Origin of the sequence: Duganella lactea (assembly GCF_009857505.1) — a bacterium.
Classification (GTDB): domain Bacteria; phylum Pseudomonadota; class Gammaproteobacteria; order Burkholderiales; family Burkholderiaceae_D; genus Rugamonas; species Rugamonas lactea.
On the sequence record NZ_WWCP01000002.1, the window covers coordinates 340,949 to 398,619 of the forward strand.

46 protein-coding genes (1 of these 46 cut by a window edge) are annotated in these 57,671 nt (G+C 63.5%); 13 read left to right on the forward strand and 33 right to left on the reverse strand.

The annotated features are described in order from the left end of the window. The first annotated feature begins 20 nt into the window (after positions 1 to 20). Complete coding sequence (locus GTP44_RS04240; protein ID WP_161018452.1) at positions 21 to 866, forward strand: sulfotransferase family protein; 846 nt, start codon at positions 21 to 23, stop codon at positions 864 to 866. Continuing rightward, positions 863 to 6,490 (forward strand): Ig-like domain-containing protein, encoded by a 5,628-nt coding sequence (locus tag GTP44_RS04245; RefSeq protein WP_161018453.1) that lies wholly within the window; start codon positions 863 to 865, stop codon positions 6,488 to 6,490. The genes GTP44_RS04240 and GTP44_RS04245 overlap by 4 nt, the downstream gene beginning before the upstream one ends. A gap of 99 nt (positions 6,491 to 6,589) precedes the next feature. Here the strand turns inward: GTP44_RS04245 and GTP44_RS04250 are convergent, their stop codons facing one another. The 4 genes from GTP44_RS04250 to ppsA all read right to left on the reverse strand — a co-directional run bounded on the left by GTP44_RS04250 (position 6,590) and on the right by ppsA (position 10,959). After that, positions 6,590 to 7,003, reverse strand: coding sequence for a DUF4259 domain-containing protein (locus tag GTP44_RS04250; RefSeq protein WP_161018454.1), 414 nt, complete (start codon positions 7,001 to 7,003; stop codon positions 6,590 to 6,592). A gap of 4 nt (positions 7,004 to 7,007) precedes the next feature. Then, complete coding sequence (locus GTP44_RS04255; RefSeq protein WP_160990229.1) at positions 7,008 to 7,943, reverse strand: SPFH domain-containing protein; 936 nt, start codon at positions 7,941 to 7,943, stop codon at positions 7,008 to 7,010. A 22-nt stretch (positions 7,944 to 7,965) separates the two neighbouring features. Next, positions 7,966 to 8,388, reverse strand: a complete 423-nt coding sequence (locus GTP44_RS04260; protein ID WP_160990368.1) for an NfeD family protein — start codon at positions 8,386 to 8,388, stop codon at positions 7,966 to 7,968. A gap of 141 nt (positions 8,389 to 8,529) precedes the next feature. Next, on the reverse strand, positions 8,530 to 10,959 hold the full coding sequence (gene ppsA, locus GTP44_RS04265) for a phosphoenolpyruvate synthase (protein WP_160990228.1): 2,430 nt from the start codon (positions 10,957 to 10,959) through the stop codon (positions 8,530 to 8,532). 156 nt (positions 10,960 to 11,115) lie between these two features. On the opposite strand from ppsA, the gene ppsR reads away from it, so the two are divergent. Next, positions 11,116 to 11,964, forward strand: a complete 849-nt coding sequence (gene ppsR / locus GTP44_RS04270; RefSeq protein ID WP_160990227.1) for a posphoenolpyruvate synthetase regulatory kinase/phosphorylase PpsR — start codon at positions 11,116 to 11,118, stop codon at positions 11,962 to 11,964. 28 nt (positions 11,965 to 11,992) lie between these two features. On the opposite strand, the gene GTP44_RS04275 is transcribed toward ppsR, so the two are convergent. The 17 genes from GTP44_RS04275 to rpsB form a co-directional block, all read right to left on the reverse strand. Continuing rightward, positions 11,993 to 13,192 (reverse strand): EAL domain-containing response regulator, encoded by a 1,200-nt coding sequence (locus GTP44_RS04275; RefSeq protein WP_161018455.1) that lies wholly within the window; start codon positions 13,190 to 13,192, stop codon positions 11,993 to 11,995. A gap of 21 nt (positions 13,193 to 13,213) precedes the next feature. Then, on the reverse strand, positions 13,214 to 13,999 hold the full coding sequence (locus GTP44_RS04280; protein ID WP_161018456.1) for a TrmH family RNA methyltransferase: 786 nt from the start codon (positions 13,997 to 13,999) through the stop codon (positions 13,214 to 13,216). Then, entirely contained in the window at positions 13,996 to 14,616 is a 621-nt protein-coding gene (gene rnhB / locus GTP44_RS04285; protein ID WP_160990224.1) for a ribonuclease HII, read from the reverse strand. Before rnhB ends, GTP44_RS04280 begins: the two co-directional genes overlap by 4 nt. Before the next feature lie 22 nt (positions 14,617 to 14,638). Then, a complete protein-coding gene (gene lpxB / locus GTP44_RS04290; RefSeq protein WP_161018457.1) occupies positions 14,639 to 15,796 on the reverse strand; it encodes a lipid-A-disaccharide synthase in 1,158 nt (385 codons plus the stop codon). Continuing rightward, entirely contained in the window at positions 15,780 to 16,571 is a 792-nt protein-coding gene (gene lpxA, locus GTP44_RS04295) for an acyl-ACP--UDP-N-acetylglucosamine O-acyltransferase (protein ID WP_160990222.1), read from the reverse strand. The genes lpxB and lpxA overlap by 17 nt, the downstream gene beginning before the upstream one ends. Before the next feature lie 2 nt (positions 16,572 to 16,573). Then, complete coding sequence (gene fabZ, locus GTP44_RS04300) at positions 16,574 to 17,068, reverse strand: 3-hydroxyacyl-ACP dehydratase FabZ (protein WP_161018458.1); 495 nt, start codon at positions 17,066 to 17,068, stop codon at positions 16,574 to 16,576. Between the two features lie 11 nt (positions 17,069 to 17,079). Next, positions 17,080 to 18,129 carry a UDP-3-O-(3-hydroxymyristoyl)glucosamine N-acyltransferase gene (gene lpxD / locus GTP44_RS04305; protein ID WP_161018459.1) on the reverse strand — a complete coding sequence of 350 codons (1,050 nt, stop codon included), beginning with the start codon at positions 18,127 to 18,129 and terminating at the stop codon, positions 17,080 to 17,082. Positions 18,130 to 18,162: 33 nt separating this feature from the next. Continuing rightward, positions 18,163 to 18,666, reverse strand: coding sequence for an OmpH/Skp family outer membrane protein (locus GTP44_RS04310; RefSeq protein ID WP_161018460.1), 504 nt, complete (start codon positions 18,664 to 18,666; stop codon positions 18,163 to 18,165). A 70-nt stretch (positions 18,667 to 18,736) separates the two neighbouring features. Beyond that, a complete protein-coding gene (gene bamA, locus GTP44_RS04315; RefSeq protein WP_161018461.1) occupies positions 18,737 to 21,073 on the reverse strand; it encodes an outer membrane protein assembly factor BamA in 2,337 nt (778 codons plus the stop codon). Between the two features lie 40 nt (positions 21,074 to 21,113). Then, positions 21,114 to 22,469, reverse strand: coding sequence for an RIP metalloprotease RseP (rseP, locus tag GTP44_RS04320; RefSeq protein WP_161018462.1), 1,356 nt, complete (start codon positions 22,467 to 22,469; stop codon positions 21,114 to 21,116). Beyond that, positions 22,466 to 23,659, reverse strand: coding sequence for a 1-deoxy-D-xylulose-5-phosphate reductoisomerase (gene ispC, locus GTP44_RS04325; protein WP_160990216.1), 1,194 nt, complete (start codon positions 23,657 to 23,659; stop codon positions 22,466 to 22,468). Before ispC ends, rseP begins: the two co-directional genes overlap by 4 nt. Positions 23,660 to 23,669: 10 nt before the next feature. Beyond that, positions 23,670 to 24,509, reverse strand: a complete 840-nt coding sequence (locus GTP44_RS04330; RefSeq protein ID WP_161018463.1) for a phosphatidate cytidylyltransferase — start codon at positions 24,507 to 24,509, stop codon at positions 23,670 to 23,672. Beyond that, on the reverse strand, positions 24,509 to 25,261 hold the full coding sequence (uppS, locus tag GTP44_RS04335; RefSeq protein WP_161018464.1) for a polyprenyl diphosphate synthase: 753 nt from the start codon (positions 25,259 to 25,261) through the stop codon (positions 24,509 to 24,511). Before uppS ends, GTP44_RS04330 begins: the two co-directional genes overlap by 1 nt. Positions 25,262 to 25,450: 189 nt before the next feature. Next, complete coding sequence (gene frr, locus GTP44_RS04340) at positions 25,451 to 26,011, reverse strand: ribosome recycling factor (protein WP_160990213.1); 561 nt, start codon at positions 26,009 to 26,011, stop codon at positions 25,451 to 25,453. Between the two features lie 28 nt (positions 26,012 to 26,039). Further along, positions 26,040 to 26,756: a UMP kinase gene (pyrH, locus tag GTP44_RS04345; RefSeq protein ID WP_160990212.1), complete on the reverse strand. Its 717-nt coding sequence runs from the start codon at positions 26,754 to 26,756 to the stop codon at positions 26,040 to 26,042. A gap of 120 nt (positions 26,757 to 26,876) precedes the next feature. Beyond that, complete coding sequence (gene tsf / locus GTP44_RS04350; protein WP_160990211.1) at positions 26,877 to 27,794, reverse strand: translation elongation factor Ts; 918 nt, start codon at positions 27,792 to 27,794, stop codon at positions 26,877 to 26,879. 96 nt (positions 27,795 to 27,890) lie between these two features. Then, a complete protein-coding gene (gene rpsB / locus GTP44_RS04355) occupies positions 27,891 to 28,643 on the reverse strand; it encodes a 30S ribosomal protein S2 (RefSeq protein ID WP_160990210.1) in 753 nt (250 codons plus the stop codon). A 414-nt stretch (positions 28,644 to 29,057) separates the two neighbouring features. On the opposite strand from rpsB, the gene map reads away from it, so the two are divergent. From map to GTP44_RS04390, 7 genes are all read left to right on the forward strand, one after another. Beyond that, positions 29,058 to 29,885: a type I methionyl aminopeptidase gene (map, locus tag GTP44_RS04360; protein WP_160990209.1), complete on the forward strand. Its 828-nt coding sequence runs from the start codon at positions 29,058 to 29,060 to the stop codon at positions 29,883 to 29,885. Between the two features lie 19 nt (positions 29,886 to 29,904). After that, positions 29,905 to 32,472: a [protein-PII] uridylyltransferase gene (locus GTP44_RS04365; protein WP_161018514.1), complete on the forward strand. Its 2,568-nt coding sequence runs from the start codon at positions 29,905 to 29,907 to the stop codon at positions 32,470 to 32,472. Between the two features lie 24 nt (positions 32,473 to 32,496). Beyond that, positions 32,497 to 33,246 (forward strand): pseudouridine synthase, encoded by a 750-nt coding sequence (locus GTP44_RS04370; RefSeq protein WP_202423973.1) that lies wholly within the window; start codon positions 32,497 to 32,499, stop codon positions 33,244 to 33,246. Between the two features lie 206 nt (positions 33,247 to 33,452). Then, positions 33,453 to 34,124, forward strand: coding sequence for a flagellar brake protein (locus GTP44_RS04375; RefSeq protein ID WP_161018465.1), 672 nt, complete (start codon positions 33,453 to 33,455; stop codon positions 34,122 to 34,124). 57 nt (positions 34,125 to 34,181) lie between these two features. After that, a complete protein-coding gene (locus GTP44_RS04380; RefSeq protein WP_161018466.1) occupies positions 34,182 to 37,553 on the forward strand; it encodes a hybrid sensor histidine kinase/response regulator in 3,372 nt (1,123 codons plus the stop codon). Next, a complete protein-coding gene (locus GTP44_RS04385; RefSeq protein ID WP_160990205.1) occupies positions 37,537 to 38,439 on the forward strand; it encodes a response regulator in 903 nt (300 codons plus the stop codon). Before GTP44_RS04380 ends, GTP44_RS04385 begins: the two co-directional genes overlap by 17 nt. A 51-nt stretch (positions 38,440 to 38,490) precedes the next feature. Next, entirely contained in the window at positions 38,491 to 39,762 is a 1,272-nt protein-coding gene (locus GTP44_RS04390) for a DUF445 domain-containing protein (RefSeq protein WP_161018467.1), read from the forward strand. A 42-nt stretch (positions 39,763 to 39,804) separates the two neighbouring features. Here the strand turns inward: GTP44_RS04390 and urtE are convergent, their stop codons facing one another. From urtE to GTP44_RS04420, 6 genes are all read right to left on the reverse strand, one after another. After that, complete coding sequence (urtE, locus tag GTP44_RS04395) at positions 39,805 to 40,503, reverse strand: urea ABC transporter ATP-binding subunit UrtE (RefSeq protein WP_160990203.1); 699 nt, start codon at positions 40,501 to 40,503, stop codon at positions 39,805 to 39,807. A gap of 4 nt (positions 40,504 to 40,507) precedes the next feature. Beyond that, positions 40,508 to 41,302 (reverse strand): urea ABC transporter ATP-binding protein UrtD, encoded by a 795-nt coding sequence (urtD, locus tag GTP44_RS04400; protein WP_160990202.1) that lies wholly within the window; start codon positions 41,300 to 41,302, stop codon positions 40,508 to 40,510. Continuing rightward, positions 41,299 to 42,372, reverse strand: a complete 1,074-nt coding sequence (gene urtC / locus GTP44_RS04405) for an urea ABC transporter permease subunit UrtC (protein ID WP_160990201.1) — start codon at positions 42,370 to 42,372, stop codon at positions 41,299 to 41,301. The genes urtD and urtC overlap by 4 nt, the downstream gene beginning before the upstream one ends. Beyond that, positions 42,369 to 43,949 carry an urea ABC transporter permease subunit UrtB gene (urtB, locus tag GTP44_RS04410; RefSeq protein ID WP_371867142.1) on the reverse strand — a complete coding sequence of 527 codons (1,581 nt, stop codon included), beginning with the start codon at positions 43,947 to 43,949 and terminating at the stop codon, positions 42,369 to 42,371. The genes urtC and urtB overlap by 4 nt, the downstream gene beginning before the upstream one ends. Before the next feature lie 76 nt (positions 43,950 to 44,025). Further along, entirely contained in the window at positions 44,026 to 45,282 is a 1,257-nt protein-coding gene (urtA, locus tag GTP44_RS04415; protein WP_161018469.1) for an urea ABC transporter substrate-binding protein, read from the reverse strand. Between the two features lie 22 nt (positions 45,283 to 45,304). Then, entirely contained in the window at positions 45,305 to 46,417 is a 1,113-nt protein-coding gene (locus tag GTP44_RS04420; RefSeq protein WP_202423974.1) for a porin, read from the reverse strand. A 202-nt stretch (positions 46,418 to 46,619) separates the two neighbouring features. Here GTP44_RS04420 and GTP44_RS04425 point away from each other — a divergent pair, with 202 nt between their 5' ends. The 3 genes from GTP44_RS04425 to GTP44_RS04435 all read left to right on the forward strand — a co-directional run bounded on the left by GTP44_RS04425 (position 46,620) and on the right by GTP44_RS04435 (position 48,501). Beyond that, the gene (locus tag GTP44_RS04425) at positions 46,620 to 46,847 is read left to right on the forward strand and encodes a hypothetical protein (protein ID WP_161018470.1); all 228 of its coding nucleotides are present in this window, start codon (positions 46,620 to 46,622) and stop codon (positions 46,845 to 46,847) included. Positions 46,848 to 46,925: 78 nt separating this feature from the next. Next, positions 46,926 to 47,996 carry a DNA topoisomerase IB gene (locus GTP44_RS04430; RefSeq protein WP_161018471.1) on the forward strand — a complete coding sequence of 357 codons (1,071 nt, stop codon included), beginning with the start codon at positions 46,926 to 46,928 and terminating at the stop codon, positions 47,994 to 47,996. A 70-nt stretch (positions 47,997 to 48,066) separates the two neighbouring features. Continuing rightward, positions 48,067 to 48,501: a hypothetical protein gene (locus GTP44_RS04435; RefSeq protein WP_161018472.1), complete on the forward strand. Its 435-nt coding sequence runs from the start codon at positions 48,067 to 48,069 to the stop codon at positions 48,499 to 48,501. Here GTP44_RS04435 and GTP44_RS04440 read toward each other — a convergent pair. The 6 genes in view from GTP44_RS04440 to smc are tightly spaced (at most 11 nt apart) and all read right to left on the reverse strand, a layout consistent with a single transcriptional unit that may run on beyond the window. Beyond that, positions 48,498 to 49,556, reverse strand: coding sequence for an AI-2E family transporter (locus tag GTP44_RS04440; protein ID WP_161018473.1), 1,059 nt, complete (start codon positions 49,554 to 49,556; stop codon positions 48,498 to 48,500). The two genes, GTP44_RS04435 and GTP44_RS04440, sit on opposite strands and share 4 nt — an antisense overlap. A 3-nt stretch (positions 49,557 to 49,559) precedes the next feature. Beyond that, positions 49,560 to 50,096 (reverse strand): peptide deformylase, encoded by a 537-nt coding sequence (gene def, locus GTP44_RS04445; RefSeq protein ID WP_160990194.1) that lies wholly within the window; start codon positions 50,094 to 50,096, stop codon positions 49,560 to 49,562. Continuing rightward, the gene (gene galU / locus GTP44_RS04450; RefSeq protein ID WP_161018474.1) at positions 50,096 to 50,992 is read right to left on the reverse strand and encodes a UTP--glucose-1-phosphate uridylyltransferase GalU; all 897 of its coding nucleotides are present in this window, start codon (positions 50,990 to 50,992) and stop codon (positions 50,096 to 50,098) included. Before galU ends, def begins: the two co-directional genes overlap by 1 nt. 4 nt (positions 50,993 to 50,996) lie before the next feature. Next, the gene (gene ligA, locus GTP44_RS04455) at positions 50,997 to 53,333 is read right to left on the reverse strand and encodes an NAD-dependent DNA ligase LigA (RefSeq protein WP_161018475.1); all 2,337 of its coding nucleotides are present in this window, start codon (positions 53,331 to 53,333) and stop codon (positions 50,997 to 50,999) included. An 11-nt stretch (positions 53,334 to 53,344) separates the two neighbouring features. Further along, positions 53,345 to 54,535 carry a cell division protein ZipA C-terminal FtsZ-binding domain-containing protein gene (locus GTP44_RS04460; protein WP_161018476.1) on the reverse strand — a complete coding sequence of 397 codons (1,191 nt, stop codon included), beginning with the start codon at positions 54,533 to 54,535 and terminating at the stop codon, positions 53,345 to 53,347. After that, positions 54,532 to 57,671: the 3' portion of a chromosome segregation protein SMC gene (gene smc / locus GTP44_RS04465; RefSeq protein ID WP_161018477.1), read on the reverse strand. The gene runs 388 nt beyond the window's last position; 3,140 of the gene's 3,528 nt are visible here — the last part of the coding sequence; its start codon lies off the right edge, out of view — the gene reads right to left on this strand; its stop codon occupies positions 54,532 to 54,534. Before smc ends, GTP44_RS04460 begins: the two co-directional genes overlap by 4 nt.

Consider the following 57,671-nt stretch of genomic DNA (forward strand, 5'->3'; position numbering starts at 1 on the left):
CTTACTTGCCGGACCTCGCCGTGAGCACACAAAAATTTCACTTTATTTCGGGCCTGCCGCGCTCCGGGTCAACCTTGCTGTCGGCTATCCTGCGGCAAAATCCCCGTTTCCATGCCGGCATGAGCAGCCCCGTCAGCGCCTTGTTCAACGGCGTGCTGGCGCAGGTCAGCGCCGGCAGCGAGTTCGCGTCGATGGTCGACCAGCGCCAGCGGCGCGCGCTGCTGCGCGGCCTGTTCGACGCCTACTACGCGGACCATACCAACGAGGTGATCTTCGATACCAACCGCCACTGGTGCGCCAAGCTACCGGCGCTGCTGGACTTGTTTCCGGACGCGAAAGTGATTGCCTGCGTGCGCAACGTGGCCTGGGTCATGGACAGCATCGAGCGCCTGTACCGCGCCAACCCGTATGAAAATACCCGTCTGTTCGGCGGCAACCCGGCGCGCAGCACCGTGTATTCGCGCCTGGAGGGACTGGCCCAGCACGACAACCTGGTCGGTTTCGCCTGGTCGGCGTTGCGCGAAGCGTATTTTGGCGAACAGGCCGCCTCGCTGCTGCTGATCGACTACGAATTGCTGACACGCGCGCCACGCAAGGTAATCGGACTGGTGTATGAGTTTATTGATGAAACACCGTTCGAGCACGACTTCGACAACGTCGAATACGACGCCGTCGATTTCGATTTGCAACTCGGCACGCCGGGCCTGCACAAGGTACGCCCGACGGTCGAATTCCAGCCCCGGCGCGCGATTATCCCGCCCGACCTGTTTGACAAATACGCACAAATGTCGTTCTGGAACGACGCCAACGGCAGCCGCGCCAACGTCGTCAGCGCCCAGCCGGCCACGAAAGGAACCGCACCATGAAAAATCATCTCGCCGCTCACCTCCATGCCAGCGCTAACGGCGCCGCCGGCGACCACACAGAAACTATCGGCTTCGATGTGTTCGTGCACACGGGCGCGCCGACGGCCGTCGGGCCGGCCGTGCTGCCGCCCGCCCCCGACTTGCAGCACCTCGGCATCGTTGCCGCAGACGCCATTGCGCCGGCGCCCGGCGCGCGCGTCGAAGTGGTGTTTATCGAACAAAACGTGAGCGACCTGGACGGCATGCTCAGGGCCATTGGTGGCGGCCGGGAAGTCCATGTGCTCGACGCGGCGCAGGACGGCCTGCAGCAAATGGCGCAGATACTGGCCGGGCGCAGCGGCATCGATGCAATTCACCTGGTCACGCACGGCGCCGACGCCTCGCTGAGCCTGGGATCGCTGACTTTAAAGGCAGACAACACCGACGCCCACGCTGCCGACCTGCAGACGATCGGGCGCAGCATGAAAGACGGCGGCGACATCATGCTGTACGGCTGCAACGTCGCGGCCGGCGCCGACGGCGCGGCCTGGCTGGACCGGCTGGCGATTGTCACCGGCGCCGATGTCGCCGCGTCGAGCAACCTGACCGGCGGCGCCGAACTGGGCGGCGACTGGACGCTGGAAGTGAACAGCGGAAAAATCGACACGCCATCGCTGGTCACGCCGGACCAGGCCCAGCTGTATCACGCGGTACTGTCGCTCACCAGCACCGTGACGTTTGCAAACGGGGCCAATTTCGTCAACATCGGCGGTGCCACCGCCAACGACGACGTGATCTATAAGGTGCATGCAGATCCCGGCTATCAGTTGAAGATCGATGGCGCCAACTCGGGTGTGGTGAATTATGGCGGTCCGAATATTATTGCCAACTACCAGCAAGGCAGCGAGCACCAGGTCACCATGTCATTCCAGGCCGGCCAGGTGTTTTCCATCGGCTACATCCGCCTGACCAATCTCGGCAATACGATACCCGACCAGGACCTGGTGTTTCGCGGTTATAGCGCAAGCAATCAACTGATCGCCACCAATACCTACACCCTGCCGGCGGACAACAGCGGTGCCGTGTCGCGCACGTTTACGTTCAGCGGCATGACCGACATAGCGACCCTCAAAGTCTCAGCGACCAGCATCGGCAACACGATCCAGGTGCTGCAGATCGACGCCCTTGCACTGTCCAATATCCACATCCTCGCGCCCGACACCACGCCGCCCACGCTGGCCATTACCAGCAGCGCATCAACGCTCAAAATCGGTGAAACCGCGACCATCACGTTTACCTTCAGCGAAGATCCCGGTTCGACGTTCACCTGGAACGGCAGCAGCGGCGACGTGACGGTGACCGGCGGCACGCTGGGCGCCATTTCCGGCAGCGGCCTGACCCGCACCGCCATCTTCACGCCGACCGCCTCGACCAACGGCGGCAGCGCCAGCATCTCGGTGGCCGCCGGCACCTACACTGACGCCGCCGGCAACGGCGGCGGCGCCGGCAGCGCGGTGACCATCAGCTACGACACGCAGGCGCCGGCCGTGTCGGCGCCGGTGCTGGCCAGCGGCAGCGACAGCGGCGTCTCCGGCAGCGACGCCCTCACCAATGTCGTGACGCCGACGCTGACCGGCACCGCCGAAGCCGGCGCCACGGTCAAGCTGTACGACTCCAACGGCACCACGCTGCTGGGAACCACGGTCGCCACCGGCGGCGCCTGGTCGATTACCAGCACCACACTGGGCGCCGGTACGCACACGCTCAAGGCCACCGCGACCGACGCGGCCGGCAACGTCAGCGCACTGTCGTCGGCGCTGGCGGTGACCATCGACACCAGCGCGCCGACAGTGGCCATCACCAGCAACGTCGCCACACTGAAAATCGGCGAAACGGCGACCATCACGTTCACCTTCAGCGAAGACCCTGGCGCCGGCTTTACCTGGAACGGCAGCAGCGGCGCCGTAACGGTGACCGGCGGCACGCTGGGCGCCATTTCCGGCACCGGCCTGACCCGCACCGCGACCTTCACGCCCACCAACGGCGTCGACGCCGGCACGGCCAGCATCTCGGTGGCCGCCGGCGCCTATACCGACAAAGCCGGCAATGCCGGCGGCGCCGGCAGTGCGCTTGCGCTCAGCTATGACACGCTGGCCCCGGCCGCGCCGTCGACACCGGACCTGGCTGCCGCCAGCGACAGCGGCACCTCCAACAGCGACAACATCACCAACATCACCACGCCGACCTTCACCGGCACGGCGACCAGCGGCGCCACGGTAACGCTATACGACACCGACGGCATTACGGTGCTGGGCTCCACCATCGCCAGCGGCGGCGCCTGGAGCATCGTCAGCAGCACGCTCGCGGCCGGCATTCACCAGATCAGCGCCAGCGTCAGCGACGCCGCCGGCAACGTCTCGGTCTCGTCAGCGCTGTCGGTCGACATCGCCACCGCGCCGCCGACGCTGGCCATCACCAGCAGCGCCGCCACGCTGAACAGCGCCCAGACGGCGATCATCACGTTCACCTTCAGCTCCGACCCAGGCGCCAGTTTCACCTGGGACGGCACGGCCGGCGACGTGGTGGTCAGCGGCGGCACGCTGGGCGCCATTTCCGGCAGCGGCCTGACCCGCACAGCCGTATTCACCCCGACGGCCGGCCTCAACAACGGCAGCGCCAGCATCACGGTGACGGCTGGCGCCTACACCGATGCGGTCAACAACAGCGGCGGCGCCGGCACCAGCCCGTCGATCAGCATCGACACGCTGGCACCGAACGCGCCGGCGGCGCCTACGCTGAACAGCGACAGCGGCGCTTCCAGCAGCGACGGCATCACCAACGTCGTCACGCCCGCTTTCAGCGGCACCGCCGAGGCCAACGCAGTGGTCACGCTGTACGACAGCGATGGCACCACCGTGCTGGGCACGACCAGCGCCAACGGTTCCGGCAACTGGAACATCACCAGCGCCGCGCTCGCTGCCGGCGCACACAGCATTACCGTCCGCCAGACCGATGCGGCCGGTAACGTGTCGCCGGCCAGCGCGGCGCAGAACATCACGATTGACCTCACGGCGCCGACCGCGATCGCACTCAGCACCACCACGGCGTCGTCTGGCAGTGCGTTGGCCGGTGCCGCGCTGGCCACGCTGTCGGCCACCGACGCCCAAGCCATCAGCTACAGCCTGGTGACCGGCAGCGCCGGCAACGACGCCTCCAACGCGCTGTTTACAATCGTCGGCAGCACGCTCAAGCCCGTCGCCAACCTGGCGCTGGGCACCTATCAGCTGTATGTCAGCGCCACCGACGCCGCCGGCAACCATGCCGAGCAGGCGTTGACGTTCACCGTCAACAGCGGACCGAGTGTCACTGCCATCGAGCGCGCCGCCGCCGCATCGGCCACGGTGCCGGGCGCCGATAATTCGGTGGTCTACCGCGTCACCTTCAGCGAGCTGGTGACGGGCGTCGACGCCAGCGACTTCAGCGTGCACGGCACGGGCGCCAGCGGCACCGTCGCCAGCGTCGTCGATACCGGCGACGGTATCCATTACCAGGTCACCGTCAGCGGCATCTCCGGCGACGGCACCCTGCGCCTGGACTTGAATGCCTCCGCCACCGGCATCCAGAACGGCGTCAGTAGCGCCATCACCGGCGGCTATACCAGCGGCCAGACCTATACCATCGACCGCACCGCGCCGGCCGCGCCGTCAACGCCGGTGATGACGACGGCCACCGACACCGGCGCCAGCAACGCGGACGGCATCACCAGCAATACCTCGCCCGTGTTTACCGGCACCGGCGAGATCGGCAGCACGGTCACGCTCTACGACGCCAGCAATAGCAATGCCCTGATCGGCAGCGCCACGGTGGACGGCACGGGACATTACAGCATCACGCCGTCGGCGCCATTGACGCCCGGCGCCCATCAGCTTTACGCGCAGGCCAGCGATGCCGCCGCCAATACCTCGACGCATAGCGCCAACCTGGCGGTGGTGATCGACACGGCGGCGCCCACCGCCATCCTGTTGCCGACGTCCACCGTGTACACCAACGCCGGCTTGAATGCCGTGGTCGGCACACTGGGCGCGACCGATGTCGGCGGCAGCGGTGCATTGACCTACCAGCTGGAGGCGGGCGCTGGCGATACCAACAACGGCAACTTCACCATCAGCAACGGTGTGCTGACGCTGAACGACCCCAGCGCGGTCGGCGTGGCCACCGAATCGATCCGTATCAAGGTGACTGACGCCGCCGGCAATGCTTACAGCCAGGTGCTGGCCGTTCAGGTGAGCGCGCCGCCGCCCCCTCCTGACACAAGCACACCGACCGTTGACGGCGTGCCGGTCACCACGGCTCCGGTCACCTTGCCGGGTGGCGGCAGCGGTACCACGGTGACCATTCCGGTTGTGACCGCTGGCCAGGGCACGACGGACGGCGCGACCAACGTGGCGGACATTCCGCTGGTCACTGCCAACAACAGTGCGCTGCTGACCGCACAGGTGCCGGTCGGCGCCGGTCTGTCCGCGACCGGCGGCAGCAGCCAGCCAGCCGGCAATTCCCTGGAGCAACTGATCGCAGCGATCAAGGCGCAGACCACGACGCATGACGCCGCCGACCAGGGCCATTTGACCGGCAACGGCACGCAGTTCCTGGGCCTGTTGCGGGACGACGTGCCGCTACTGGTCAGCACGATCACGCTGAGCAATGTCGATGTGGCGGTCAGCACGCCGCTGACGCTGACGGGCACCTCGGCGGCCAATCAGCACACGGCGCTGGTGATCGATACCAGCGCCCTGCCGGGCAATGCCAACATCGTGCTCAATCACGTGGATTTCGCCGCTGTGGTGGGCGCGGCGACGGTCACCGGCAATACGGCGGGACAGATCATCACCGGCGACAGCGCCAGCCAGCATGTGACAATCTCCGCCGGCACGGCCAGCCAGATCCATGTCGGCGGCGGTAGCGATGTGCTGCAATATGGCATAAACAGTGCGGCGGCCACCCAAGTTGCCGGAGCGCCGCAGGCGGCCCGGCTGTTCAGCGCGCCACTGGTCCCCAACAGCACCACGACGGGTAGCCTGACGGCGGCGACCTCCATCCTGCTCAACGGCGGCAAGGACGCCGACACCGCCAGCTTTGCCAAAGCCCAGTCGGCGTATACCATCGATCAGCGCGATGGCTATGTTCTGCTCACCGACAACAGCGATGCCACCCAGCGTATCACCGTCACCAACGTCGAGCGCCTGCAATTCCAGGATGGCTCGGTGGCGGTGCAAAGCCGCGATGCGCTGACCACGATTGCAGGCTTGTACGCGTCGGTACTGGGACGTCAGGCGGAGATTGCCGGTTTCAATTTCTGGGGAGCCTTCGAGGCCAATGGCATGAGCTTGGGAGCGATCACGGTGGGGATACTCAATTCCAGCGAAGCGATCGCACGCGGATACGGGCTGAACGGCGACGCAACGCATGACATCAACACCCTGTACCAAGCGCTCTTTGGCCGTCAAGGGGAAATTGCCGGAATTGAATTCTGGAAAGATTTGATGACACATGGATACAGCATTGTCGATGTTGCCAACGGTTTCGTCGGCTCAGCGGAAATGGTCGGGCACAAACTGGCGGCGACCGGATGGGATTTGGTATTTTAGACGGATGCGGCCACACAACCGCCACTCTGTGCGGCCATGCGCGGGATTGACGCCGCCAGCGGCGTCACGGCGAAATCGGGGCGTGCTGTGCAGCGCCGATTAAACGCTAACGCGGGCGCGGAGGTCGGCGACGGCGGCTTGCCAGTCGCTGTAGTGCTCGCTTTCTTCCCACAGCTGGCGCAGTTCGCTGTCGGCCGACAGGATGCGGTCGAGGGCGCGGACGGCCTTGTCGGCCAGGTCGGCGCGCGGTTTGGCTTTGGGCTTGCGGGCGGCCACCCATTCGTCGATGGCGGCGCTGTCTTCGGTTGACGGGCCGCCCTTGCCTTGCAGCCGCGCCAGCACTTCGATCGCCACCAGGGCTTCGGCGGCGAACGGCGCTTCCAGTTCGCCGGATGCGTCCAGCACCGTGTTCAGCGTGTCTTCCACCGCGTCCATATTGCTCGTTTCGTGCAGGTCTTCCGCCCAGTCTTGTGCGTAGTCGTTGCCGAACGCGTCTACCGCCCAGGTGCCCATATGCTTACTCCTTGATGATTTTGCTTTGCGTCTTGACCACTTGCATGGCGGTCGCGATCAGGCCGCTCATGTCGCCCAGATTGGCCGGTATGATAATCGAATTGTTGGTCTTGGCCAGCTGGCCGAAGGCGCCAACGTATTGCTCGGCGACCTTCAGGTTCATGGCCTCGTCGCCGCCCGGTTCGCGCAGCGCGGCGCCGACCTGGCGCAAGGCAGACGCATTCGCTTCCGCCAGCGCGACAATCGCTGCCGCCTGACCTTGCGCGCGGTTGATCGCGGCCTGCTTGTCGCCCTCCGAACGCGCAATCTGCGCTTCACGCTCGCCGCTGGCGATGTTGATCTGTTCCTGCTTGCGGCCCTCCGAGGCGGCGATCAGCGCGCGCTTCTCACGCTCAGCGGTGATCTGCGCCTGCATCGCGTGCAGGATTTCCTTCGGCGGCGTCAAATCCTTGATTTCGTAGCGCAGCACTTTCACGCCCCAGTTGGCGGCCGATTCATCGATCGCATTGACGATGGCGGTGTTGATGTGCTCACGCTCTTCAAACGTCTTGTCCAGCTCCATGCGGCCGATCACGGAACGCAGCGTGGTCTGCGCCAGTTGGGTGATCGCGGCGATGTAGTTGGAGGAGCCATATGAGGCGCGCATGGCGTCGGTGATCTGGAAATACAGGATGCCGTCCACCTGCAACTGCGTGTTGTCGCGCGTGATGCAGACCTGCGGCGGCACGTCCAGCGGTATCTCCTTCAGCACGTGCTTGTAGGCGATGCGGTCGACAAACGGAATCACGATGTTGAGGCCTGGCCCCAGCGTCGCGTGATATTTGCCAAGGCGCTCCACCACCCACGCGTGCTGCTGCGGCACCACGTTGATCGTCTTGAACACAAACACCAGGGCCAAAATAAACAGGATGAGGGTGACGTTGCCGATACTGATATCCATGTAGTTCTCCATGAGTGAATTCTTAAGCCGCCACAATCAGGCGGCTGCCGCGTATTTCGCGGATGGTGTAGGCGCCCGGCACGGCGGTGCCGCCCGGTGCCAGCTCGACGTCCCACAGCGCGCCGCGATACATCACGCGCGCCGCGTTATCCTGCCACGCCGGCACATGCACGGTTTGACCGATGTCGAGATTGACGTTCGGATCGCGCTCGGCCTGCACGCGTTGTTGCGCGCGGCCGTAACGGCTGCGGCGCAGCGCCACCGTGGCAGCCACGCCGACCAGCGCCGCCACCAACAGTTGCAAGGCCGGGCCAAAGCCCAGCAACGCCGCGCCGCCACCGGCCGCCAGCCCTATCGCGATCATCAGCAGGTAGAAGGTACCGACGAACAGTTCCAGTATCACCGTCGCGCCGGCCGCGGCCAGCCAATAGCTCCAGTCATTCATCATGGTCTCCTTTTCAAAGGCAAAAACCCCCGCTTCCCGTTGCGGGCCGCGAGGGTTTCTGTTGCTGGCAGATGGTGTTAATAGAGTTTTTTGCTACTAAATTCATTAACTCCAGTCTAAACCATTTTCAGCCGGCGTCAATCATTTTTGCAGACTGGCCAGCTTCTGCCAGGTGTCGATCACCGAGTCCGGATTCAGCGACATCGATTCGATGCCCTGCTCCATCAGCCACGCCGCGAAGTCCGGATGGTCCGATGGCCCCTGGCCGCAGATGCCGATGTACTTGCCCTGCGCGCGGCAAGCCTGGATCGCCTGCGACAGCAGCGCCTTGACGGCGTCGTCGCGCTCGTCGAAGTCAGCCGCCAGCAGCGCCATGCCGGAATCCCGGTCCAGGCCCAGGGTCAGCTGGGTCAGGTCGTTGGAACCGATCGAGAAGCCGTCGAAGTGCTCCAGGAAGCGCTCCGCCAGAATCGCGTTCGATGGCACTTCGCACATCATGATCAGGCGCAGGCCGTTTTCGCCGCGCACCAGGCCGTTTTTGCCCAGCAGGTTGACGACCTTCTCGGCCTGGCCCAGCGTGCGCACGAACGGCACCATGATTTCGACGTTGGTCAGGCCCATGTCGTTACGCACGCGTTTCATCGCGGCGCATTCCATTTCGAACGCGCCGGCGAAATCGTCGGCCAGGTAACGTGCCGCGCCGCGGAAGCCCAGCATCGGATTTTCTTCATCCGGCTCGTAGCGCGAACCGCCGATCAGCTTCTTGTACTCGTTGGACTTGAAGTCCGACAGGCGCACAATCACCGGCTTCGGCCAGAACGCGGCGGCGATGGTGGCGATGCCCTCGGCCAGCTTGTCGACGTAGAACGCGCGTGGCGACGCGTGACCGCGCGCCACCGACTCGACGGCCTTTTTCAGGTCGGCGTCGATGTTCGGATATTCCAGGATCGCTTTCGGGTGCACACCAATATTGTTATTGATGATGAACTCCAGCCGCGCCAGACCGACACCGGCATTCGGCACCGACTGGAAGTCGAAAGCCAGCTGCGGATTGCCGACGTTGAGCATGATCTTGGTCGGCAGCTTGGGCAGTTCGCCGCGCGCCACTTCCGAGATTTCGGTTTCCAACAGGCCGTCGTAGATCTTGCCTTCATCGCCTTCGGCGCAAGACACGGTGACGAAGGTGCCGTCTTTCAGCACCTCGGTCGCATCGCCGCAGCCCACCACCGCCGGCACGCCCAGTTCACGCGCGATGATCGCGGCGTGGCAGGTACGGCCGCCACGGTTGGTGACGATGGCCGAGGCGCGCTTCATCACCGGTTCCCAGTTAGGGTCGGTCATGTCGGCCACCAGCACGTCGCCAGGCTGCACGCGTTCCATTTCCGACGGGTCGGTGATCACGCGCACCGGACCGGCGCCGATCTTCTGGCCGATGGCGCGGCCCGACGCCAGCACGGTGCCGGACGATTTCAGCTTGAAGCGCTGCTGCACGTCGGTCGCCTTCTGCTGCGACTTCACGGTTTCAGGACGCGCCTGCAGGATGTACAGTTTGCCGTCGCGGCCATCCTTGCCCCACTCGATGTCCATCGGACGCTGGTAGTGGTTTTCGATGATGACGGCGTACTTGGCCAGTTCCACCACTTCGTCGTCGGTCAGCGAATAGCGGTTGCGCAGCTCCACCGGCACGTCGACGGTCTTGACCGAGCGGCCGGCCTTGGCTTCGGCGGTGAATTCCATCTTGATCAGCTTCGAACCGATGTTGCGGCGGATCACAGGCGACTTGCCCTTCTCCAGCATCGGCTTGTGGACGTAAAACTCGTCCGGATTCACCGCGCCCTGCACCACCGTCTCGCCCAGGCCATAGCTGGAGGTGACGAACACCACGTCCTTGAAGCCGGACTCGGTGTCGATGGTGAACATCACGCCGGCGGCGCCCAGGTCCGAGCGCACCATGCGCTGCACGCCGGCCGACAGTGCCACCTCGGCGTGGGTGAAGCCTTTGTGTACGCGGTAGGAAATCGCGCGGTCGTTGTAGAGGGAGGCGAAGACGTGCTTCATCGCGTCCAGCACGTTGTCGATGCCGACCACGTTGAGGAAGGTCTCCTGCTGGCCGGCGAACGAGGCGTCCGGCAAGTCTTCGGCGGTGGCCGAGGAACGCACCGCGAACGACATTTCGGTCGACGAATCGGCCACGAGTTTTTCGTAGAAGGACTGGATCTCCGCTTCCAGGCGTGGCTGGAATGGCGTGTCGATGATCCACTGGCGGATTTCGGCGCCGGCCTGGGCCAGCGAGCGCACGTCGTCAATGTTCAGATCCGCCAGACGCTCGGCGATACGGTCGGCCAGCGACTTGCCGCCGTCCACGCTGTGCGACAGGAAGTCGCGGAAGGCCTGGGCCGTGGTGGCAAAGCCGCCCGGCACACGCACGCCGGCGCCCGCCAGCTGGCTGATCATCTCGCCGAGCGAGGCGTTCTTGCCGCCGACGGATTCGACATCCGTCATCCGTAAATTTTCAAACGAGGCAACGTAAACCGCTTCGTTGTTTTGCTCCTTCAATGCTGCGTTGGACATAAAAACACCTTTTTGATGATAGAAATCTTTCCGGCTGTCGGCAGACTCATATTCTTGCTTATTCTGGTGGTCGTGCCGCACAATGCATCCTGTTGGCGCACATTCTACAGCCTGTGGCGCGAATTGACGATTCACAATAGGATACTTGCACTAAACATGACACAAGAACAACGCCCCAGCTTGCCATCGGCCGCGCGCACCGTCTTTTTTGTCTCGGACGGCACCGGCATCACCGCCGAAACCTTTGGTCACTCGGTGCTGACCCAGTTCGAGCTGCGCTTCCGCCAAGTGCGGCTGCCCTTCATCGACACGCTCGACAAGGCGCACGATGCGGTGCGCAAGATCAACGAGGCGTTTGCCACCGACGGTCACCGGCCGATTATTTTTTCGACGCTGGTGCATACCGAGCTATCTGACGTCATACGACAGTGCAAGGGCATGTACATGGACATGTTCCAGACGTTTGTGGCGCCGCTGGAGCAGGAACTGGGCGTCAAGTCGACCCACACCATCGGCCGCTCGCACAACATCGTCGACAGCGAGGAGTACAAGAACCGCATCGAGGCGATCAACTTCTCGCTGGCGCATGACGACGGGCAGTCGCACAAGAACCTGGCGTCGGCCGACGTGATCCTGGTGGGCGTGTCGCGCTCGGGCAAGACGCCCACCAGCCTGTATCTGGCGATGCAGTACGGGATCAAGGCGGCCAACTATCCGCTGATTCCGGACGACTTCGAGCGCGGCAAGCTGCCGTCGTCGCTGTACGAATTCAAGGCGAAGATTTTCGGGCTGACCATCACGCCGGAGCGGCTGAGCGAGATCCGCAACGAGCGGCGCGCGGGCAGCAAGTACGCGTCGCTGGAGAACTGCCGGTACGAGGTCAATGAAGCGGAAGCGATGATGAAGCGCGAAGGCATCCGCTGGCTGTCATCGACCACCAAGTCGATTGAAGAGATCTCCACCACCATCCTGCAAGAGATCAAGCCGGACCGGCGCGAATACTAAACCCCGGTGTCAGGTCTGACACCGGGGTTTAGAAGAAGTGCTGCCAGTCGGCCAGCCAGGCGGGGAATTCGTCGATCGGCATCGGCCGGGCGATGTGGTAGCCCTGGGCGTAGGTGCAACCCAGGCCTTGCAGGAAGTCCCAGTCTTGCTTGGTTTCGACGCCGACCGCGACCGATTTGCGGTCCAGGCTACGCGCCAGACCGAGGCAGGAACGCAGCACAGTGCCGATCACCGCGCGCTTGGAGGCGCCGTCGACGAAGCTGCGGTCGATCTTCAATTCGGAAAATGGGATGCGCGCCAGCAGCTGTAAATTGCTGCGACCGGTGCCGTAGTCGTCGATCGCCAGACCGAAGCCTTTCATCCGCAGCCGCAGCAGCCGTTCAAGAAAATGCGGCTCGCTGCTCAGCACCGCCGATTCGGTCATTTCGAAGGTGATGTAGTCGGCCATCAGCTGGTGCCGCTCCAGGCAGGCCGTGATCTGTTCGAGGAACTGCGGATGCGCCAGCGTTACCTGGTCGACGTTGATCGAGATCGAAATCGGCACGCCCTGCGCATGCAACTGGCGACACGCCGCCACCGATTTTTCGATCATCGTCCAGTCGAGGAAGTCGACCCGCCGCGCCGCCGCCAGCGTCGGCATGAACGATGCGGTCCCCAGCACGCCATGCAGCGGGTGCCGCCAGCGGGCGAACATTTCCAGGCCTTTTACCTGGCCGGTTTCCAGTTCGATCTTGGGCTGGAAGTAGGGTTCGAATTCGCGGTTCTGCAAGCCTTGGCCGACTTCGGCGAATGATGGCGAGGGCGCCGCAGCGGGCGCGGGGCCGGCCTCGCTGGGCGGCAGGTAATTTTTCATCAGCGCGACCAAGCGGCTGCCGGTCACCGGCTTGCCGATCACACCGAGCACGTTGACACCGTATGCCAGCGCCATGGTCTCCACCGAGAACAGCACCGCGTTGCTTTGCGCGCCGACGAGGATCACGCCGGCCTTGCAGCGCGCTTCGCCCAGGTGGCGTATCAGCTCCAGCGCGTCCATGCCGGGCAGTCCGAGGTCGATGATGGCGATGTCCACTGGCGGCACGATGACGGCGCTGAAGCAGCGCAGCGCGGTGTGGCCGTCCGGCGCCTGGCTGATCTTGCCCACGCCCACGTGCACCAGAATGTCGGCCAAGGCGCGCCGTTGTCCCTGATCCCCTTCGGCTACCAGAAAGTGCAACTGCGCGATGTCCATGACCGCCTCCAGTTTTGGTCTCTAGCTCTGATTCTGCCTTACTTGCTCGAAAAAGCATACCGCGGCGCAGGCGGCGACGTTCAGCGATTCCACCTGCCCCAGATGCGGGATCACGACTTTGTGGGTCGCCTGCGACAGCAGATCGTCCGCCACGCCCTGCCCTTCGTGGCCGAAGATCCAGGCCACCGGCTGGCGCAGGTCGATGTCGTACAGTCGCTGCGCGGCGTAGCCGCTGGTGGCCAGCGTCGGCACGCGCGTGGCGCCGATCAGCGCCGACAGGTCAACGTTTTCGAAAATATCCAGCACGAAGTGCGCGCCCATCGCGGCCCGCAGCACTTTCGGCGACCAGCAGAACGCGGTGCCACTGCTGCAGTAGACTTGCTTGATGCCAGCCGCCGCCGCGCTGCGCAGGATGGAGCCGACGTTGCCGGGGTCCTGCACGCCGTCCAGCAGCACGGCGGAGACGCTGAGCGGCTCGCTCACGGTATGCTCCGGCGTGTCGATCAGGAATAAAACGCCGACGCCATGTTCGACCTGGCTGATGCCGTTGTACAGCGCATCCGGCAACGCCAGCACGTGGCCGCGCTGCGCTTCCAGCTGGCCGACGATGTCCATCACTTCCGGGTTGTGCAGCGCGCTTTCGCTGACCACGCACTGCTCCGGCAAGCCGCGCAGTTGCAGGTACGACTGGCACAAATGTACGCCGTCCAGCAGCGTGCGGCCGGCCTTGCGGCGCGCCTGCTGGCTGCCGGCCAGCTTGACCAGGTCCTTATATTGCGCGTTGTCGCGCGAGGTGATGGTTTTCATGGGTTCACCTCCAGCAGCACCCGCACCGGCGCGAACGAGCGGCGGTGCACCGGCGACGGGCCGTGCTCCCGCAGGCGCGCCAGGTGCAGCGCGGTGCCGTAGCCTTTGTGCTGGTCGAAGCAGTATTGCGGATAGCGCGCGTGCAGCGTCACCAGCGCGGCGTCGCGCGCGGTCTTGGCGAGGATGGAGGCGGCCGAGATGGCGTCCACCTTGTCGTCGCCGCCGATGACGGCGATGCTCTGGATTTTCATCACCGGGCAGCGGTTGCCATCAATCAGGGCCAGCGTCGGCACGGTGCTCAGCGCTTCCACCGCGCGGCGCATGGCCAGCATCGACGCTTGCAGGATGTTCAGTTTGTCGATTTCTTCTTCCGACGCCTCGGCGATGGCCCACGCCAGCGCATGCTGCTTGATCAGGGGCGCCAGCAGATCGCGTTTGGCTTCGGTGAGCTTTTTCGAGTCGCGCAGGCCGACGATCGGGCGCGCGGCGTCGAGGATGACGGCGGCGGCGAATACCGGGCCGGCCAGCGGACCGCGCCCCGCTTCGTCCACGCCGCAGATGATTTCATCCGGCGAGTCTGGCAGGTCATCGAATAAACCTGGATGTTGATTTTTCACTTTTAGATACTCTTAAATCCGTTCAGGCGCCGATTATACGCAGCACCGCCGCCGCGCTTTCCGCCGCGCTGTTGCGCAGCAGGCTGTGATGCATGTCGGTGAAGCGCTGCACAAGCCGCTGGCGATGCGGCGCGTCGCTCAGTTGCTTCCACATCGCTTCGGCCAGCGCGTCCGGGTTGGCGGCGTGCTGCAACAGCTCCGGCACCAGGAATTCGCGCGCCAGAATGTTGGGCAGGCCTATCCACGGCTGGTAGCCGAAGTGACGCAGAATCTGCCACTCCAGTTCCATCATCTTGTAGGCGATGACCATCGGCTTCTTGAACAGCGCCACTTCCAGCGACGCCGTGCCCGAGGCCACCATCACCGCTTCGGCGGCCGCTATCGCGGTGTGCGACTGGCCGTCCAGTAGCTGAATCTCGACGTCCCGCAAGCCTGCCTGCGCCACCAGCTCCAGGAAGAAGGCGCGTTGACGTTCGCCGGCCATCGGCGCGACAAAGCGCAGCGTGCTGTCGCGCTGCTTGAGCAGCCTGGCCGCCTGCACGAAGGCCACCGTGTTGTACTTGATCTCCGACATGCGGCTGCCCGGCATGATGGTGACCACGCTGGCGTCTTCCGGCAACCCAAGCTGGCGGCGCGCCGCGCCGACGTCCGGCGTCATCGGAATCAGCTCCGCCAACGGGTGGCCAACATAGCTGACCGGCACCCCGGCCTGCTGGTAAATCGCTTCCTCGAACGGGAAGATCACCAGCATATGCGACACGGCGCGCTGGATCTTCTTGATGCGGCCACCACGCCAGGCCCAGATCTGTGGCCCGATGTAGTGCACGGTCGGGATGCCGGCGGCTTTCAGTTGCTCCTCCAGCCCGAGATTGAAACCCGGGTAGTCGGCGCCGATGAAGACGGACGGACGCTCGGCCAGCAACTGGTCGCGCAGTGTGGCCTGGATGCCTTTGAGTTCACGGTAACGCATCAGGACCGGCAGCAGGCCGCGCACGGTCAGCGTGTCCATGGGTACGTGCGATTCGAAGCCCTGCGCCATCATCCGCGGTCCGCCGATGCCGTGGAAGCGCGCCTGTGGAAGATGCGGACGCAGGCCGGAAAGCAAACGAGCCGCCAGCATGTCGCCGGACGGCTCGCCCGCCACCAAGGCAAGGGACAGCTGGTCAGCGGACGATGCCACGGGTCGCCGTATCCAGAAACTCGCGCATGGCGCGCATATGCTGCGCCACGTCGGCCGGCACCGTCGCCTCTTCGGCGATCAGCGCCGCCTTGGCCTCGTCCAGCGTCAGGCCGGAGCGGTAGATGATCTTGTACGCGGCACGGATGCCGTTGATCTGCTCACGCGTGAAGCCGCGCCGCTTCAGGCCCTCGATGTTGACGCCGTGGGCGGACGCCGGATTACCGTTCAACAGCACGAACGGCGGCACGTCCTGCGTCAGCGAGGTGCTCATGCCGACAAACGCGTGCGCGCCGATCTTGCAGAACTGGTGCACATTGGCGAAGCCGCTCATGATCACGTAATCGCCGATTTCAACGTGGCCGGCGATCTGCGCGTTGTTCGAGAAGATCGTGTTGTTGCCAACCAAGCAGTCGTGCGCCAGGTGCACGTAGGCCGAAATCCAGTTGTCGTTGCCCAGCGAGGTCACGCCCTTGTCCTGCACTGTGCCGGTGTTGAAGGTGCAGAATTCGCGGATGGTGTTGCGGTCGCCGATGGTCAGGCGGGTCGGCTCGCCGTTCCACTTCTTGTCCTGCGGCGCGGCGCCGATCGACGAGAACTGGAAGAACTTGTTGTCGCTGCCGATGGTGGTGTGGCCTTCGATCACCACGTGCGGCCCCACCACCGTGCCGGAGCCGATCGTGACGTGGGGGCCGATCACCGAATACGGGCCAACTTCTACGCTCTCGTGCAGCGCTGCGTTGCTGTCGACGATGGCGGTGGCGTGTATCTTGGCCATGATTACTGTCCCGCGGGCTGCGACGCGTCGGTGGTGCTGCGGATGGTGCACATCAGGTCTGCTTCCACAGCGGTCTGGCCGTCAACCGAGCCAACCGCCTTGTATTTCCAGATGCCGCGCGATACACGCACGATTTCAATGTCCATCTTCAGCTGGTCGCCAGGACCGACCGGACGCTTGAAGCGCGCGTTGTCGATGCCGACAAAGTACACCACCGAATTCTCATCGGGCTTGATGCCCATGGTTTTGAACGACAGCAGCGCCGCGGTCTGCGCCATCGCTTCGATCATCAGCACGCCCGGCATCACCGGCTTGTGCGGGAAGTGGCCGTTGAAGAATTCTTCGTTGACGGTCACGTTCTTGATGGCGGTGATGGACTTGTTCTCTTCATACGAGAGCACGCGGTCGACCAGCAGCAGCGGGTAGCGGTGCGGCAGGTAGGACTTGATCTCGCAGATGTTCATGGTCTTGGGGGTTTCAGCCTGGGTAGTGGTCATGATTCGTATTCTCAGTTTTGCTCAGTTTTGGTCTTGATAATTTTTTCCAGCGCGCGGATCTTGTCGCGCATGGCCGACAGGTTGCGCACGATGACGGCCGATTTTTCCCAGTCGGCGTTTTTCGCCAGCGGGTAGAAGCCGGTGTACTGCCCCGGCTCCAGGATCGAGCGCGACACCATCGAGCCCGAGCCCACGTGCACCTTGTCGACGATGGTCAGGTGGCCCAGCACCATGGCGGCGCCGCCGAAGGTGCAGTACTTGCCGATCCTGGCGCTGCCGGCCACGCCGACGCAGCCGGCCATCGCCGTGTGCGCGCCGATATGGCAGTTATGGCCGATCTGGATCTGGTTGTCCAGCTTCACGCCGTCCTCGATCACCGTGTCGGCCAGCGCGCCGCGGTCGATGGTGGTGTTGGCGCCGATGTCGACATCGGCGCCGATCATCACGCGCCCGGTCTGCGGAATCTTGATGTAGACGCCGGCCTCGTTGGCGAAGCCGAAACCGTCGGTGCCGATCACCGCGCCGGAGTGGATGATGCCACGCTGACCGATCTGGCAGTAGGCGTGAAAGGTGACGTTGGCGAACAGTTTGGTCGCCTCGCCGATCACCGCCTCGCGGCCGATGAAACAACCGGCGCCGATGACGGCGTGCTCGCCAATCACCGCGCCGTCTTCGATCACCACGCGCGCGCCGATGTGCGCGGTCGGCGCGATCTGCGCCGTCTCCGCCACCACGGCGGTCGGATGCACGCCGGCCGCCGGCACGATGGCCGTCAACGACTCGAAATACTGCGCCGCGCGGGCGAAGTACACATACGGATTTTGCGCGATGATGCGCGCGCCGTTGTAACCGGCGGCGATAAAGGCGTCATCGGCGGCCGAGACGATCAGCGCCGCCGCCTTGCTCTGCAGCGCTTGCGCGCGCAGCTTGCTATTGCTGAGAAAGCTGATGTGCGAAACGCCGGCGTCGGCCAGTGGCGCGATCCCGGACACTTCCAGGTTCGCGTCGCCCACCAGCTGACCGCCCAAGCGTTCGACCAATGCTCCTAGTCGAGTGCCCATCGGGTGATCCAATCTTCGAGGTGATTACTTGTCTTACTTGTCTTTATCCAGCGCGGCCAGCACCTTGTCGGTGATGTCGATGCGCGGGCTGGCCCAGACGGCGTCCTGCAGCACGATGTCGAAGCCTTCGACGTTGGCCAGCTGCTTGATGATCTTGGTGGCTTTTTCCGAAATCGCCTGGCGCTCCTCGTTGGTGCGCTGGCTCAGATCTTCGCGGAACTCGCGCTGGCGGCGCTGGTACTCCTTGTCCAGCTCGAACACGTCGCGCTGGCGCTTGACGCGCTCCGCCTCGCTCAGCGCGGGGGCATCCTTCTCCAGCTTTTCCGACGCCGACTTCAGGCGCAGGCCCATGTCATTCATCGCCTTTTCGCGGCTCTTGAATTCTTCCTGCAGCTTCTCGCCGGCCAGCTTGGCCAGCTTGGACTCGTTATAGATGCGCTCCGGGCTGATCCACGCGATGCGCGACAGCGAGGTCTGCGCCTGCACCGGCGCCAATGAACACCAGCCCAGTGCAAGCACGGCAAGATATTTGGTCATGGTTGCGGATGCAGTCTTCAACTTATTTCTCCGGGGTAAAAATCAATACTTTCATTTAACAAATGCGACATCAGAAGCCGGTACCCATCTGGAACTGGAAACGTTCCAGGCGGTCGCCTTCCTTGGCGTTCAGCGGCTTAGCATAACTCAACTTCAGCGGGCCGACCGGGGAAATCCAGCTGATGCCCAAACCCGAAGAATAGCGCAATTGCGACAAACGCATCTTTTCAGCTTCCTGATACACTTGGCCGCCGTCGACGAAGACGAACCAACGCAGGCTGCGGTCCTGGCCGGAGCCAGGGAACGGCATCTGCAGTTCGGCATTGCCGATCAGGCGCGAGGCGCCGCCCAGCGCGTCGCCGTAGCGGGTGTCGACCGCGCCCAGCGAGGAGCTGTAGTAGCCGCGCACCGAGCCGATGCCGCCGGCGTAGAAGTTCTTGAACACCGGGTAGTTGCTGTTGCCCAGGCCGCGGCCGTAGTCGACCTCGCCCTTCAAGGCCAGCGTCACCTTCGAGAACAGCGGCTTGTACCACTGCTGCTCATACACGGCGCGGTAGTACTTCTGTTCGCCGATGACGTCCAGCTCCAGGTTGGCGCGCTGGTAGCGGCCAATGGTCGGGGTGGTGGCCGAGTCGCGGCTGTCGCGCGCCCACGCCACGGTCAGCGGCACCGCCGTCGCCTGCGCCGTGCCGACGCCGCTGGCGATGCCGGTGATCGAGCGCACGTAGTCCTGGAAGCGGGTCGGCGAGGTTTGGTCGGTGGTGATCTTCGAGCGTTCCAGGCCGACGCCGAAGAACACGGTGTCGACTTCGGAGAACGGCACACCCCAGCTGACGCGGCCGCCCTGCTGTTTAATCGTGTAACTGCCGATATTGACCGCCGGCGGTTTGGTGGTGCGCACATACAGCTCGTAGCCGCGCGAGACGCCGTCGTCGGTGTAGTAAGGATCGGTCTGCGAGAACGAGATCGTGCGGCTGTACTTGGAGGTGTTCAGCTCCAGGCCGACGGTGGTGCCGGAGCCGGCGAAGTTGGCCTGCTGGATCGCCGCCTGGAACGAGAATTTCTCCGACTGCGAGAACGCGCCGCCGATCTGGAAGTTGCCGGTCGGGCGTTCGGTCACGGTCATGTTGACGTCGACCTGGTCGGACGTGCCCTGCGCTTCCGGCGTGTCGACGGTGACGTCCTTGAAGTAGCCCAGACGGTCGACGCGGTCGCGCGACAGCTTGATCTTGTTGGCGTCATACCAGCTCGACTCGAACTGGCGGAATTCGCGGCGGATCACCTCGTCGCGGGTGCTGGTGTTGCCGGCGATATTCATGTGGCGCACGTAGGCGCGCTTGCCCGGATCGATGAAGAAGGTGAACGACACTTCACGTTTCTCGACGTCGATGTCCGGCGCCGCGTTGACGTTGGCGAAGGCATAGCCGAAGGTGCCCAGGCGATCCGAGATCAGCTTGTTGGTGGCGGTCAGCAGCTCGCCGGAGTAGATCTGGCCCTGGCGCAGCAGCACCAGCGAACGCAGTTCCTCTTCGCGGCCGAAGGTCTCGCCCTCGAACTTGATGTTGTTGACCTTGTACTGCTCACCCTCGGTGATGTTGATGGTGATGTAGATGTCCTTCTTGTCCGGCGTGATCGACACCTGGGTGGAGTCGATGTTCATGCTGATGTAGCCGCGATTCAGATAGTAGGACTTGAGCGACTCGATGTCGCCGGTCAGCTTGGTCTTGGAGTACTGGTTGGCCTTGGTGTACCAGCTGAACCAGCCACCGGTGTTGAGCGCCAGCTGGTCCTTCAGTTCCTTGTCGGAGAACACCTTGTTGCCGACGATGTTGATTTCCTTGATCTTGGCGATCTCGCCCTCGTCCACCACGAAGTTGATGTTGACGCGGTTACGCTCCAGCGGCGTGACCGTGGTTTCCACCTTCACGCCATACAGGCCGCGCGACAGGTACTGCCGCTTCAGCTCTTGCTCGGCGCGGTCGACCGAGGCCTTGTCGAAGATCTTGGCTTCGCCGACACCGATGTCCTTCAGCGCCTTGATCAGGGTGTCTTTTTCAAATTCCTTGGTGCCGGTGAAGTCCACCTTGGCGATGGCCGGGCGTTCCTCGACCAGCACCACCAGCACCTGGCCGTCTTTCTCCAGCTTGACGTCCTTGAAGAAACCGGTGGCGTACAGCGCCTTGATGGCGGTGACCGATTTGTCGTCGTTGAAGGTTTCGCCGACACGTACCGGCAGATAGCTGAACACCGTACCGGCTTCCGTGCGCTGTATCCCTTCGACGCGGATATCTTTGATGACGAAGGGCTCGATCGCCATGGCGCTGCCGCTGCAAAGTGCCAGAACGGCGGCGCCGATCAGACTGCGGCGCAAGGAAGTTGAAGTAATACGGTCAGAATATAATTTCATCGGGTTCAATGGCTCAATCAACGAGAACTACACAGTACAGCTACAGCAACCGGACCACGTCGTTAAACACGGCCAACAGCATCAGGCTAAGCAGCAAACCCATGCCCAGCCGCTGTGCGATTTCACCGACGCGTTCCGGCACAGAACGCCCAGTTAAAACTTCCAGCGAATAATACAGCAAATGCCCCCCGTCTAGAACGGGAATCGGCAGCAAATTCATCACGCCCAGACTGATGCTGATGAAGGCGATGAAGCTCAAATAGTATTCCAGACCCAGCCGCGCGGTCTGGCCGGCGTAGTCGGCGATGGTGATCGGCCCGGTCACATTCTTCAGCGAGACCTCGCCGGTGAACATTTTGCCGATCATTTTCAGCGTCATCGTACAAGTATCCCAGACCCGCACCACCGACTTTTCCAGCGCGGCGAACGGTGCCGAGGGCACCCGGATCATATCCGGGCGATTGGCGATTTCCGCGTTGATCTTACCGACTGTTACAGTTCCTTTGCTGGTTTTTGCCTCACCCGCCTCCGGCACCACGCTCAGCGTCAGCGGCTGGCCGGCGCGTTGCAGCGTCACCTGCAACGCGCGCCCCGGCGCGGCGCGGATTTGCTCGATGAAGCCCTGGCCGTCGGCCACCGCCACGCCATCGACGCCGGTCAGCAGATCGCCCGGCTGCAGGCCGGCGCGTTCGGCCGGGCTACCCGGCAGCACGCGCAGCACCACCGGCGCCGGCAACGCCACACCGAGACCGAGCTGTTGTGGCACGTCGCCCTCCAGGTCGACGCCCTGCAACGCCGCCGCCGGCAGCGTGACCGCCATGCGCCCCTGCCCGGGCCGCTCAACGGCCAGCCGCACTTCGTGTTGATCGATGGCCGACTGGATGAACTGCCAGCGCAGCTCGGACCACACCTGCACCGGCTGCTCGTTGACGGCAGTGACGATATCGCCGCTGTGCAGCCCGGCCTGCGCCATCGGCGTCCCGGCGCGCACGCTGATCTTGCTGCTCGGCTCTTCGACGCCGTGCATGTACAGGCCGGCGAACAGCACGATCGCCACCAGGAAGTTGGCGATCGGGCCGGCGGCCACGATGGCGATGCGCTTCCACACGTTCTGGCGGGTGAATTCACGTTGCAGGTCGGCTTCCGACAAGCCGGCCAGCTCGCCTTCGCGCGCATCCAGCATCTTGACGTAGCCGCCCAGCGGCAGCGCCGACAATGCCCATTCGGTCTGGTCCTGGCCGAAACGGCGCGACCACACCACCTTGCCCATGCCGACCGAGAAGCGCAACACCTTGACACCGCACCAGCGCGCTACCAGGTAGTGGCCCAGCTCGTGGAACACCACCAGCGGGCCGAGGCAGAAGATGAACGCCAGTACGGTCTGGATACCACTCATTTTGTCACCCTGGCGATATAGGCCTCGGCGGCGGCGCGGGCGGCGGCGTCCTGCGCCATCACCGCGTCGATGCTGTGGGCGTCGCCGTGCGGCAGCGTGTCGACCACATGGGCGATCACACGGTCGATCTGGCGGAAACCGATTTTCAGGTCGAGGAAGGCTTGCACCGCCACCTCGTTGGCGGCGTTCAGCAGGGCCGGCGCGGTGCCGCCGGCGCGCAGCGCCGCGAAAGCCAGCGCCAGGCACGGGAAGCGGTCGAAGTCCGGCTTCTGGAATTGCAACGTCGCCACTTGCGTCAGGTCCAGCGGCGCCACGCCCGAGGCGATGCGCTCCGGGTAGGCCAGCGCGTGGGCGATCGGCGTGCGCATGTCCGGGTTGCCCAGCTGCGCCAGCACCGAACCGTCAACATAGGACACCATCGAGTGGATCACCGATTGCGGGTGGATCACCACTTCGATCTGGTCGGCGGGGGCGCCGAACAGCCAGTGCGCCTCGATCACTTCCAGGCCCTTGTTCATCATGGTGGCCGAATCGACCGAAATCTTGCGGCCCATCGACCAGTTCGGATGCTTGCAGGCCTGCTCCGGCGTCACCGCGTCCAAGGTGGCGACGTCGCGCGTCAGAAACGGGCCGCCGGAAGCGGTCAGCAGAATCTTGGCGACGCCGGCGGCGGGGTCGCGCACGGCCGGCAGGTTGCCGCCGAATTGCGGCATCGACTGGAAAATGGCGTTGTGTTCGCTGTCGATCGGCAGCAGCACGGCGCCCGATTCGTGCACGGCGTCCATGAACAACTGGCCGGACATGACCAGCGCCTCCTTGTTGGCCAGCAGGATTTTCTTGCCGGCGCGGGCGGCGGCCAAGGTCGGCGCCAGGCCGGCGGCGCCGACGATCGCCGCCATCACGCTGTCGACTTCAGCCGCGCTGGCAATGTCGCACAGCGCCTGTTCGCCCCACGCCACCTCGGTCTTGACGCCGGCCGCGCGCAGCAGCGCGGCCAGGCGGTCGGCGGCGGCGGCGCTGCCGACCACGGCGCGCGCCGGACGGAAGCGTTCGCATTGCGCGGCCAGTTCTTCAACCCGGCTATGCGCCGACAGCGCGTGGACGGCATAACGCTGCGGATGGCGGGCGATCACATCCAGCGTGGAGACGCCGATCGAGCCGGTGGCGCCTAATACGGTAATACGTTGCATGGTAGTTCTTTCAGAGCCAGGACGACACCAGCGCCGCCATCGGCAGCACCGGGATCAGCGCGTCCACGCGATCCAACACGCCGCCGTGGCCGGGCAGCAGGTTGCTGCTGTCCTTGATGCCGGCGCGACGCTTGAGCGCGGATTCAAACAGGTCGCCGATGACAGAGAACATCACCAGCACCAGCAGCAGCAACAAGGCCACGGCCCAGCCGAAGCGGGCTTGCAGCTTGAAGGCAAAAGTGTCCTGCAGCCACGGCGCGGCGCCGCCGGCCAGAATGATGGACAGCGCGGCCAGCAGCAGCACGGCCAGCGCGCCGCCGATAGCGCCTTCCCAGGACTTGCCCGGCGAAATGCTCGGCGCCAGCTTGCGCTTGCCGAAGGCCTTGCCGGAGAAGTAGGCGCCAATGTCGGCCACCCACACCAGCACCAGCACCGACAGCAGATACAGCGGCGACTTCAGGTACAGGCCGACCAGCGCGAAGAAGGCGGCGAACACGGCGAAGGTGAAGGTGATCGCCAGCGACCAGTTGGCGGCGGTGCCCAGTTGCGGCAGGCCGAGGCCGAGCGTGGGCGCATAGCGGATCAGCCACAGCAAGGCGGCCACGCCGTACAGCGCGTTGACCGCGCCCGGCTTGGCCGAGTACATCAGCAGCACGAACAGCGCGCCGCCGGCGAAACCGGCCACGCGGGCCTTGCCTTCGTTCAGGCCGAACAGGCGCGCGCCCTCCCACACGGCGGCGCCGACAAACAGCGTCACCACCAGGGCAACCGCAGGGAAATAGTTGAAGAACAGGACCGGCAGCAACACCGCCAGCAACGCCACAGCGGTAATAATCCTCGTTTTCAGCATCAGTTTGTCTTTTCAGCCAGTTGCGCGCCGGTGCGGCCGAATCGCCGCTCGCGGTGCTGGTAGGAGGCGATCGCCTCGTCGAGACACGCGGCGGAAAAATCCGGCCAGTAGGTGTCGGTGAAGAACAGCTCGGTGTACGCCAGCTGCCACAGCAGGAAATTGGAAATGCGCTGTTCGCCACCGGTGCGGATGAACAGGTCGGGCTCGGGCGCGTAGGCCATGGCCAGGTGCGGCGCCAGTTGCTCCTCGGTGAAGTCGGTCACGCCCGGATGGGCTTTGGCCATCTGCGACACGGCCTGCATGATGTCCCAGCGGCCGCCGTAGTTGGCGCAGATGGTGACGGTCATGCGGGTGTTGGCGGCGGTCTTGCGCTCGGCGGTGGAAATCATGCCTTGCAGCTTGCTGTCGAAGCGGCTGAGGTCGCCCACGACCTTGAGGCGGATGTTATTGGCGTGCAGCTTGGAGACTTCGCGTTCCAGCGCCGTCACGAACAGGCGCATCAGCAGGGAGACTTCCTCCTCCGGGCGGCGCCAGTTCTCGGAACTGAAGGCGAACAGGGTCAGGTATTCAACGCCGCGGCGGGCGCAGGACTCGACCACGGTGCGCACCGCCTCCACGCCCTTGACGTGACCACCCACGCGGGGCAGGAAGCGCTTGGTTGCCCAGCGGCCGTTGCCGTCCATGATGATGGCCACATGGCGTGGCACGGCAGGTGCGTCTGGAACCTCGGTAGTCGAACTCGTATATTTCATGAAAACGTCGGTGCCAAAATAGAAAGTATTGCAGGTGTGAGGCAAAAAGACAAGATGAGCTCCATAGAAGCCTCCTTGCACCGCAGAAGCGTCATTCCCGCGCAGGCGGGAATCCAGGGGCCACGTGCTTGCACGCTCAGCATGGATTCCCGCCTGCGCGGGAATGACGACGTGTTGCGGCGGCGGGTATTACACCGTCAGAATTTCTTTTTCCTTCTCACCCAGCACCTTGTCGATGTCGGCGATAAACTTGTCGGTCAGCTTCTGCACATCGTCGGCGCCGCGGCGCTCGTCATCTTCCGAGATGGCCTTATCCTTGACCAGCTTCTTCAGGCCCTCATTGGCGTCACGGCGAATATTGCGCACCGCCACCTTGGCGTCTTCCGCCTCGCCCTTGGCCAGCTTGACCATTTCCTTGCGGCGTTCCTCGGTCAGCGGCGGGGTCGGCACGCGGATGATGTCGCCCTGCGCGGCCGGGTTCAGGCCCAGGTCGGCGTCACGGATGGCTTTCTCGATGGCGCCGGCCATCTTCTTCTCGAACGGCTGCACGCCGATGGTACGGGCGTCGACCAGCGTCAGGTTGGCCACCTGATTGATCGGCGTCGGATTACCGTAGTAATCCACCGTCACGTGGTCGAGAATGCCGGTGTGGGCACGGCCGGTACGCACCTTGGCCAGATCGGCGCGCAGGGTTTCCAGCGATTTCGTCATGCGGTCTTGCGCGCTCTTTTTAACGTCGGCTACGGACATTGCTGCTCTCCTGTGTATCTAATCTAAATTAAACGTGAACCAGTGTACCTTCATCCTCGCCCATGATGACGCGCTTGAGCGCGCCCGGCTTGGTGATGGAGAACACCTTGATCGGCAGTTTCTGGTCGCGGCACAGCGCAAAGGCGGTCGCGTCCATCACCTGCAGGTGCTTGGCGATGGCTTCATCGAAGCTGATCGAGTGGTACAGCGTGGCGTTCGGGTCCTTCTTCGGGTCGGCAGTATACACGCCATCGACCTTGGTGGCCTTGAGCACGATTTCCGCGCTCACTTCCGCGCCGCGCAATGCCGCTGCGGTGTCGGTGGTGAAGAACGGATTGCCGGTGCCGGCCGCGAACACCACGACCTTGCCTTCTTCCAGATATTGCAGCGCTTTCGGGCGCACATACGGCTCGACCACCTGCTCGATGCCGATCGCCGACATGACGCGCGCGGTGATGCCGACATGGCGCATGGCGTCAGCCAGGGCCAGCGCGTTCATCACGGTGGCCAGCATGCCCATGTAGTCGGCGGTGGCGCGGTCCATGCCTTGGGCGCCGGGCGCGACGCCGCGGAAGATATTGCCGCCGCCAATGACGATCGCCAGTTCCACGCCCAGTTTCGCGACCTCGGCCACATCGGCCACCGTCCGCTCGATCGTGGCGCGATTGATGCCGTAAGGATCATCGCCCATCAGGGCTTCGCCGGACAATTTGAGGAGGACGCGCTTATAGGCTGGTTTGGACATGAGACGGGGCTCCTATTGAGGGGGTTGTTCGGGGGTATGCTGCGGCGCCTATGATACCTTGCCCGGCGCCGCGTCCTGCTGTGGGCTTAAAAAAACGGGCCTCTCGGCCCGTTTTCTGTATTACGCTCCTTTGGAAGCGGCCACCTGGGCGGCCACTTCGGCGGCGAAGTCGTCGACTTTTTTCTCGATGCCTTCGCCAACCACGTACATCACGAACGCTTTGACGGTGGTCGATTTTTCTTTCAGCATCTGCTCGATCGACTGCTTGTCGTTTTTCACGAAAGCCTGGTTCAGCAGCGAGACTTCTTTCAGGTACTTCTGCACCGAGCCTTCCAGACGCTTGGCGACGATGTCGGCAGGCTGTACTGGTTTGCCGGCGGCCACGGCGGCGGCGGCGTCTTCATCCGCTTTCAGCTTGGCGACCGAGCGCTCTTTTTCGATCAGTTCGGCAGGAACCTGGTCGGCCGACAGCGACACCGGCTTCATCGCGGCGATGTGCATGGCCACGTCTTTACCGACTTGCTCGTCGGCGCCGTCGAACTCAACCATCACGCCGATGCGGGTGCCGTGCAGGTACGATGCCAGCTTGGCGCTGGTTTCGAAACGCTGGAAGCGGCGGATCGACATGTTTTCGCCGATTTTACCGATCAGGGCGGCGCGCACTTCGTCCAGGGTTTTGCCGTCGTCGCCCGCTGGCAGGGCCAGCAGGGCAGCCACGTCGGCCGGGTTCTTTTCAGCCACCAGACGGGCGGCGGTGTTGGCCAGGTTCAGGAAATCGTCGTTTTTCGCGACGAAGTCGGTTTCCGAGTTCACTTCGACCAGCGCGCCCACGCCATTGGCGATGTAGGTGGCGACCACGCCTTCGGCGGTGATGCGGCTTGCCGCTTTACCAGCCTTGCCGCCCAGCTTGACGCGCAGGATCTCTTCCGCACGACCCATGTCGCCTTCGGCTTCGGTCAGTGCTTTTTTGCATTCCATCATCGGCGCGTCGGTTTTCGCGCGCAGTTCGCCTACCATTGCTGCAGTAATCGCTGCCATGTAATTCTCCTGTAATTCGGTATTCGGGGGTGGTTAGTTAAAAAAAAGGGGGAGCTGTTGGCCACCCCTTTTTTTCTTACAGCCTGCCAGGAACGATTAAGCCTGTTCGCTGACTTCGACGAATTCGTCGCCGGCTGCCGCTTTAACCATCTCAACAACTTCAGCGCCAGCGGCCGAACGGCCTTCCAGGATCGCGTCTGCTACGCCACGGGCGTACAGGGTGATGGCTTTCGACGAGTCGTCGTTGCCTGGAATGACGTACTGCACGCCTTCTGGCGAGTGGTTGGTATCGACCACGCCGATGACTGGGATGCCCAGTTTCGCGGCTTCGGTGATGGCGCCCTTGTGGTAGCCAACGTCAACGACGAAGATAGCGTCAGGAACGCCGCCCATGTCTTTGATGCCGCCGATCGATTTTTGCAGCTTGACGATTTCGCGTTGGAACATCAGCGCTTCTTTTTTCGACATCTTCTCGGCCGAACCGTCAGCGATCGAAGCTTCCATGTCTTTCAGGCGCTTGATCGAAGTCTTGATGGTTTTGAAGTTGGTCAGCATGCCGCCCAGCCAACGCTGGTCAACATAAGGAACGCCTGCGCGCTGGGCTTCAGCAGCGATGATATCGCGTGCTTGACGCTTGGTGCCGACCATCAGGATGGTGCCACGGCTTGCGGCAACCTGTTTCACGTGCTTCATCGCTTCTTGATACATACCCATCGTCTTTTCCAGATTGATGATATGGATCTTGTTGCGGTGACCGAAGATGAACGGCGCCATCTTTGGGTTCCAGAAACGGGTTTGGTGACCGAAGTGGACACCGGCTTCCAGCATTTCGCGCATAGTTACGGACATAATTTACTCCAGGGTTAGTTCTGGAATCCGATCAGTCACCACGGCTATCGCCAGGCACCCTTGTCGACCGGATTCGCGTGTTTAAATTAACGAGAATAACAACATTGCTCAAACCAAATTCAAGCAACCCGAAATTCTACCTCAAAACCGGCCTTGCAGGCAAGCGTTCTCACTCTGCGGGCGGCGGCGCGGACGCACCATTACCGCGCATCAGCGCACCAAAATGCATCATAACGGACGAAACTGTGGCCAATTGTCCCTCCAAGGGATGCGCCGGGCGCCGGGCCGACGATGCCGCACGCGACAAGCCCGGCGTCGTTTATAATTTCGACATATCGACCGCCACGCCGCCCTCGCGGCGACCGGGGCGTTTTCACCGTTTACACCAAAGTTTCTAGCAGATTGCGATCCAATATGTCCATTTCCATCAAAACCGCCGAAGATATCGAAGGCATGCGCGTGGCCGGCCGCCTCGGTTCCGAAGTGCTCGACTACATCACGCCCTTCGTCAAGCCCGGCGTCACCACCGGCGAACTGGACCGCCTGTGCCACGAATACATGGTCAACGTGCAGGGCACCATTCCGGCGCCGCTGAACTACTGCCCGCCCGGCTACACGCCCTACCCCAAAGCCATTTGCACCTCGGTCAACGACGTCATCTGCCATGGCATTCCGGGCGACAAGGTGCTGAAGAACGGCGACGTGGTCAACCTCGACATCACTATCATCAAGGATGGCTACCACGGCGACAACAGCCGCATGTTCTTCATTGGCGAGCCGTCGATCCTGGCCAAGCGCCTGTCGGACATCACCTATGAATGCATGTGGTTGGGCATCCAGCAGGTCAAGCCGGGCGCCACGCTGGGCGACATCGGCCACGCCATCCAGCAGCACGCCGAAAAAGCCGGCTACAGCGTGGTGCGCGAGTTCTGCGGCCACGGCATCGGCAAGGTATTCCACGAAGAGCCGCAAGTGCTGCACTACGGCAAGCCTGGCACCGGTGTCAAGCTGGAAGCCGGCATGATCTTCACCATCGAGCCGATGATCAACGCCGGCCGCCGCGAAATCCGCGAAATGAATGACGGCTGGACCATCAAAACCAAGGACCGCAGCCTGTCGGCCCAGTGGGAACACATGATCCTGGTGACCGACACCGGCTACGAGGTGCTGACGCTGTCGGCCGGCAGCCCGCCGCCGCCGGCCTTCGTCACCGGCGCCGGCTCCGCCGCCAGGGCGGCGTAATCCCGTGAACGCGGCCGTGATGAAGAACCAGCTGCGCGAGCAGCTCAAGCGTCAGCTGAAGGCCGACCGCCAGGTCGTCATTGCCGCCTTCAAGGAAGACGGCAAGCCGGAAAAGCTGCTGCGCAGCCTGCGCCAGAGCGTTGACGCGGTGCTGACCACGGCCTGGCACGCCGCCGGCCTGCCGGCGGACACCGCGCTGATCGGCGTCGGCGGCTACGGCCGCGGCGAGCTGTTCCCCTATTCCGACATCGACCTGCTGATCCTGCTGGCGCAGGCGCCCGACGCCGCCGCCACCGAGAAGCTGGAAGAGCTGGTGCAACTGCTGTGGGATCTGGGCCTGGAAATCGGCCACAGCATCCGCACGGTGGACGAATGCCTGAGCGAGTCGGCGGCCGACATCACGGTGCAGACCAGCCTGCTGGAAGCGCGCATCATCTGCGGCGACGAGCCACTGTTCGCCGAACTGCAGGCGCGCTACGACGCCGCCATGGACCCGCGCGCCTTCTTCCACGCCAAAGTGCTGGAGATGCGCCAGCGCCACGCCAAGTACGAGGACACCGCCTTCAGCCTGGAGCCGAACTGCAAGGAAAGCCCCGGCGGCCTGCGCGACCTGCAGGTGATCCTGTGGCTGGTGAAGGCGTCCGGGCTGGCCAGTTCGTGGCGCACGCTGGCCACCAGCGGCCTGATCACGCAGACCGAGGCGCGCCAGCTGATGGAGAAGGAGCGCGCCTTCAAGGACATCCGCGTGCGCCTGCACCTGCACGCCGGACGCCGCGAGGACCGGCTGGTGTTCGACGTCCAGACCGCCATCGCCGAGTCGCTGGGCCTGACCGCCACCGGCAGCGGCGTGCACATGCGCCGCGCCAGCGAATACCTGATGCAGCGCTACTACTGGGCCGCCAAAACGGTCACGCAGCTGAACACCATCCTGCTGCAAAACATCGCCGGACGCCTGTTCCCGCAGGACGGCGTGGCGGTGCCGATCAACGCCCGCTTCAACGATGTCAACGGCCTGATCGATATCGCCGAGGACGACACCTTCCAGCAAACGCCGTCGGCGATGCTGGAAATCTTCCTGCTGATGACCGAGCGCCCGTCGATCAAGGGCATGACGGCGCGCGCCACCCGCGCGCTGTGGCACGAGCGCTTCCAGATCGACGCCGCCTTCCGCGCCGATCCGGCCAACCGTTCGCTGTTCCTGCAGATCATGCAGGCGCCGCGCGGCATCGTCCACGCGCTGCGCCGCATGAACGACCTGTCGATCCTGGGCCGCTACCTGCCCAACTTCCGCAAGATCGTCGGCCAGATGCAGCACGACCTGTTCCACGTCTACACGGTGGACCAGCACATCATGATGGTGGTGCGCAATATGCGCCGCTTCACCATGGCCGAGCACGCGCACGAGTACCCGTTCTGCAGCCAGCTGATGGCCAATTTCCCGAAACCGTGGGTGCTGTTCCTGGCCGCGCTGTTCCACGACATCGCCAAGGGCCGCGGCGGCGACCACTCCAAGCTGGGCATGGCCGACGCCGAACAGTTCTGCCGCGAGCATGGCATGAGCGACGAGGACACCGAGCTGGTGGTGTTCCTGGTCGAAAACCACCTGACCATGTCGCAGGTGGCGCAGAAGCAGGACCTGTCCGATCCGGACGTGATCCAGGCTTTCGCCAAGCTGGTCGGCGATGAACGCCACCTGACCGGCCTGTACCTGCTGACCGTGGCCGACATTCGCGGCACCAGCCCGAAAGTATGGAACGCCTGGAAGGCCAAGCTGCTGGAAGACCTGTACAAGATCACCCAGCGCGTGCTGGGCGGCGAGCCGCACAGCGCCGCCAACGAACTGCGCCAGCGCCAGGACGAGGCGCTGGCCACGCTGCGCCTGTACGGACTGGACGCGCACGCGCACGAACCGTTCTGGCAACAGCTGGACGTCGCCTACTTCCTGCGCCACGACGCCTCCGACATCGCCTGGCAGACGCGCGCGCTGTACGAGCGCTTCAACAGCGACCAGCCGGTGGTCAAATGCCGCCTGGCGCCGATCGGCGAAGGCTTGCAGATCGCGGTCTACGTCAAGGACCAGCCGGACCTGTTCGCCCGCATCTGCAGCTATTTCGACCGCAAGAACTTCTCGATCCTCGACGCCAAGATCCACACCACGCGCCACGGCTATGCGCTGGACACCTTCATGGTCACCGAGCAGAACTTCGCCAAGAATTACCGCGACATCATCAATCTGCTGGAGCACGAACTGTGCGCGCTGCTGACCAGCCCGGAGCCGCTGCCGGCGCCCGGCAAGGGTCGGCTGTCGCGCCTGTCGCGCACCTTCCCGATCCAGCCGACCGTCGATTTGCGCCCGGACGACCGCGGCCAGTACTACCTGCTGTCGGTGGCCGCCAACGACCGCACCGGTCTGCTCTATGCGATCGCCAACGTGCTGACCAAGTACAAGATCAACCTGCACACGGCCAAGGTCATGACGCTGGGCGAGCGCGTGGAAGACGTGTTCCTGATCGACGGCGCGGCGCTGTCCAACGCCCGCAGCCAAATCCAGCTGGAAACCGAGCTGCTGGAAGCCATCAAGGTTTAACCTGTTTTGTTTTGAGAGTTTGCAATGTCTGAAGAATTACTCCGCCTGTCCAAACGCATGTCCGAACTGGGCCTGTGCTCGCGCCGCGAGGCTGATGAATGGATCGCGCGCGGCTGGGTCCGCGTTGACGGCCAGGTCATCGCCGAGCTGGGCACCAAGATTTACCCGAGCCAGAAAGTCACCGTCGAGCGCCAGGCCGCCGCCGAGCAATCCAAGCGTGTGACGGTGCTGATCAACAAGCCGATGGGCTATGTGTCCGGCCAGGCCGAGGACGGCTACCAGCCGGCGGTGGCGCTGATCAAGCCGGAAAACCGCTGGCCGGACGATCCGTCGCCGGAACAGTTCCACCCGACGCAACTGCGCTCGCTGGTGCCGGCCGGCCGCCTCGACATCGACTCGGTCGGCCTGCTGGTGCTGACCCAGGACGGCCGCGTGGCCAAGCACCTGATCGGCGAAACCACCGACGTCGACAAGGAATACCTGGTGCGCGTCGAGTACACCAAGCCCGGCAAGCTGCCCGACAGCGATCTGAAAAAACTGAACCACGGCCTGTGGATGGACGGCAAGCCGCTGCTGCCGGCCAAAGTGCGCTGGCAGAATGACGACCAGTTGAGCTTTACGCTGCGCGAAGGCAAGAAACGCCAGATCCGCCGCATGTGCGATATGGTGGGATTAAAAGTTATCGGATTGAAACGAGTTCGTATCGGCAAGGTCAAACTGGGGGATTTGCCGGTGGGTCAATGGCGCTATCTGCGTGCCGACGAGCGTTTTTGAACCACAGCCTGCTGAAATTTCTTGCCATTTTGCAAGCCAAGATCAACAATCCGCTGTAAACTGCGCAGATCGACCTCGCATTGTGGAAGTCATTATCAAAGAGATATGCCGTCGTGAACGATCCTATACCCAATGAATTCCGTCGCGGGCCCCCCACCCTAAAAGATGCTGTGGAGCCAATCGCCGCGGGGTCGAAGCCGCATGACATGACCGATGAGCATGACATCGGCGATGCGCTGACCTTTCTCGCCGAAAGCGGCGAGCCGGTGTCGATTTACCCGTCCGGCGCCACCAATGTGGTGATGGGACGGCTGCGCTCGGTCGATCCGGAACGGCCCAATTTTGTGCTGGAGCTGAACGAAGGCGAATTCCTGCCGCCGGGCGACGCCACGTTTATCGCCTGGCTGCGTTCGTCCAAGATCCAGTTCGCGCTGTCGTCGGTGGACTGGGCGCCCAAGCCCAACGAACCAACCCTGATTCCGCTGGAATTCCCGCTCAAGTGCCAGGTGCTGAACCGGCGCGCCTCGGCGCGGCTGGAAACACCGCTGGGCGTGTACTACATGGCCTCGTTCGTGATGAACGGCCGCCCGTATGAATTGCAGCTGTACGATTTTTCCGCCGGCGGCGTCGGCATGCGCGCCTCGCCGCGCGACGCGGTCGGCCTGCACGTCGGCCGCAAGCTGCAGCGGGTGCGACTGGAACTGGGGCCCGATGCGGTGATGATCGCCGACCTCGAAGTACGGCTGTCGCGCACGTTCCGCTCATTCCTGCTCGGCGAGCAGGTGCAGATCGGCTGCAAGTTCATCAATCTGTCGACGGCGATGGAGGAAGAGCTGAAGCGCATGCTCGATAAACTCACGCACAGCAAATATCGTTGAGAACACCCAAGGCATAAATTTTGCTTAAAAAGCAGCCAGACCACTAGCTGCTTTTTTATGACCACGACACAGCGCATCGTCAAAATCCGGCGCGATTACAATACCTGGGTAGCCAACGAGACCATCGAGGACTACGCGCTGCGCTACACGCCGCGCGCGTTCCGCCGCTGGTCGGTGTTCCGCGTGGCGAATACCGCGTTCGGGGCGATTTCGTTTCTGGTGCTGGAGGCCATCGGCGGCACCATCACCGTCAACTACGGCTTCGTCAACGCGCTATGGGCCATCATGGCGGTGGGCCTGATCATCTTTCTCACCGGCCTGCCGATCAGCTACTACGCCGCCCGCTACGGCGTCGACATGGATCTGCTGACGCGCGGCGCCGGCTTCGGCTACATCGGTTCGACCATATCGTCCTTCGTCTACGCCTCCTTCACCTTTATTCTGTTCGCGCTGGAGGCGGCCATCATGGCGTATGCGCTGGAACTGTACTTTCACATGCCGCTATGGCTCGGCTACATGGTCAGCGCGCTGATCGTGGTGCCACTGGTGACGCACGGCGTCACGCTGATCAGCCGCATCCAGATGCTGACGCAGCCGGTGTGGCTGATCCTGATGGCGCTGCCCTTCATCGCCATCCTGCACCAGCGCCCCGACCTGCCGGCGCAGCTGATGCACTACGCGGGCCGCGACGGCGCCAACGGCCAGTTCAATGTGCTGATGTTCGGCGCGGCGACGGCGGTGGGCGTGGCGCTGATCACGCAGATCGGCGAGCAGGTCGACTTCCTGCGCTTCATGCCGCAGCAGACGCCTGCCAACCGCCTGCGCTGGCATCTGGGTGTGCTGATCGCGGGGCCGGGCTGGATTTTGCTGGGCATCGCCAAGATGCTGGGCGGCGCGCTGCTGGCCTACCTGGCGATTAGCGCCGCTGTTCCTGTGCCACTGGAGCAGGCCGTCAATCCCACCCATATGTACCTGATCGGCTTTGGCGAAGTGTTCTCGCAGCCGCAGGCCGCGCTGGCCGCCACCGCGCTGCTGGTGGTGGTGTCGCAGGTGAAGATCAACATGACCAATGCCTACGCCGGCTCGCTGGCGTGGTCCAACTTCTTCGCCCGGCTGACACACAGCCATCCGGGGCGCGTGGTGTGGGCGGTGTTCAACGCGTTGATCGCGGTGCTGCTGATGGAGCTGGACGTGTTCCAGGCGCTGGATCAGGTGCTCGGCCTGTATTCCAACATCGCGATCTCGTGGATCACGGCGGTGGTGGCCGACCTGGTGATCAACAAGCCGCTTGGTCTCAGCCCAAAGGGCATCGAGTTCCGCCGCGCCTACCTGTACGACATCAACCCGGTCGGCGTGGGTGCGATGCTGCTGGCGTCCGCGCTGTCGATCGCCGCCTTCCTCGGCGCCTTCGGCCAGCAGGCGCACGCCTTCTCGGCGTTCATCGCGCTGCTGACGGCGCTGGTGACGGCGCCGCTGATCGCCGTCGCCACGCGCGGCAAGTACTACAGTGCCCGTCCGGCGCCGCCAGTGCACAGCAAAACCTGCGTCATCTGCGAGAAGGAATACGAAGCCGAAGACATGGCGCACTGCCCGGCCTATCAAGGGTCGATCTGCTCGCTGTGCTGCTGCCTGGACGCACGCTGCAACGACACCTGCAAACCGCATGCGCGCGTGGCGGTGCAATGGCAGGAAGCGCTGCGCGCGTTGCTGCCGCAATCGCTGTGGCGCTATCTGAGCAGCGGTCTGGGACACTATCTGCTGCTGATGATCGTCACCGTGCTGTCGCTGGGCGCCCTGCTTGGGCTGATCTACTACCACGAACAATCGGTGCTGCCGGATGCGACGCTGCTGCCGCAACTGCAACTGGTGTTCTTCAAGATCTTCGCCGCGCTGCTGCTGGTCAGCGGCATCGTCGCCTGGTGGCTGGTGCTGACCAGCGAGAGTCGCCGGGTGGCGCAGGAGGAATCCAACCGCCAGACCGGCCTGCTGACGCGCGAGATCGAACTGCACCAGCAGACCGACGCCCAGCTCCAGCAGGCCAAGCAGGCCGCCGATCTGGCCAACCAGGCCAAGAGCCGCTACATCGCCGGCATCAGCCACGAGATCCGGACGCCACTCAATTCCATCCTCGGCTACGCGCAACTGCTGGACAACGATCCGGCGATTCCGGCGCACCGCCAGCAGGCAGTGCGCGTGATCCGCAACAGCGGCGAGCATCTGTTGTCGCTGATCGAGGGCACGCTGGACATCGCCCGCATCGAAGGCGGCAAACTGAAATTCGACATGAAGGAGCTGGACTTCCCGGACTTCATCAGCCAAGTGGTGCGCATGTTTGAACTGCAGGCGGCCAACAAGGGACTGACGTTCCGCTATGAGCTGAGCGGCGTGTTGCCGCGTTGCGTGCGCGCCGACCGCAAGCGGCTGGGACAAATCCTCATCAACATCCTCGGCAACGCGGTCAAGTTCACCGGCCATGGCGGCATCGTCATGCGGCTGCGCTACGCGCGCGAGATGGCGTCGTTCGAGATCGCGGACACCGGCCCGGGCATCCTGCAGGAAGAGATCGACCACATCTTCGAACCGTTCTCGCGCGGCAGCGCCAGCGCGCACGCCAACGCCAGCGGCACCGGCCTTGGCCTGCCGATCGCGCGCATGCTGACCCAGTTGATGGGCGGCGAACTCAAAGTCCACAGCACGCCGCGCGGCAGCGTGTTCCACGTGCGGCTGTTCCTGCCCAGCGTGCACGCGCCGGCGCCACGCGGCAGCACCCTTTCCGACACCATGCTTCAGCGCACCGGCTATCGCGGCGCGCGGCGCCGCATCCTGGTGGTCGACAACGAACGCGTGGACCGCGAGCTGCTGCTCAACATCCTGCAACCGCTGGGCTTCGACATCGCCCAGGCGGAATCCGGCCTCGAATGCCTGGACCTGTACACCAGCTTCCAGCCGGACCTGATTCTGATGGACCTCGCCATGCCCGGCATGGATGGCTGGGAAACCAGCTACATTTTGCGCCGCAAGCGTATGTCGGTGACGCCGATCGCCATCGTCTCCGCCAACGCCTTTGACAAGGGCATGGAAAACCCGGCCGCCATCCGCGCCGAGGACTTCTTCGTCAAGCCGGTCAACGTCAACGAGCTGCTGGACTGGATCGGCGCGCGCCTGTCGCTGGAATGGCTCACCGTGGACCAGCCGCCGCCCGCCGCCGCACCCATGACGCTGATCTTCCCCCCGGCCGACAGCATGGCAGCGCTACGTGAGCTGATACGGGTCGGCTACGTGCGCGGCATCCAGAACAAGCTGGACGAAATCGGCGCGCTCGATCCGCGTTATCAGCGCTTCACCCAGACCATGCGCGACTTTGCCGCCCGCTTTCAGTTGGATGCGATGGCGGACTTTGTGAGAGAGACCAATGAACTTCAACAATGAGGCCAGCATCGTTCTGGTGGTGGACGATGTGCCCGAAAACCTCGCCGTGCTGCACGATGCGCTGGACGAATCGGGCTACACGGTGCTGGTGGCGAACAGCGGCGACACCGCCTTGCTGCGTGCCGCCGAGGCGCAGCCCCACATCATTCTGCTGGACGCCGTCATGCCTGGCATCGACGGCTTCGAGACCTGCCGCCAGCTCAAGTCCAATCTCGCCACGCGCCACATTCCGGTAATCTTCATGACCGGGCTAACCGAGGCCGAACACGTGGTCAACGCCTTCAACGCCGGCGGCAACGACTACGTCACCAAGCCGCTGCGCACCAGCGAGGTGTTGGCCCGCATCGCCTCGCACATGCAGACGGCGAAACTGGTCGACCAGGCGCGCAGCGCGCTGGACGCATTCGGCAACGCGGTCATCGCCATGACGCCGCGCGACGGCAAGATCGTCTGGCAAACGCCGCTCGCGCGCACGCTGATGCAAGGCTATATGGTGAACACCGAACTACCGGCTTGGCTGCAAGCGACACAACTGGCGCACAGCCAGGGGCTGGCCCACCCGCCACTGACACTGGCGCGCGGCAGCCGCCGGCTGATCTTCTCGGCGGCGGAGTTCAGCGAAAACGAACAGTGGATGATCGTGCTGCGCGAGGAATCGGACACCGTGCAGATCGAAAAGCTGATGGCGTCCTTCAAACTCACGCAGCGCGAATCGGAGGTGCTGAACTGGGTCATCAAGGGCAAGACCAACCGCGACATCGGCGACATCCTCGGTACCAGCCCGCGCACCGTCAACAAGCATCTGGAACACGTATTCGTCAAACTGGGCGTGGAAACGCGCACCTCCGCCGCCTCGGTCGCCCTGGCGAGGATCGAGCGCTCCTGAACAGTTTTTTGGCTTACACTGCCCCCATGTTCCAAGCAGCGGGCGGCGCCGATGACCAAAGAAGAGGAATTACAACGTTCAAAACTAATCGCGCTGTCGCTGCTGGCGGCAGCGGCGGCGATGTTCGTCGCCACCTCGCTGGCGCCGCGCGGCTTCTGGGTCGATGGACTGCGCGCCATCTCGGAGGCGGCGATGGTCGGCGCGCTGGCCGACTGGTTTGCCGTGGTGGCCTTGTTCCGCAAGGTGCCGATCCCCTTCGTCTCGCGCCATACCGCCATCATCCCCAATAACAAGGAGCGCATCGCCGACAACCTGGCCGGCTTTGTCGAGGAAAAATTCCTCAAGCCGGAATCGCTGGCCGCCGTGATCCTGAAGACCGATCCATCCACCAACGTGGCGGAATGGCTCAAAGAACCGGCCAACCGCGACTACCTGGCCAGCCACCTGCTTAAGCTGCTGCCTGAAATCCTGGCCACCGTCGATGACGCGCGCATCCGGCAGCTGTTGCGTGACGCCCTCAACGCCGCCATCGGCAAGCTTGATCTGTCACGTTCAATGGGCGCCCTGCTCGCCGGCCTGACCAAGGAAGGCCGCCACCAGCAATTGCTGGACGACGGCATGGTCGCCCTGATCGGCGTGATCAATCGCCCCGCCACACGCGACATGATCGCCGGCCAGATCGCCGCCTGGCTGAAGCGCGAACACGCCACCATGGAGCTGATGTTGCCGACCGAGTGGATCAGCGAAAGCGGCGCAGGAATGATCGCCAAGGCGCTGCAAAACATCATGGAGGACATCGCCGCCGACCGCGATCACAAGCTGCGCATCAAGTTCGACGACATGGTGCGGCGCTTCCTGACGCGGCTGGAATCCGATCCGTCGTTCATCGCCAAAGGCGAAGACTTCAAGCGCTACCTGCGCGACGGCGACGCCTTCAACAACTACATCCGCGACCTGTGGGGCAGCGTGCGTGACTGGGTCAATGCCGACATCGCGCGCGGCGACTCGCGCCTGCGGGACGCCGTGATTCAGGGCGCCAATTGGCTCAGTGAAGAACTGCTGCGCCATCCGGCCATGCGCGCCTCGCTCAACCAGCACCTGGCAGGCATGGCGCGCACGCTGGCGCCGGCCTTCTCCAGCTTCCTCACGCGCCACATCAGCGACACGGTCAAGGCCTGGGACAACCAGGACATGTCGCGCCAGATCGAACTCAATATCGGCAAGGACCTGCAATTCATCCGCGTCAATGGCACGCTGGTCGGCGGCATGGTCGGATTGCTGCTGTTTTTGTCCGCGCGGCTCATGGAGTGGGCAGCACGCTGACCACGTGCAAGGCCGGCATCATCGTCAGTACCGCGCGCGCGGTCAAACCGCCAGGTGGCGCTTGACCTCGGGATCGTTCATCGCCGCCTGCGCACCGGACGCCACCACCTCGCCGCGCGACAGCACCATGAACTGATCCGCCAACTCATGCGCAAAGTCGAAGTACTGCTCGCATAACAGGATCGCCATATCGCCGCGCTGGCGCAGCAGCCGGATCACATTGCCGATATCCTTGATGATGGATGGCTGTATGCCCTCCGTCGGCTCATCAAGAATAATCAGCTTCGGCTCCGCCAGCAAGGCCCGTGCGATCGCCAGTTGCTGCTGCTGGCCGCCGGACAGGTCGCCGCCACGCCGGTGCAGCATTTCCTTCAGCACCGGGAATAGTTCATACACCTCGCTCTTGATGGCGTGCGCCTTCTTGCCGCGATGCGTGGCAAGGCCCATCAGCAGATTCTCTTCCACCGTCAACCGGGCGAAAATCTCGCGCCCTTGCGGCACGTAGGCGATACCGGCGCGCGCGCGCTGGTGCGGCGCCAGCTTCGTGATATCGCGCCCCTCCAGCCGCACGCTGCCCGCCGATACCGGCAACACACCCATCAGGCACTTGAGCAGCGTGGTCTTGCCCACGCCGTTGCGGCCCAGCAGCGCCATGCACTTGCCCTTCTCCAGTTCCAGCGACACGCCACGCAAGGTATGCGAGGAACCGTAGTACTGATTGATTTTTTCCACTTGCAGCATAGCGTCAGCGTCCCAGATAAACTTCGATCACCCGTTCGTCGGCCTGCACATCGGCCATCAGGCCCTGTGCCAGCACCGAGCCCTCGTGCAGCACCGTCACCGTGCCTTGCTGCGCGATCTCGGTGACGAACGCCATATCGTGTTCCACCACCATGATCGAATGCTTGCCGCGCAACTCGTTCAGCAGTTCCGCCGTGCGCGCCGTCTCGGCGTCCGACATGCCGGCCACCGGCTCATCGAGCAGGATCAGTTGCGGCTCCTGCATCAGCAGCATGCCGATCTCCAGCCACTGCTTCTGCCCATGCGACAGCAGGCCGGCCAGACGCTGCTCGCTGCCGTTCAGGCGTATCAGTTGCAGAATCTCTTCGATCTTGCCGCGCTGCTCGGACGACAGCCGCGAGAACAGCGTCGGCCGCACGCGCTTGTCCATCTTCATCGCCAGCTCCAGGTTTTCAAACACCGTGTGCTGCTCGAACACCGTTGGACGCTGAAACTTGCGACCGATACCCGCATGCGCGATTTCATGCTCGCTCATGCGGCTCAGGTCCATGGTCTGGCCGAAGAACGCCGTGCCGGAGGTCGGCCGCGTCTTGCCGGTGATGACGTCCATCATGGTGGTCTTGCCGGCGCCATTCGGGCCGATAATGCAGCGCAGCTCACCGACCGAAATATCCAGGCTCAGTTTATTCAGCGCGCGGAAGCCATCGAAGACAACGCTGATCTCTTCCAGGTAGAGAATCGCACCGTGCGTCGTATCCAGTCCGTCCAGCGCAATGCGTCCATCGTTCATTGCACTCATGCCTGCTCCTTGCGTACCAGACCAGCGATGCCGCGCGGCAGATAGCGCGTCACCAGAATAAAGATCAGACCGAGGGCGAACAGCCACAGGTCCGGGAAGGCTCCGGTGAACCAGCTTTTCAGGCCATTGACCGAGAACGCACCGATGATGGGCCCCAGCAGCGTACCGCGTCCGCCAACAGCCGCCCAGATCACCATTTCAATCGAATTGGCCGGTGACATTTCGGACGGATTGATGATGCCCACCTGCGGCACATACAGGGCGCCGGCGATCCCGCACAGCACCGCCGACAAGGTCCACACAAAAAGCTTGAACCACAGCGGGTTGTAGCCGATGAACATCAGGCGCGATTCGGCATCGCGCACCGCCTGTAGCACGCGTCCCAGCTTGGACTTGACGATCCAGCGACACAGCAGCAGCGCGCCGACCAGCACCGCCAGCGTCACGAGATACAGCGTGGCCTTGGTGCCGGGCGCATTGATCGGGAAGCCGAGGATGCGCTTGAAGTCCGTAAAACCGTTGTTGCCACCAAAGCCGGTGTTATTGCGGAAGAACAGTAGCATGAAGGCATAGGTCATGGCCTGGGTGATGATCGAGAAGTAGACACCCTTGATGCGCGAGCGGAAGGCGAAGAAGCCAAACAGAAAGGCCAGCACGCCCGGCACCAGCACCACCAGCGCCAGCGCCACCCAGAAACTGTCGGTACCGCTCCAGTACCACGGATAGGTTTTCCAGTCGAGGAACACCATGAAGTCCGGCAGGTCGCTCTGATACACCCCTTCACGGCCGATGGCGCGCATCAGGTACATGCCGTGCGCGTAGGCGCCCAGCGCGAAGAACACGCCGTGGCCCAGCGACAGAATGCCGGCATAGCCCCACACCATGTCCAGCGCCAGCGCGGCCAGCGCGTAGCACATGAATTTGCCGACCAGGCTGACCATGTAGCTCGGCACATGCAGCGGATGGCCGTCCGCAAAGATAAGATTCAGCAGCGGCAGCACCGCCAGTACCAGCGTGCACGCGGCAATGCCGCTCCACGCCCGGCGCGAAAACAAGGATGGATGGTTCATTCAGCGCTCCTGCCTTTCATGGCGAACAGCCCTTGCGGACGCTTCTGGATAAAGATGATGATGAAGACAAGGATGGCGATCTTGGCTAGCACCGCGCCGGCCACCGGCTCCAGGAATTTGTTCGCTTCGCCGAGTCCCAGCGCGGCGATCACGGTGCCGGCCAGCTGGCCCACACCGCCCAGCACCACCACCATGAACGAATCGACGATGTAGCTTTGCCCCAGATCCGGCCCCACATTCCCCAACTGAGACAACGCCACGCCACCCAGCCCCGCGATGCCGGAGCCCAGGCCGAAGGTCATCATGTCGATCCTGGCGGTCGATACGCCGACGCAGCCAGCCATGCGGCGGTTCTGCATCACGGCGCGGACGAACAGGCCGAGACGCGTTTTATTAAGGATCAGCCACACGCCCACCACCACCAGCGCGGCAAAGACGATGATGGCGATGCGGTTGTACGCCAGCACCAGCGAGCCAAGCACGGTAACGCCGCCGGACATCCATGCCGGGTTGGCTACTTCAACGTTCTGTGCGCCGAAGATGGTCCGCACGGTCTGCATCAGTATCAGGCTGATGCCCCAGGTGGCCAGCAGCGTTTCCAGCGGACGACCGTAGAGCCAGCGGATCACGGTGCGCTCCAGCGCAACGCCCACCAGCGCGGTGACGATAAAGGCGGCCGGCAGCGCGGCAGCCAGATACCAGTCCAGCGCGTCCGGCATCCAGCGGCGGAAGGCCAGCTGGCATAAATACGTGGTGTAGGCGCCGATCATCAGCAGCTCGCCGTGCGCCATGTTGATGATGCCCATGAGGCCAAAGGTGATGGCCAGGCCCAGCGCCGCCAGCAGCAGCACGCTGCCCAGCGAGATGCCGTAAAAGAGGTTGCCGATAAATTCGGTGCGCGCCAGGCGGCTGTCCAGTGCTTGCAGCGTTTTCGTCGCGGCGATGCGGACCGACTGGTCCGGGTCTTCCGCCTGCATGGTTTGCAACGTGGGACGCAGATTGGCGTTGCTGCTGTCCACCAGCACCTCGACGGCGGCGCGGCGTTGCGCGGCTTGCGGCGCATGCAGGTTGGCGGTGGCTGCGACCAGACGCAGCATGCCGCGAATCTCGGCGTCGGTCTCCTTGCCCAGTGCCTTTTCAATCAACGGCGCTTGCGCCAGCGTGGCGCTCTTTTGCAATTCGGTGACGGCGGCCAGACGCTGCGCGCGGTCCGGCGAGAACATCTTCAGCGCCGACATGGCGTCATCGATGGCGCCGCGCAGGCGGTTGTTGATCATCACGCCATCCAGCCCTTCGGGCATGGCGCCTGCGACGCCGGTGGCGGCGTCAATGGCCTGGTCGTCGGCCACGATGTACAGCTTGCCCTCGGGCGTGGCATAAACATCGCCTTGCTGTAGCGCGGTCAGAAAACGCGTGGCTTCGTCGTTGGCCAGTGCGCCAATTTTTCCGATGGCGTCAACGCGCGCGTCCGGATCATCGCCGGCCAACGGCGCCAGCACGGCGGGATCGATCGCCGCGCGCGCGACGCACGCGAACAGCAGGCATGCAAGGAACAGGAGTTTTTTCAAGATACGGATTCCTTATGTGATACGTAAGCGCCATGCCCGGCATGGGCTCCCGCGTGCGCGGGAATCCATACCGACGCGGAGCCGCTTAAAGCTTCTGCTTACCTTCATTGCCCGGAATATAAGGGCTCCAAGGATTCGCACGCACCGGACCAGGCGTTTTCCACACCACGTTAAACTGGCCATCCGGACGAATCTCGCCAATGAACACCGGCTTATGCAAATGATGATTGGTCGCATCCATGGTCAGCGTATAACCCGATGGCGCCTTGAAGGTTTGCCCTGCCATCGCCGCGATCACCTTGTTGGTGTCGGTCGACTTGGCCTTCTCCACCGCCTGCGCCCACATGTGGATGCCCACGTAAGTCGCTTCCATCGGATCGTTGGTCACCACCGTCGCTGCATTCGGCAGCTTCTTGGCGACCGCATAGGCCTTCCACTTCTTGATGAAATCCGCGTTCACAGGATTTTTAATCGATTCGAAGTAGTTCCACGCCGCCAGGTGGCCGACCAGCGGCTTGGCATCGACGCCGCGCAACTCTTCCTCGCCGACCGAGAACGCCACCACCGGCACGTCGGTCGCCTTCAGACCGGCGTTGCCAAGTTCTTTATAGAACGGCACGTTCGAATCGCCGTTGATGGTCGAGATCACCGCCGTCTTGCCGCCGGCCGCAAACTTCTTGATGTTGGCCACGATGGTTTGGTAATCAGAATGGCCGAACGGGGTGTACACCTCCTCGATATCGCTGTCCTTCACGCCTTTGCTCTTCAGGAAAGCGCGCAGGATCTTGTTGGTGGTGCGCGGATAAACGTAGTCGGTCCCCAGCAGCACGAAGCGCTTGGCACCGCCGCCGTCCTTGCTCATCAGGTATTCGACGGCGGGAATCGCCTGCTGGTTAGGCGCGGCGCCGGTGTAGAACACATTCTTCTCCAGTTCCTCGCCCTCGTACTGCACTGGATAGAACAGCAGCGAATTGAGCTCCTTGAACACCGGCAGTACCGATTTGCGCGACACCGAGGTCCAGCAGCCGAATACCACGGCCACCTTGTCCTGTGCGATCAGGCCGCGCGCCTTTTCCGCGAACAGCGGCCAGTTGGAGGCAGGGTCCACCACCACGGGTTCCAGCTTCTTGCCCATCACGCCACCGTTGGCGTTGATTTCATCGATGGTCATCAGGGCCACGTCTTTCAGCGACGTTTCCGAGATCGCCATGGTGCCGGACAGCGAATGCAGGATACCGACCTTGATGGTGTCCGCGGCGTAGGCCTGCGTGCCGGCGACCAGCAACGCGGTGGCGGCGGCGATGCGGCTCAGGGTGCCGATAAAGTGACGACGATTTTGCATGGGTTAGCTCCGTGGTGGTTGATCAGTATTGAAGTTGCAGCGCGATCTGGAACTTGTCCTGGTCTGCGGCGCTGGTGATTTTGGTTTTCGAATAGACGGCGCTGATCTGCGCGTTGTAGCCGTCGATGATGTAGTTGGCGCCGACATCGAACTGCTTGGTGTCGATGTTGGTGTCGGCGGCGAACTTCTGCCAGCGAACGAACGGCTGGAACTTGCCCCATCCTGCCTTCTGCTCGAAGATGTAGGAAGCGCCGGCGGAGTATGCCTTGCCCTGCTCGGACTTGATGATGTCGTCGGTGTCGTACTTGTACCAGGCGGCTTCGATGGCGAAGGCGCCTGCGCCCTTGATGCGCTTCTCCAGCAGGAAGTCGACGTTGTACGAGTTGTAGTCGCCGACCTTGCCGAGCGTGAGGATGCCGTCCTTCTGCGAGCGCCCGGCCACGCCGATGGCAAGGATATCCGCGCCGCCGAGGTAATTGCCGGTGCCGTAGTAGCCCGGCTCCGCATCCCAGAAATCGTACTGCACGCGGCCAGCGTACATCAGCTTATCGTCGGCCTTGATGCCGGCGGCGTTGGCCGCGCTCTGCGTCAGCGAGCCGATGCCGAAGGTGTGGCCTTCGAACGCGCCAAACGAGTATCCCAAACGCCCGCCATCGCCCGCATTGCCCCAGACGACCACGCCGTCATCGCGGCCACGGAAGATACCGCCGTTGTAACCGTAGCGCGAGGCCACGCCGGCCCAGTAACCGCCGCCCATCGAGTAGTATGGACCGGCCATGTTGGCGCGGTCAGAAGGCGACAGCAGGCGGCCGGCCCAGATATTGAGCTCCGGCGAGATGGCGAACTGCCCCGCCGCGTCCAGCACGCGGATCTTGTCGCCATCCCACTCGGTGTTGAACATGCCCTTGATGTTCTTGTTCAGCGAAGCGCCGAAGAACAGACGGCCGCTGTCCAGGTTAAAGTCGCTGGAGCGGCCGCCGTCCGGCGCGCCGTTTTCGGCGCTGGTGTAGCTCTCGCGCAGGCCGAAGCCCACCGTGACCGACTTGTCGTCGCCCATATTGACCGTCGCCCCGGCCCACGCATTGCCCATCGCCGCAGCGACCGCCGTCGCCAACAGCACCTTGCTCAACCCCATCTTGTTCTCCCCGTCTGGTTTTGGATGAGACAAGATTAACCAGCCGACAACCTCCGAGGAATACGTTAGATGACGTAGTAGCGCCGCCGCGACAAGCGCGGTCGGTCAGCGCTTGCGCAATTCAGCCAGTGCGCGGTGCAGTTCCTCTGCCCTGGGCGTGCAGCCGTGGCACAATATCGGCTTGTTTTTCAGGAAGACGATCATGACCATATTTGCCGCACCCGTTTTCGACGCCACCGTGATCTACGATGGCCATGAGCTATTCAAGGGCCAGGGGGCCGCCAAGGGCTGGGCCGAGAAGCTCGCCAAAGAACTGGAATGCGAGATCGGCGTCGAAAAGATCGGCACCGGCTGGGTGCTGACCGGCACCGTGGACGGCGCAGCGTGCAAATGGAGCATCGTCGGCCAGCGCCTGAAGCGCATGGGCTGACCAATTCGTGCGCTGGCGCACATCATGGTCCTGACGGGCCGGGTACGATTTGCCGTACTCAGCCCACCAAGGATAACGATGAAGCGCGATGACCTTCCAGCCGCCGATCTGGCGCCCGTTGCCGCCAAACTGGCGGGGCTGCGCCATGTGCACGACGACCAGCCGGGTATCGCCCGCAAAGCGCGCGGAAAACAGTTCCACTACGTCGACAGCGACGGCCACGCCGTCAAGGATGCCGACACGCTGGCCCGTATCAAATCGCTGGTGATTCCGCCGGCATGGACCGATGTCTGGATCTGCAAGCAGCCGCTGGGCCATCTGCAGGCCACCGGCCGCGATGCGCGGGGACGCAAGCAATATCGCTATCACGCGCGCTGGCGCAGTCACCGCGACGAGGCGAAATATGAGCGCATGCTCAGCTTCGGCAAGGCGCTGCCGGCGATCCGCAAGGCGGTCGATGCGGCATTACGCAAGCCTGGACTGCCGCGTGAAAAGGTCTTGGCCACCATCGTCTATCTGCTGGAAGCGACCTTGATGCGGATCGGGAACGAGGAATATGCGCGCGAGAACAAATCCTTCGGTTTGACCACGCTGCGCGACCGCCATGTGCGGCTCAATGGCGGAAAAGTGGAATTCCGCTTCCGTGGCAAGAGCGGCGTGCATCACGCGGTGGCGGTTCACGATAAACGACTGGCGCGTATCATCGCCCGCATCCGCGATTTGCCGGGACAGGAGCTGTTCCAGTACGAAGATGACGACGGCGAACCGCATGCCATCGATTCGGCGGACGTCAACGACTACCTGCAATCGGTCACCGGCGCGGATTACACCGCCAAGGACTTCCGCACCTGGGCCGGCACCGTGCTGGCCGCCGTCGCGCTACAGGAGTATGAAAAATACGACTCCGAGGCGCAGGCCAAAAAGAACGTGGTGCAGGCGATTGAATCCGTCGCGAAAAAACTCGGCAATACACCGACCATCTGCCGCAAATGCTATGTGCACCCGGCAGTCATCGAGTCCTACCTCGACGGCACCATGCTGACCGCCCTGCGCCGCCGTGCGCAGCAAGAACTCAAGGAAGACCTGTACGCGCTGCACCCGGAGGAAGCCGCCGTCCTCGCCCTGCTCCAACAGCGTCTGCAACGTTAGCCGCGTCTCCGTTCAGTGAAGTTCAGTCGCGCCGGTTTGGCCTGGCTCAAACGGGAGTAGAATTGTGTGAATGAATAAGCCACTGTCGTTCCCTTTCCCCATCCGCAAGGAGTGCCCGCCGGGTGCTTGCGTGTGCGGCCGCGATGCCTTGCTGGATGCGTGGGAGCAGGCGCCGGACGACACGGATATTCGTGTCCTGAAACTCACGCGCGAGGAAGAGAAGCGACTGATCGGGGCGATCGAGGGCGTCGCTTCATATGAGGACCTGGACCGCATCAACCGCAAGCTGCGCGAACTGCTGGGCATTACGCTGACCATCACGCCATCGCCGCACGGCGTCAGCACGGTCATGGGCCTGTCGATCAAACTGGCCGAGCAGCCGGGCCTGTGCCGCAAGACGCATGAGGCGCTGCCGGCCGCCGTGCGCCGCTGCTTCCGCGGCAAGCCGGATATCGTCTACGCGCTGTTGAACGCGCGCGATCTGCTGCGCGAAGAGGACAGCTAGTCAGCGTGAAATTCGCTGGCGGAGACGAACAAGTCCCAGGCCGCGATGAACATCGCTGCCACCACCGGGCCGATGACGAAACCGTTCAGGCCAAACAAGGCCATGCCGCCGACCGTCGACAGCAGCACCACGTAATCGGGCATCTTGGTGTCCTGGCCCACCAGGATCGGGCGCAAGAAGTTATCCACCAGGCCAATGACGAAGACACCGAACACGATCAGGCTAACGCCCTGCCACACCGCGCCCGTGGCCAGGAAGTACACCGCCACCGGCGCCCAGACGATGGCCGCCCCGACGGCAGGCAGCAGCGACAGAAAGGCCATCAGCACACCCCACAGCACCGGCGCGCGCACGTCGAGGAACCAGAACGCCAGACCGCCAAGCGCCCCCTGCGCGATGGCGACCAGGATGTTGCCCTTGACGGTGGCGCGGATCACGGTAGTGAAATTCTGGAACAGCCGCTGCTTGTATTTGCGGCTCAGCGGCACCGCCTCGCGGATGCGCTTTGCCAGCTTGTCACCGTCGCGCAGCAGGAAGAACAGAAGGTAAAGCAAAATGCAAAGACTGGTCAGGAAATCGAAGGTGTACAGGCCGGCGTTGATGGCGCGCTTGGCCACTTCCTGGCTCACTTGCGATGCCGCCTCGGTCAGCTTGTCCTGCAGGTAAGCGAGGCTGGTCAGGTGGAAGCGGTCCAGCAGCGACACCATCCAGTTCGGCAGCGCCGCCATGATTTTATTGAAGAACATGCCCACCGTGATTTCACCGGAACGCACCAGCTCCACCACGGAAGACGCCTGATTGACGATCGAAATCGAGACCAGCGTCAGTGGCAGGATGACCATCACCACAATCAGCAATAGCGTCAGCATCGAGGCCAGGCCGGCGCGATTGCGGGTGCGCTGCAACAGCCAGCGGTAAACCGGCGCGAACAGGATCGCCAGGATCACGCCCCAGAAAATCGCTCCGCCATATGGCGCCAGTATCCAGCCGAATCCAATGGTGACGAGGGCCAGCAGGAACAGGAAAACCTTTTGTTGGAACGAGAAAGGGGGCATGGATCAGTCGTCGTCGTTGGGGTCGAGATCGGGGAACATCACTTCGGTGAAGCCGAACCTGGAAAAGTCCTTGATGCGCATCGGGTACAACTTGCCCAGCAGGTGGTCCACCTCGTGCTGCACCACGCGCGCGTGGAAGCCGTCCACTTCGCGCCTGATCGGCTGGTTGTACTCATCCACGCCCTCGTAGCGCAGCTTGATGTAGCGCGGCACGCTGCCGCGCAGACCGGGCACCGACAGGCAACCTTCGAAGCCCTCTTCCATTTCGTCCGACAAAGGCGACAGCACGGGATTGATTAATACCGTTTCCGGCACCTGCGGCGCATCCGGGTAGCGCGTGTTCTGCTTGAAGCCAAAGATCACCAGTTGCAGGTTGACGCCGATCTGCGGCGCCGCCAGCCCGGCGCCATTGGCCGCGTGCATGGTGTCGAACATGTCCGCGATCAGCTGACGCATGGCCGGCGTGTCGAATTCCGTCACCGGCTCGGCGACGCGCAGCAGGCGCGGATCGCCCATCTTCAGAATCTCGCGGACGGTCATTACGCGTATCCTTTAATCTGGCATTGCAATTCACTCAGGAACTCGCGGAAGGCGTCGCCGGTTTCGGCGTGCTTGAGGCCCATCGCGGTGGTGGCTTTCAAGTAGCCCAGTTTGGAGCCGCAGTCGTAGCGGGTGCCGTCGTAGCGGTAGGCCAGTACGCGCTCGCTCTTCATCAGCGCGGCGATGCCGTCGGTTAGCTGAATCTCGCCGCCGGCGCCGGTGGACAGATTTTCGAGATAATCGAAGATGCGACCGGACAGCACATAACGTCCCACCACCGCCAGCGTGGACGGCGCCTGTTCCGGCGACGGCTTCTCAACGATGCCGTGCACCAGCTCCAGATTTTCCCGATAGTTGCTGGCACTGACGATGCCGTACTGGCGCGTTGCCTCGCGTGGCACGTCGTGTACGGCCAGGATGCTGGAGCGTTCATACGCATACAAGTCCACCATCTGCGCCAATACCGGCTTGACGCCATCGGCGGTGTCCATGAAGTCGTCCGCCAGCAGCACGGCGAACGGTTCGTCGCCCACCACCGGACGTGCGCACAGCACCGCATGGCCAAGCCCCAGCGGCGCGTGCTGGCGGATATAGATGCAGTTGACATGCTTGGGAATCACGTTCTGCACCAGTTCCAGCAACTGCCGCTTGTTGGCCGCCTCCAGCTCGGCCTCCAGCTCATAGGCGGTGTCGAAATGGTCTTCGATGGCGCGTTTGTTGCGGCCGGTGATGAACACCATTTCGGTGATGCCGGCCGCCACCGCCTCCTCCACCGCGTACTGAATCAGCGGCTTGTCGACGATGGGCAGCATCTCCTTCGGCTGCGCCTTGGTCGCGGGAAGGAATCGACTACCAAGACCGGCAACCGGAAATACGGCTTTTCTGATTTTCTGCATAGTTTTATTTTTGCGAGAGTAACGCCAGCAGGCCGGCTTCGTCGAGTATGGTCACTTCCAGTTCCTGGGCTTTTGCCAGCTTGCTGCCGGCATCGGCGCCCGCCACCAGATAATGGGTTTTCTTCGAGACGGAACCGGACACCTTGCCGCCTTCCGCCTCGATCAATGCGGCCGCCTGATCGCGGCCCATGGTGGGCAGTGTACCAGTCAACACGAAGGTTTTGCCGGTCAGGTGGCCTTCCGCCGACACGCTTGCCGGCAATTGCGCCAGCAGGTCTTCGCGCAGCAGATGCAGCGCCTTGACCTGTTGCCGATTGCCCGGCTGCGCCATCCAGTTCTCCAGCGACTCGGCCACCGTCGCCGGCAGGCCGAAGACGTTGAACACCTGCAGATACGCCAGCGCTTCCAGCGTCACGCCCTCTTCCAGCAGTTGCTTGCTGCGAGGTTCGGTCAGTTTGGGGATCGCCAGCGCGGCCAGCAGCTTGACCGGGTCGAGCTGCTCGCGCAGCCTGGCGCTCGGCGGATGCTCGCCTTTCGGCGCCACGCCGGCGGCCAGCAGCGCATCGATCGCTTCCTGATTCTTCGGTTCGGAGAAAAATTCAGCGATCGATTCGGCCACCGTGCCGCCGATATCGGGCAGCACGCGCAGCAGCGCCGCCGGCACGCGGCGGATCAGCTCAAAGCGGCCCAGCCACTCGGCCAGTGTTTTGGCGGTGGACTCGCCAACGTGGCGGATGCCCAGCGCGAACAGCAGGCGCTCCAGCGGCGGGTTCTTGCTGGCGGCGATGGCTTCCAGCAGATTGTCCGCCCACTTGGTGGCGATCTTGCCCTTGGCGACCGTGTCCGGCGTGGTGCCGTCGCGTTCATCGGCGAGGCGTTTCATTTCCAGGAGATCGTCCAGCTTCAGCGCGTACAGGTCGGCCACGCGCTGCACCTTGCCCCATTCAACCAGGCTGTCGATGTAGCGGTCGCCCAGGCCTTCGATGTCCATCATGCGGCGGCCGGCGAAGTGGCGGATGGCTTCCTTGCGCTGGGCGGAACAGAACAAGCCGCCGGAGCAGCGCGCGATCGCCTCGCCCTCTTCGCGCACCACATGCGAGCCGCACACCGGGCATTCCTTCGGCAACTCGTAGGCCACCGTCGATTCGGGACGGCGGTCCAGCACCACCGCCAGCACTTCAGGAATCACGTCGCCGGCGCGGCGCACGATGACGGTGTCACCGACGCGCACGTCCTTGCGGCGGACTTCATCCTCGTTGTGCAGCGTGGCGTTGGTGACGTTGACACCACCGACGAACACCGAGGCCAGTCGCGCCACCGGCGTGATGGCGCCGGTGCGGCCAACCTGCACTTCAATGGCCTGTACCGTGGTCAGCGCTTCTTCAGCCGGGAATTTGTGCGCCAGTGCGAAACGCGGGGCGCGCGAGACGAAGCCCAGGGTGCGCTGGTCTTCCAGGCGGTTAGCCTTGTACACCACGCCGTCGATTTCATATGGCATGACCGGACGGGCCGCGCCGATCTGTTGGTAGTAAGCCATCAAGCCGTCGTAGCCGCGCACCACGGTGGCTTCCTTCGCCACCGGCAGGCCAAGTTGGCGATACCAGTCCAGCAGCGCCGAGTGCGAGCCGGGCATCTCGGCGCCTTCCAGCGCGCCGACGCCGTAGGCGAAGAAGCTTAGCTTGCGGGAGGCGGTGATGCGCGAATCGAGCTGGCGCAGGCTGCCCGCCGCCGCGTTGCGCGGGTTGACGAACTCCTTCTGGCCGGCGTCGCGCTGGCGCGCGTTCATCGCCTCAAAATCCTTTTTGAACATCAGCACCTCGCCGCGCACATCGAGGATGGCCGGCGGGTTGGCGCTGTTCAGGCGCAGCGGAATGCTGCGGATGGTGCGGATATTGGCGGTGACATCCTCGCCGGTGTAGCCATCGCCCCGCGTGGCCGCCTGCGCCAGCACACCGTCGATGTAGCGCAGATTGATCGCCAGGCCGTCGTATTTGACTTCGGCGGCGTATTCCACCAGCGCGGCGGTGTCGAGCCCATCGCGCACGCGGCGGTCGAAGTTCTCGATGTCTTCGTCGGTAAAGCCGTTGTTCAGCGAGAGCATCGGCACCGTGTGCGTCACCTGCTCGAACTGCGGCAGCGGCGCCGCGCCGACACGCTTGGTCGGCGAGTCCGGCAGCGCCAGCTCGGGGTGCGACTCTTCGAGTTTCTGCAACTCGACAAACAGCTTGTCGTATTCCGCGTCCGGAATGGTCGGTGCGTCCAGGACGTGATAGGCGTGCAAATGCCGGTTCAGCTCCGCGCTGAGTTGCCCGATGCGCGTTTTGAAATCTACTTCTGACATCACCAACCTTCTTAGCTGAACAGACGCAGCGCGCGGGTGGAGCCGGCAGGGATGTCGGCGTCGTTCATCTCCGCGTAGAAGTCCTGCACCTGGCCGGCGATTTCCGTCAGCGCCGTATCGGACAGCGGCTGGTTGTAATCATCGACGATGGTCGCGTCCAGGCGCGTCACAAGCGACCTGGCGCAAGCGACCATGGCGCCGAAGCCGTCGCGCACCGGCGCCACGCATGGCACGTCGAGCAGCAGCGTCAGGCGCGCGGTGGTCTCCTCGGCCGGCGTCACATTGGTCGACAGCGAGAACAGGAAACCGCCCTCGCCGTCCGGCATCACAAAGCGGCCGTCCGGGCGCACGTCGAAGCCCTGCTTTTCCAGCGCGCCGATCAGCGTGTTGAGCGCCCACGGGGCGCCGTTCGATTGCAGGTTGACGCCCAGCTGCGCGTCGTGACCGGCGACGAAGCGATGCAGGTTGCGCGCCTCGGCCATCACTTCGATCATGTCCGGAATCACCGGCTCGGCGCCGATTTCGTCGGCCATCGCGCGCAGACGCGTCACCAGTTCCGAGTATTCCAGCTCATTGAGCGCGGTGGTGCGGCTGGCCAGTTGCACGCCACCTTGCAGCTCGGTGTAGACGCCGCCGTGGGCGACCGGCTCCCAGTCGCCGCTGACGGCCTTGCCGATGTAGTGCACCGGCTTGTTGCCGACCATGCGCAGGGTTTGCAGCACCGGCAACAGCTTGTCGCCGCGCGCCGGCGTCTCCAGCGCCAGCGGCAGCAGGCAGTCGATCAGTGGGTCGACCAGCGCAGTGGCCTGTTCCGCCGCCGCCGCCGATGCGGCTTTGGCGCGGGCGGCCAGTTCATCGTCGCTGGCCGGCTGGCCGGCTTCGTCGTCGGTGGTGAATTCGGCCGCCACCGCGCTCAGCGCCGCTGCGGCGGCCGAGGCTTCGCCCCCAGCCACGCCTGGCGCCGCGCTGTCGAGCGAGAAGCTCGGCTCCTGGCGCACGTGCGGAGCGCTGGCGAGGTCCGGCGTTGGCGTAGGCGCCAGTTGCGGCGCGTCGTCGCCGCGCATCAGCACATCGTCATGGTCGGTCGCGAAAGCGCGCTCGACGCTTTTCTTGGCCTTGTATTCCTGGATTTTGTTGTACGTGAATACGCCGGCGACAAACACGCCGGCGGCCGCGAGTAAACTGAGTTGGAGATCTGTCATGCTGCTTGTGCCTCGGTAGCGAAGTTTGCGGCGGATTCCATATCCACCGCCACGATGCGCGATACACCCTGCTCCTGCATCGTCACACCGATCAGTTGATTGGCCATCTCCATCGCAATCTTGTTGTGCGAGATGAAGAGGAATTGTGTGTGTTCAGACATGCGCTTGACCATGCGGCAGAAGCGCTCGGTATTGGCGTCGTCCAGCGGCGCGTCCACCTCGTCCAGGAGGCAGAACGGCGCGGGATTAAGGCGGAACATGGAAAACACCAGCGCGGTGGCGGTCAACGCCTTCTCGCCACCGGATAGCAGGTGAATGGTGGCGTTCTTCTTGCCCGGCGGCTGGGCCATGACCTGCACGCCGGAGTCCAGAATTTCGTCACCGGTCATGATCAGCTTCGCCTGGCCGCCGCCAAACAGAATCGGGAACAGCTCGGAGAAGTGACCGTTGACGCGGTCGAAGGTGTCCTGCAGCAGATCGCGCGTTTCCTTGTCGATCCTGGTGATGGCGTCTTCCAGCGTGGCGATCGCCTCCTGCAAATCGGCGTTTTGCGCATCGAGGAAATTCTTGCGCTCGGAGGCGGTGGCCAGTTCGTCCAGCGCCGCCAGGTTGACGGCGCCGAGCAGCGAAATGGCGTTGGTCAGGCGCGTCACCTCACCTTGCAGATACGACGCCTTCATCTCCGGATGCAGCTTCTCGGCCAGCGCCGCCTCGTCGGCCTGCACCTCGGCCAGTTGCGCGGCAAACTGCTCCTGGTTCAGACGCGCGGCCTGCTCCTTCAGTTGCAGTTCCATGATTTTGTCGCGCTGCGGTTGCAGCGCGCGCTCGCTCGACATGCGGCCTTCCTCGAACATGCGCATCTGCTGCGCGATCTGATCGAGTTCGTGGCGCGCATCGGACAGCGCCTTCTCCTGTTCGGTGCGACGATCCAGCAGCTCCTGCAAGCCTTCGTTGGCCGTGCCCTGCTCCAGGCCCTCCAGCTCCATGCGGCCGGCTTCCATGCTCTCGGTCACCTGCGCCACCTGCGCGCTGGCGGTGGCGATCGTGCGGCGGAATTCCTCGATCTTGCTGCGCTGAGTCTTTTCCGCGAACTGCGCTTCCTGCGCGGCACGTTCCAGATCGCGCAGCACGGCGCGAGCGTCCGCCAGGCGCTGCTCTTTTTGCAGGAAGTCGGTCTGACCGTCTTCGTGCGAGCCTTGCAGTTCGCCCAGCTCCATATCCAGCTGCTCGAACTTCTCTTCGGATTCCAGCTTGATCTGGGTTTGTTCCTCTTCCTGCGCGGTGATCTCCGCCAGATCGGCCTCGATCTGCGTGCTACGCTGGTTAAAGCGCGCCTCGATCTCCGACAGCTTCACCACATCCAGTTGCAACGTATGCACCGACTGCTGCAGGCTTTGCAGCTTGGCGCGATATTCGGTGACACGACGCGACAGGTCGGAAACGGCGGCGTCCGCGCGCACCGCGCGTGTACGCGCTTCGTCGGCCAGCATCTGCTGCGCGCGCAACTGCTTGGTGATGTTGTCGATTTCCTGCTGGCGTCCCAACATGCCATCCTGCTCGGAGTCGGCGGCGTAGAAACGCACACTGCTCTGCGTGACCACGTGGCCCTGGCGCGTGATGATGCTGCCGCCGGCCGGCAGCTTGGCGCGGTCATTGAAAGCTTCGGCCGTGTCTTCGGCAAAGTAGACGTTGTGCAGCCAGTCCTGCAACAAGCCGCGCAAGCCGGGGTCGTTCAACTTCAGCAGCGACAGGAACGGCTTCAGGCCGGGCGCCTCCAGCGGGGCCGGCGGCACGGCGGCCGATGGCGCGAACAACGCCAGCTTGGCCGGTGGGGCGTCGCTGAAGAAGGCCTTGGCCCACTCGATGTTCGACATTTGCAGCGCCGACGTGCGTTCGCGCAGCACCGATTCCAGCGCCTGCTCCCAGCCGGCTTCGATATGCAGTTTCTGCCAAAGGCGCGGCAGCGACTCCAGTTCGTGCTTCTGCAGCCACGGCGTGACCTTGCCCTGCGTCTGCACCCGCTCCTGCATCTGGCGCAGCGCGTTCAAACGCGCTTCCAGCTGCGCGTTGGCGGCGGTTTCGCTGTTGACCTGCTGCTGCGCTTCCTGCCGCTCCTGCTCCAGTTTCGGCTGCTGTTCCAGCGCCTCTTCAAGGATCAAGCTCTGCTCTTCCAGCGCCTGCTGCTTCTCTTCCAGTTGCAGGCGCAGATTGGACAGGTGCGCGCTGTCCGGCATGCTCAGGCCGTTCTTCTCCTGTTGCAGGCGCTCGCGCCGCACGGCCAGGCCGTTGAGGATATTGTTGGCGTTGCGCTGATGCGCGGATTCCAGTTCCAGCTGCTGCTGCGCCTGCATGATGCGGGAGCGCGATTCCGTACTGCGGGTCTGCGCTTCCCTCCACACCTGTTCCAGCATCGGCAGCGATTCGGCCTTTTGCTCGGCCATCATCCGCGCCTCTTCCACCTTGGCGCCCAGTTCTTCCAGCGAGAACTCGGCTTCCTCGATTTGCTCGCCGGTTTCGGTGGCCTGGCGCTGCCACTGGTCGCGCTGCGCGGTCAGTGCGGCCAACTGCGCCTGCAAGCGCCCACGCGACTCCACCACGAACTTGATCTGCGCTTCCAGGCTGCCGATTTCGGCGTTGGTCTGATACAGCGCGCCCTGCGCGCTATGCAGGCGGTCGCCGGCGGCAAAGTGCGACTGGCGCATGTGCTCCAGCGACAGTTCGACGTTGCGCAGCTTGGCGGTTTGCTCTTCCAGATCGTTCTGCGCCTGTTCGACGTCGCGGAAGTACTTTTTTTGCTCGTTCTCGGCCTCGATCTTGCGCAGCAGCCAAAGCAGTTTTTGCTTCTCTTCCTGGTCGGCCTGCAACTGGTGGAAGCGGGTCGCCACGGCGGCCTGGCTTTCCAGCTTTTCCAGATTGGTATTCAGCTCGCGCAGGATATCTTCCACCCGCAGCAGGTTCTCGCGCGTGTCGTGCAGACGGTTTTCGGTTTCGCGGCGGCGCTCCTTGTACTTCGAGACGCCGGCGGCTTCTTCGAGGAATACGCGCAGTTCTTCCGGGCGCGATTCGATAATCCGCGAAATCATGCCCTGGCCAATGATGGCGTAAGCGCGCGGCCCCAGGCCCGTGCCGAGGAAAA

What these genes read in the sequence shown, in the direction of transcription:
- GTP44_RS04245 (WP_161018453.1), top strand. Translation starts at nt 863, where the DNA reads ATGAAAAATCATCTCGCCGCTCACCTCCATGCCAGCGCTAACGGCGCC.
- GTP44_RS04250 (WP_161018454.1), bottom strand. Translation starts at nt 7,003, where the DNA reads ATGGGCACCTGGGCGGTAGACGCGTTCGGCAACGACTACGCACAAGAC.
- GTP44_RS04255 (WP_160990229.1), bottom strand. Translation starts at nt 7,943, where the DNA reads ATGGATATCAGTATCGGCAACGTCACCCTCATCCTGTTTATTTTGGCC.
- GTP44_RS04260 (WP_160990368.1), bottom strand. Translation starts at nt 8,388, where the DNA reads ATGAATGACTGGAGCTATTGGCTGGCCGCGGCCGGCGCGACGGTGATA.
- ppsA (WP_160990228.1), bottom strand. Translation starts at nt 10,959, where the DNA reads ATGTCCAACGCAGCATTGAAGGAGCAAAACAACGAAGCGGTTTACGTT.
- ppsR (WP_160990227.1), top strand. Translation starts at nt 11,116, where the DNA reads ATGACACAAGAACAACGCCCCAGCTTGCCATCGGCCGCGCGCACCGTC.
- GTP44_RS04275 (WP_161018455.1), bottom strand. Translation starts at nt 13,192, where the DNA reads ATGGACATCGCGCAGTTGCACTTTCTGGTAGCCGAAGGGGATCAGGGA.
- GTP44_RS04280 (WP_161018456.1), bottom strand. Translation starts at nt 13,999, where the DNA reads ATGAAAACCATCACCTCGCGCGACAACGCGCAATATAAGGACCTGGTC.
- lpxA (WP_160990222.1), bottom strand. Translation starts at nt 16,571, where the DNA reads ATGGCCAAGATACACGCCACCGCCATCGTCGACAGCAACGCAGCGCTG.
- fabZ (WP_161018458.1), bottom strand. Translation starts at nt 17,068, where the DNA reads ATGACCACTACCCAGGCTGAAACCCCCAAGACCATGAACATCTGCGAG.
- lpxD (WP_161018459.1), bottom strand. Translation starts at nt 18,129, where the DNA reads ATGGGCACTCGACTAGGAGCATTGGTCGAACGCTTGGGCGGTCAGCTG.
- GTP44_RS04310 (WP_161018460.1), bottom strand. Translation starts at nt 18,666, where the DNA reads ATGACCAAATATCTTGCCGTGCTTGCACTGGGCTGGTGTTCATTGGCG.
- bamA (WP_161018461.1), bottom strand. Translation starts at nt 21,073, where the DNA reads ATGAAATTATATTCTGACCGTATTACTTCAACTTCCTTGCGCCGCAGT.
- rseP (WP_161018462.1), bottom strand. Translation starts at nt 22,469, where the DNA reads ATGAGTGGTATCCAGACCGTACTGGCGTTCATCTTCTGCCTCGGCCCG.
- ispC (WP_160990216.1), bottom strand. Translation starts at nt 23,659, where the DNA reads ATGCAACGTATTACCGTATTAGGCGCCACCGGCTCGATCGGCGTCTCC.
- GTP44_RS04330 (WP_161018463.1), bottom strand. Translation starts at nt 24,509, where the DNA reads ATGCTGAAAACGAGGATTATTACCGCTGTGGCGTTGCTGGCGGTGTTG.
- uppS (WP_161018464.1), bottom strand. Translation starts at nt 25,261, where the DNA reads ATGAAATATACGAGTTCGACTACCGAGGTTCCAGACGCACCTGCCGTG.
- frr (WP_160990213.1), bottom strand. Translation starts at nt 26,011, where the DNA reads ATGTCCGTAGCCGACGTTAAAAAGAGCGCGCAAGACCGCATGACGAAA.
- pyrH (WP_160990212.1), bottom strand. Translation starts at nt 26,756, where the DNA reads ATGTCCAAACCAGCCTATAAGCGCGTCCTCCTCAAATTGTCCGGCGAA.
- tsf (WP_160990211.1), bottom strand. Translation starts at nt 27,794, where the DNA reads ATGGCAGCGATTACTGCAGCAATGGTAGGCGAACTGCGCGCGAAAACC.
- rpsB (WP_160990210.1), bottom strand. Translation starts at nt 28,643, where the DNA reads ATGTCCGTAACTATGCGCGAAATGCTGGAAGCCGGTGTCCACTTCGGT.
- map (WP_160990209.1), top strand. Translation starts at nt 29,058, where the DNA reads ATGTCCATTTCCATCAAAACCGCCGAAGATATCGAAGGCATGCGCGTG.
- GTP44_RS04365 (WP_161018514.1), top strand. Translation starts at nt 29,905, where the DNA reads ATGAAGAACCAGCTGCGCGAGCAGCTCAAGCGTCAGCTGAAGGCCGAC.
- GTP44_RS04370 (WP_202423973.1), top strand. Translation starts at nt 32,497, where the DNA reads ATGTCTGAAGAATTACTCCGCCTGTCCAAACGCATGTCCGAACTGGGC.
- GTP44_RS04375 (WP_161018465.1), top strand. Translation starts at nt 33,453, where the DNA reads ATGACCGATGAGCATGACATCGGCGATGCGCTGACCTTTCTCGCCGAA.
- GTP44_RS04380 (WP_161018466.1), top strand. Translation starts at nt 34,182, where the DNA reads ATGACCACGACACAGCGCATCGTCAAAATCCGGCGCGATTACAATACC.
- GTP44_RS04385 (WP_160990205.1), top strand. Translation starts at nt 37,537, where the DNA reads ATGAACTTCAACAATGAGGCCAGCATCGTTCTGGTGGTGGACGATGTG.
- GTP44_RS04390 (WP_161018467.1), top strand. Translation starts at nt 38,491, where the DNA reads ATGACCAAAGAAGAGGAATTACAACGTTCAAAACTAATCGCGCTGTCG.
- urtE (WP_160990203.1), bottom strand. Translation starts at nt 40,503, where the DNA reads ATGCTGCAAGTGGAAAAAATCAATCAGTACTACGGTTCCTCGCATACC.
- urtD (WP_160990202.1), bottom strand. Translation starts at nt 41,302, where the DNA reads ATGAGTGCAATGAACGATGGACGCATTGCGCTGGACGGACTGGATACG.
- urtC (WP_160990201.1), bottom strand. Translation starts at nt 42,372, where the DNA reads ATGAACCATCCATCCTTGTTTTCGCGCCGGGCGTGGAGCGGCATTGCC.
- urtA (WP_161018469.1), bottom strand. Translation starts at nt 45,282, where the DNA reads ATGCAAAATCGTCGTCACTTTATCGGCACCCTGAGCCGCATCGCCGCC.
- GTP44_RS04420 (WP_202423974.1), bottom strand. Translation starts at nt 46,417, where the DNA reads ATGGGGTTGAGCAAGGTGCTGTTGGCGACGGCGGTCGCTGCGGCGATG.
- GTP44_RS04425 (WP_161018470.1), top strand. Translation starts at nt 46,620, where the DNA reads ATGACCATATTTGCCGCACCCGTTTTCGACGCCACCGTGATCTACGAT.
- GTP44_RS04430 (WP_161018471.1), top strand. Translation starts at nt 46,926, where the DNA reads ATGAAGCGCGATGACCTTCCAGCCGCCGATCTGGCGCCCGTTGCCGCC.
- GTP44_RS04435 (WP_161018472.1), top strand. Translation starts at nt 48,067, where the DNA reads ATGAATAAGCCACTGTCGTTCCCTTTCCCCATCCGCAAGGAGTGCCCG.
- GTP44_RS04440 (WP_161018473.1), bottom strand. Translation starts at nt 49,556, where the DNA reads ATGCCCCCTTTCTCGTTCCAACAAAAGGTTTTCCTGTTCCTGCTGGCC.
- def (WP_160990194.1), bottom strand. Translation starts at nt 50,096, where the DNA reads ATGACCGTCCGCGAGATTCTGAAGATGGGCGATCCGCGCCTGCTGCGC.
- galU (WP_161018474.1), bottom strand. Translation starts at nt 50,992, where the DNA reads ATGCAGAAAATCAGAAAAGCCGTATTTCCGGTTGCCGGTCTTGGTAGT.
- ligA (WP_161018475.1), bottom strand. Translation starts at nt 53,333, where the DNA reads ATGTCAGAAGTAGATTTCAAAACGCGCATCGGGCAACTCAGCGCGGAG.
- GTP44_RS04460 (WP_161018476.1), bottom strand. Translation starts at nt 54,535, where the DNA reads ATGACAGATCTCCAACTCAGTTTACTCGCGGCCGCCGGCGTGTTTGTC.